At 65.1% G+C, this 57,209-nt stretch carries 52 protein-coding genes and 2 tRNA genes (2 of these 54 running past the window's edge); 38 read left to right on the top strand and 16 right to left on the bottom strand.

Going from position 1 to position 57,209, the window contains the following annotated elements:
- Positions 1-88, top strand: partial view of a glutathione S-transferase family protein gene (locus B5483_RS16695; RefSeq protein ID WP_054947139.1) — the end only. 596 nt of this gene lie to the left of the window's left edge; only the last 88 of its 684 coding nucleotides appear in the window; its start codon lies beyond the left edge, outside the window; its stop codon occupies positions 86-88.
- A gap of 9 nt (positions 89-97) precedes the next feature.
- Here the strand turns inward: B5483_RS16695 and B5483_RS16700 are convergent, their stop codons facing one another.
- Complete coding sequence (locus B5483_RS16700; RefSeq protein WP_079731227.1) at positions 98-961, bottom strand: sulfurtransferase; 864 nt, start codon at positions 959-961, stop codon at positions 98-100.
- A gap of 170 nt (positions 962-1,131) precedes the next feature.
- Between B5483_RS16700 and B5483_RS16705 the strand changes: the two genes are divergently transcribed.
- Entirely contained in the window at positions 1,132-1,428 is a 297-nt protein-coding gene (locus B5483_RS16705) for a recombinase family protein (protein ID WP_245829329.1), read from the top strand.
- 123 nt (positions 1,429-1,551) lie between these two features.
- Here B5483_RS16705 and metK read toward each other — a convergent pair whose 3' ends face one another.
- The 6 genes from metK to hisS form a co-directional block, all read right to left on the bottom strand.
- A complete protein-coding gene (metK, locus tag B5483_RS16710; RefSeq protein WP_054947163.1) occupies positions 1,552-2,769 on the bottom strand; it encodes a methionine adenosyltransferase in 1,218 nt (405 codons plus the stop codon).
- A gap of 43 nt (positions 2,770-2,812) precedes the next feature.
- Entirely contained in the window at positions 2,813-4,495 is a 1,683-nt protein-coding gene (gene lnt, locus B5483_RS16715) for an apolipoprotein N-acyltransferase (protein WP_079731228.1), read from the bottom strand.
- A 70-nt stretch (positions 4,496-4,565) separates the two neighbouring features.
- A complete protein-coding gene (locus tag B5483_RS16720) occupies positions 4,566-5,339 on the bottom strand; it encodes a DUF4167 domain-containing protein (RefSeq protein ID WP_079731229.1) in 774 nt (257 codons plus the stop codon).
- Positions 5,340-5,580: 241 nt separating this feature from the next.
- On the bottom strand, positions 5,581-6,414 hold the full coding sequence (prmC, locus tag B5483_RS16725) for a peptide chain release factor N(5)-glutamine methyltransferase (protein ID WP_079731230.1): 834 nt from the start codon (positions 6,412-6,414) through the stop codon (positions 5,581-5,583).
- Positions 6,407-7,477 carry a peptide chain release factor 1 gene (gene prfA / locus B5483_RS16730; protein ID WP_079731231.1) on the bottom strand — a complete coding sequence of 357 codons (1,071 nt, stop codon included), beginning with the start codon at positions 7,475-7,477 and terminating at the stop codon, positions 6,407-6,409. The genes prmC and prfA overlap by 8 nt, the downstream gene beginning before the upstream one ends.
- Entirely contained in the window at positions 7,474-8,718 is a 1,245-nt protein-coding gene (gene hisS, locus B5483_RS16735; protein ID WP_054947133.1) for a histidine--tRNA ligase, read from the bottom strand. Before hisS ends, prfA begins: the two co-directional genes overlap by 4 nt.
- 168 nt (positions 8,719-8,886) lie before the next feature.
- On the opposite strand from hisS, the gene B5483_RS16740 reads away from it, so the two are divergent.
- The 4 genes from B5483_RS16740 to B5483_RS16755 all read left to right on the top strand — a co-directional run bounded on the left by B5483_RS16740 (position 8,887) and on the right by B5483_RS16755 (position 13,366).
- The gene (locus B5483_RS16740) at positions 8,887-10,821 is read left to right on the top strand and encodes a M61 family metallopeptidase (RefSeq protein WP_079731232.1); all 1,935 of its coding nucleotides are present in this window, start codon (positions 8,887-8,889) and stop codon (positions 10,819-10,821) included.
- A gap of 109 nt (positions 10,822-10,930) precedes the next feature.
- Complete coding sequence (gene ppa, locus B5483_RS16745) at positions 10,931-11,467, top strand: inorganic diphosphatase (protein WP_007012444.1); 537 nt, start codon at positions 10,931-10,933, stop codon at positions 11,465-11,467.
- Between the two features lie 409 nt (positions 11,468-11,876).
- The gene (locus tag B5483_RS16750) at positions 11,877-12,509 is read left to right on the top strand and encodes a DUF1326 domain-containing protein (RefSeq protein ID WP_054947131.1); all 633 of its coding nucleotides are present in this window, start codon (positions 11,877-11,879) and stop codon (positions 12,507-12,509) included.
- Complete coding sequence (locus tag B5483_RS16755; protein ID WP_079731233.1) at positions 12,509-13,366, top strand: DUF2182 domain-containing protein; 858 nt, start codon at positions 12,509-12,511, stop codon at positions 13,364-13,366. The genes B5483_RS16750 and B5483_RS16755 overlap by 1 nt, the downstream gene beginning before the upstream one ends.
- A 25-nt stretch (positions 13,367-13,391) precedes the next feature.
- Here the strand turns inward: B5483_RS16755 and B5483_RS16760 are convergent, their stop codons facing one another.
- The gene (locus B5483_RS16760; protein WP_054947129.1) at positions 13,392-14,846 is read right to left on the bottom strand and encodes an NAD-dependent succinate-semialdehyde dehydrogenase; all 1,455 of its coding nucleotides are present in this window, start codon (positions 14,844-14,846) and stop codon (positions 13,392-13,394) included.
- 227 nt (positions 14,847-15,073) lie between these two features.
- Between B5483_RS16760 and B5483_RS16765 the strand changes: the two genes are divergently transcribed.
- The 10 genes from B5483_RS16765 to B5483_RS16810 all read left to right on the top strand — a co-directional run bounded on the left by B5483_RS16765 (position 15,074) and on the right by B5483_RS16810 (position 24,936).
- Positions 15,074-16,099: a DUF2889 domain-containing protein gene (locus B5483_RS16765; protein WP_079731234.1), complete on the top strand. Its 1,026-nt coding sequence runs from the start codon at positions 15,074-15,076 to the stop codon at positions 16,097-16,099.
- A gap of 330 nt (positions 16,100-16,429) precedes the next feature.
- On the top strand, positions 16,430-18,031 hold the full coding sequence (locus tag B5483_RS16770; protein WP_079731235.1) for a carboxyl transferase domain-containing protein: 1,602 nt from the start codon (positions 16,430-16,432) through the stop codon (positions 18,029-18,031).
- 5 nt (positions 18,032-18,036) lie between these two features.
- A complete protein-coding gene (locus B5483_RS16775; RefSeq protein WP_079731358.1) occupies positions 18,037-19,890 on the top strand; it encodes an acetyl/propionyl/methylcrotonyl-CoA carboxylase subunit alpha in 1,854 nt (617 codons plus the stop codon).
- Positions 19,890-20,342: a MaoC family dehydratase gene (locus tag B5483_RS16780; RefSeq protein WP_054947126.1), complete on the top strand. Its 453-nt coding sequence runs from the start codon at positions 19,890-19,892 to the stop codon at positions 20,340-20,342. The genes B5483_RS16775 and B5483_RS16780 overlap by 1 nt, the downstream gene beginning before the upstream one ends.
- Positions 20,343-20,414: 72 nt before the next feature.
- On the top strand, positions 20,415-21,002 hold the full coding sequence (locus B5483_RS16785; protein ID WP_079731236.1) for a TetR/AcrR family transcriptional regulator: 588 nt from the start codon (positions 20,415-20,417) through the stop codon (positions 21,000-21,002).
- Positions 21,003-21,134: 132 nt separating this feature from the next.
- A complete protein-coding gene (locus B5483_RS16790) occupies positions 21,135-21,770 on the top strand; it encodes a Dabb family protein (RefSeq protein ID WP_079731359.1) in 636 nt (211 codons plus the stop codon).
- A gap of 41 nt (positions 21,771-21,811) precedes the next feature.
- On the top strand, positions 21,812-23,008 hold the full coding sequence (locus B5483_RS16795; protein WP_079731360.1) for an aromatic ring-hydroxylating oxygenase subunit alpha: 1,197 nt from the start codon (positions 21,812-21,814) through the stop codon (positions 23,006-23,008).
- 36 nt (positions 23,009-23,044) lie between these two features.
- Complete coding sequence (locus tag B5483_RS16800; protein ID WP_079731237.1) at positions 23,045-23,347, top strand: putative quinol monooxygenase; 303 nt, start codon at positions 23,045-23,047, stop codon at positions 23,345-23,347.
- Positions 23,348-23,390: 43 nt separating this feature from the next.
- Positions 23,391-24,446, top strand: a complete 1,056-nt coding sequence (locus B5483_RS16805; protein ID WP_054947122.1) for an NADP-dependent oxidoreductase — start codon at positions 23,391-23,393, stop codon at positions 24,444-24,446.
- Entirely contained in the window at positions 24,439-24,936 is a 498-nt protein-coding gene (locus B5483_RS16810) for a nuclear transport factor 2 family protein (RefSeq protein WP_054947121.1), read from the top strand. Before B5483_RS16805 ends, B5483_RS16810 begins: the two co-directional genes overlap by 8 nt.
- Positions 24,937-24,963: 27 nt before the next feature.
- Here the strand turns inward: B5483_RS16810 and B5483_RS16815 are convergent.
- Both B5483_RS16815 and fumC read right to left on the bottom strand, forming a co-directional pair.
- A tRNA-Gly gene (locus B5483_RS16815) sits at positions 24,964-25,037 on the bottom strand.
- Between the two features lie 117 nt (positions 25,038-25,154).
- A complete protein-coding gene (gene fumC, locus B5483_RS16820) occupies positions 25,155-26,546 on the bottom strand; it encodes a class II fumarate hydratase (RefSeq protein WP_079731361.1) in 1,392 nt (463 codons plus the stop codon).
- 182 nt (positions 26,547-26,728) lie between these two features.
- Between fumC and B5483_RS16825 the strand changes: the two genes are divergently transcribed.
- The 4 genes from B5483_RS16825 to B5483_RS16840 all read left to right on the top strand — a co-directional run bounded on the left by B5483_RS16825 (position 26,729) and on the right by B5483_RS16840 (position 30,107).
- Positions 26,729-27,442 carry a pirin family protein gene (locus B5483_RS16825; protein WP_054947120.1) on the top strand — a complete coding sequence of 238 codons (714 nt, stop codon included), beginning with the start codon at positions 26,729-26,731 and terminating at the stop codon, positions 27,440-27,442.
- A gap of 67 nt (positions 27,443-27,509) precedes the next feature.
- Positions 27,510-28,406 carry a pirin family protein gene (locus B5483_RS16830; protein WP_079731238.1) on the top strand — a complete coding sequence of 299 codons (897 nt, stop codon included), beginning with the start codon at positions 27,510-27,512 and terminating at the stop codon, positions 28,404-28,406.
- Between the two features lie 29 nt (positions 28,407-28,435).
- A complete protein-coding gene (locus B5483_RS16835) occupies positions 28,436-28,822 on the top strand; it encodes an OsmC family protein (protein WP_079731239.1) in 387 nt (128 codons plus the stop codon).
- A gap of 25 nt (positions 28,823-28,847) precedes the next feature.
- Entirely contained in the window at positions 28,848-30,107 is a 1,260-nt protein-coding gene (locus B5483_RS16840) for a bifunctional alpha/beta hydrolase/OsmC family protein (RefSeq protein WP_079731240.1), read from the top strand.
- A 30-nt stretch (positions 30,108-30,137) separates the two neighbouring features.
- Here the strand turns inward: B5483_RS16840 and B5483_RS16845 are convergent, their stop codons facing one another.
- Entirely contained in the window at positions 30,138-31,190 is a 1,053-nt protein-coding gene (locus tag B5483_RS16845) for a tyrosine-protein phosphatase (RefSeq protein WP_079731241.1), read from the bottom strand.
- A 17-nt stretch (positions 31,191-31,207) separates the two neighbouring features.
- Positions 31,208-33,817: a TonB-dependent receptor gene (locus B5483_RS16850; RefSeq protein WP_054947115.1), complete on the bottom strand. Its 2,610-nt coding sequence runs from the start codon at positions 33,815-33,817 to the stop codon at positions 31,208-31,210.
- 319 nt (positions 33,818-34,136) lie between these two features.
- Between B5483_RS16850 and B5483_RS16855 the strand changes: the two genes are divergently transcribed.
- The 5 genes from B5483_RS16855 to B5483_RS16875 all read left to right on the top strand — a co-directional run bounded on the left by B5483_RS16855 (position 34,137) and on the right by B5483_RS16875 (position 39,359).
- A complete protein-coding gene (locus B5483_RS16855; protein WP_079731362.1) occupies positions 34,137-34,553 on the top strand; it encodes a secondary thiamine-phosphate synthase enzyme YjbQ in 417 nt (138 codons plus the stop codon).
- 19 nt (positions 34,554-34,572) lie between these two features.
- The gene (locus B5483_RS16860) at positions 34,573-35,427 is read left to right on the top strand and encodes a cytochrome b/b6 domain-containing protein (protein ID WP_079731242.1); all 855 of its coding nucleotides are present in this window, start codon (positions 34,573-34,575) and stop codon (positions 35,425-35,427) included.
- Entirely contained in the window at positions 35,424-36,191 is a 768-nt protein-coding gene (locus B5483_RS16865) for a molybdopterin-dependent oxidoreductase (protein ID WP_054947113.1), read from the top strand. Before B5483_RS16860 ends, B5483_RS16865 begins: the two co-directional genes overlap by 4 nt.
- Before the next feature lie 121 nt (positions 36,192-36,312).
- A complete protein-coding gene (locus B5483_RS16870) occupies positions 36,313-37,692 on the top strand; it encodes an L-serine ammonia-lyase (RefSeq protein ID WP_079731243.1) in 1,380 nt (459 codons plus the stop codon).
- 158 nt (positions 37,693-37,850) lie between these two features.
- On the top strand, positions 37,851-39,359 hold the full coding sequence (locus tag B5483_RS16875) for an amino acid carrier protein (protein WP_054947158.1): 1,509 nt from the start codon (positions 37,851-37,853) through the stop codon (positions 39,357-39,359).
- 32 nt (positions 39,360-39,391) lie between these two features.
- On the opposite strand, the gene wecC is transcribed toward B5483_RS16875, so the two are convergent.
- Together wecC and wecB are read right to left on the bottom strand one after the other, a co-directional pair.
- A complete protein-coding gene (gene wecC / locus B5483_RS16880) occupies positions 39,392-40,693 on the bottom strand; it encodes a UDP-N-acetyl-D-mannosamine dehydrogenase (protein WP_054947111.1) in 1,302 nt (433 codons plus the stop codon).
- Positions 40,671-41,810, bottom strand: a complete 1,140-nt coding sequence (gene wecB / locus B5483_RS16885; protein ID WP_079731363.1) for a non-hydrolyzing UDP-N-acetylglucosamine 2-epimerase — start codon at positions 41,808-41,810, stop codon at positions 40,671-40,673. Before wecB ends, wecC begins: the two co-directional genes overlap by 23 nt.
- Positions 41,811-42,483: 673 nt before the next feature.
- Here wecB and dcd point away from each other — a divergent pair.
- The 6 genes from dcd (at position 42,484) to B5483_RS16915 (ending at position 48,180) form a co-directional block, all read left to right on the top strand.
- Complete coding sequence (gene dcd, locus B5483_RS16890) at positions 42,484-43,038, top strand: dCTP deaminase (RefSeq protein WP_054947110.1); 555 nt, start codon at positions 42,484-42,486, stop codon at positions 43,036-43,038.
- A gap of 451 nt (positions 43,039-43,489) precedes the next feature.
- A complete protein-coding gene (gene ectA, locus B5483_RS16895) occupies positions 43,490-43,978 on the top strand; it encodes a diaminobutyrate acetyltransferase (protein WP_054947156.1) in 489 nt (162 codons plus the stop codon).
- 17 nt (positions 43,979-43,995) lie between these two features.
- Complete coding sequence (ectB, locus tag B5483_RS16900) at positions 43,996-45,327, top strand: diaminobutyrate--2-oxoglutarate transaminase (RefSeq protein WP_079731244.1); 1,332 nt, start codon at positions 43,996-43,998, stop codon at positions 45,325-45,327.
- A 67-nt stretch (positions 45,328-45,394) separates the two neighbouring features.
- Entirely contained in the window at positions 45,395-45,808 is a 414-nt protein-coding gene (locus B5483_RS16905) for an ectoine synthase (protein WP_054947155.1), read from the top strand.
- Between the two features lie 18 nt (positions 45,809-45,826).
- Positions 45,827-46,741: an ectoine hydroxylase gene (gene thpD, locus B5483_RS16910; protein WP_079731245.1), complete on the top strand. Its 915-nt coding sequence runs from the start codon at positions 45,827-45,829 to the stop codon at positions 46,739-46,741.
- Positions 46,738-48,180: an aspartate kinase gene (locus B5483_RS16915; protein ID WP_054947107.1), complete on the top strand. Its 1,443-nt coding sequence runs from the start codon at positions 46,738-46,740 to the stop codon at positions 48,178-48,180. The genes thpD and B5483_RS16915 overlap by 4 nt, the downstream gene beginning before the upstream one ends.
- A gap of 33 nt (positions 48,181-48,213) precedes the next feature.
- Here B5483_RS16915 and B5483_RS16920 read toward each other — a convergent pair whose 3' ends face one another.
- Complete coding sequence (locus B5483_RS16920) at positions 48,214-49,512, bottom strand: sensor histidine kinase (protein WP_079731246.1); 1,299 nt, start codon at positions 49,510-49,512, stop codon at positions 48,214-48,216.
- Positions 49,513-49,719: 207 nt separating this feature from the next.
- Between B5483_RS16920 and B5483_RS16925 the strand changes: the two genes are divergently transcribed.
- The 3 genes from B5483_RS16925 (at position 49,720) to B5483_RS16935 (ending at position 53,035) form a co-directional block, all read left to right on the top strand.
- Positions 49,720-49,795 (top strand) — tRNA-Val (locus B5483_RS16925).
- A gap of 225 nt (positions 49,796-50,020) precedes the next feature.
- Positions 50,021-50,950, top strand: coding sequence for a LysR family transcriptional regulator (locus tag B5483_RS16930; RefSeq protein WP_176168088.1), 930 nt, complete (start codon positions 50,021-50,023; stop codon positions 50,948-50,950).
- 126 nt (positions 50,951-51,076) lie between these two features.
- On the top strand, positions 51,077-53,035 hold the full coding sequence (locus B5483_RS16935) for a TonB-dependent receptor domain-containing protein (RefSeq protein ID WP_245829331.1): 1,959 nt from the start codon (positions 51,077-51,079) through the stop codon (positions 53,033-53,035).
- 137 nt (positions 53,036-53,172) lie between these two features.
- On the opposite strand, the gene B5483_RS16940 is transcribed toward B5483_RS16935, so the two are convergent.
- The gene (locus tag B5483_RS16940; RefSeq protein WP_054947104.1) at positions 53,173-53,757 is read right to left on the bottom strand and encodes a TlpA family protein disulfide reductase; all 585 of its coding nucleotides are present in this window, start codon (positions 53,755-53,757) and stop codon (positions 53,173-53,175) included.
- 19 nt (positions 53,758-53,776) lie between these two features.
- Here B5483_RS16940 and argH point away from each other — a divergent pair, with 19 nt between their 5' ends.
- The 4 genes in view from argH to B5483_RS16960 are tightly spaced (at most 18 nt apart) and all read left to right on the top strand, a layout consistent with a single transcriptional unit that may run on beyond the window.
- Positions 53,777-55,150, top strand: a complete 1,374-nt coding sequence (gene argH, locus B5483_RS16945) for an argininosuccinate lyase (RefSeq protein WP_079731364.1) — start codon at positions 53,777-53,779, stop codon at positions 55,148-55,150.
- A 7-nt stretch (positions 55,151-55,157) separates the two neighbouring features.
- Positions 55,158-55,397, top strand: coding sequence for a hypothetical protein (locus tag B5483_RS16950; protein ID WP_007013028.1), 240 nt, complete (start codon positions 55,158-55,160; stop codon positions 55,395-55,397).
- Positions 55,398-55,415: 18 nt separating this feature from the next.
- Positions 55,416-56,696 carry a diaminopimelate decarboxylase gene (gene lysA, locus B5483_RS16955; RefSeq protein WP_079731249.1) on the top strand — a complete coding sequence of 427 codons (1,281 nt, stop codon included), beginning with the start codon at positions 55,416-55,418 and terminating at the stop codon, positions 56,694-56,696.
- Between the two features lie 7 nt (positions 56,697-56,703).
- A protein-coding gene (locus B5483_RS16960; protein WP_079731250.1) for a precorrin-2 dehydrogenase/sirohydrochlorin ferrochelatase family protein crosses the window boundary here: on the top strand, positions 56,704-57,209 show its 5' portion. 292 nt of this gene lie beyond the right edge of the window; the window shows 506 of its 798 coding nt (coding positions 1-506); the start codon lies at positions 56,704-56,706; its stop codon lies off the right edge, out of view.

A 57,209-nucleotide genomic window follows, 5' to 3' on the forward strand; every position in this document is an offset into this window, starting at 1 on the left:
GGCCCTGACCGAGGCCTGGCGCGAGGAAGGCCACGAGGCGGAACTTGCCGAATGCGGCGAGATCGTCGCAGATTACCGCAAGAGCTGAACCGGAAGCTCAGGCCTCTCCGGTTTCCACCGGGCGGGCGGGATCGCTGATCCATTCGCTCCACGATCCGGGGTAGAGCCGTGCGCCGGGCAGGCCCGCGATTTCCATGGCCAGTGCATTATGGCAGGCAGTCACGCCCGATCCGCAGCTCAGGACGGCCGGCTTGCCGTCGAGCAGCGCGGAGAAGGTCGCGGACAGCTCCTCGGCCGAACGGAATCGGCCTGCGCCATCGAGGTTGTCGCGAAAGAAGCGGTTCCGCGCGCCCGGAATGTGGCCCGCTACGGGGTCTAACGGGTTGGCATCGCCGCGAAAGCGCGAAGGATCGCGGGCATCGAGGACTTGCGCCGCGCCGGCCCTGATGTTGCCGAGTACGTCCTGCGCGCTGACGATTCCGCCGACGAGCGGATCGCCCGGAGCGAAATCGCCTTCGTTGACCGCCTCGGGTACTTCGCTGGTGAGGTCATGTCCGTCGGCAACCCAGGCGGGCTTGCCACCGTCGAGGACCGCGACAGCGCGATGGCCCATCCAGCGCAGCAGCCACCAGGCCCGCGCCGCCCATGCTCCGCCGTTCGAATCGTAGGCGATGACCTGCTGGCCCTTGCGCAGGCCGAGACTGCGCAGCCACGCGGCCAAGGCATCCCGATCGGGCAGGGGATGGCGGCCGTTGGCGCCATTGGGCGCGCTGGCAAGGTCATTGTCGAGGTGGGCATAGCGGGCGCCCGGCAGGTGCCCTTCGGCATGGACCGTGCGGCCCTTTTCGGGTGCGGCCAGATCGAATTCGCAGTCGAGCAGCAGTACCGGCGTGCCGCTTTCCAGCAGGGCCTGCAGGTCCGTGACCGAGATCAGCGTTTCGAAGGGCATCTTGTGGTTCATGAGGTCTCGCGCTTTCAGTTCCCTGTCTGCATCGAAGTAGGGATCGGCAGGCGCGATGTCGACGCCTGCGGGTCGGTGCGACCGATCCGCCCATGCGCAGGACTTTCAGGTAATGCTCGCGCTCGGCCACGACGCCCTTGAGGGTGGCATCGGCAATCCATGTCCCCGCCGTGATCAAGCCCGCCTACATGGAGATGTGCGCGTACGCGCAGCCCGGCGACGAAATCATCGTCTGGCGCCTCGATCGCCTGTCGCGCTCGCTCATCACCCTGGTCTCGGATCTGCAAGCGCTCGGCGAACGAGAAGTCGATTTCCAGTCACTGTGCGAAGGCATCGATACCACGGCGACAAATGGCCGCGCGTTCTTCCAAACCGTGTCAGCTTTCATGACGTTCGGTCGCGACGTTCAGCGCGAACGTGCCGAAGAAGCGATGACCTCAGGCCACAGTCGACGGCCACTTTGCTGAGCGTGCCAAGAGAGCGGAATGACCGAGGTTTTAACCCGGTCATTCCAAAGCTCGTCAGCCCGGTTCAATTCGCCAATCGGCTGCCGATATTTGACATTGCCAATTGCGCGCCCCCGGACCGGATCAGGCCAGCGCGGCCTTGAGGTCGTCCACCAGGTCGGTGCGTTCCCAGGGGAACAGGTCGCCGCTGGGCTGGCGGCCGAAGTGACCATAGGCCGCCGTGCAGGCGTAGATCGGCTTGTTGAGGCCGAGCCCGACGCGGATGCCGCGCGGGGTGAGGCCGCCCAGACGCGCCTTGGCGACCTTGGTGATCGCGGCTTCCAGCGCTTCCTCGCTCACCGTGCCGGTGTCGTGCAGGTTGACGTAGAGGGACAGCGGCTCGGACACGCCGATCGCGTAGGACACCTGGATCGTGCAGCGCTTGGCAAGGCCCGCCGCAACGACGTTCTTGGCAAGGTAGCGGGTGACGTAGGCCGCCGAGCGGTCGACCTTGGTCGGGTCCTTGCCCGAGAATGCACCGCCGCCGTGCGGGGCTGCGCCGCCGTAGGTATCGACGATGATCTTGCGGCCGGTGAGCCCGGCATCGCCGTCGGGTCCGCCGATCTCGAACTTGCCGGTCGGGTTGATGTGGAACACCGTCTCGCCGGTCACGAAGCCTTCGGGCAGGATCTCGGTGACGACGCGCTTCACGTAGTCCTTGAGCTGCGCTTCCTTCTCGCCCTCGTGGTAGCCCGGCTTGTGCTGGGTCGAGACGACGACGGCAGTCGCGGCAACCGGCACGCCGTTACGGAAGCGCAGGGTGACCTGGCTCTTGGCGTCGGGCTCGAGGAACGGTGCTTCGCCCGACTTGCGGTCGTCGGCAAGGCGCTGGAGGATCTTGTGGCTGTAGTCGAGCGTCGCCGGCATCAGGTCGGGCGTCTCGTCGCAGGCGAAGCCGAACATGATCCCCTGGTCGCCCGCGCCTTCGTCCTTGTTGCCGGCCGAATCGACGCCCTGCGCGATGTCGGCGCTCTGCGGGTGCAGGTGGTTCTCGAAGGTCAGGTCCTTCCAGTGGAAGCCGTCCTGCTCGTAGCCGATGCGGTGCACGGTTTCGCGCACGACGCGCTGGATTTCCTCCTGCGCGCCTTCTTCCCAGTGGCCGTTGCGGTCGATCATGCCCTTGCCGCGCACTTCGCCCGCCAGCACGACGCGCTGGGTGGTGGTGAGCGTCTCGCATGCGACGCGCGCTTCGGGGTCACGCGAGAGGAAAAGATCGACGATGGCATCGGAAATCTGGTCCGAAACCTTGTCGGGATGGCCTTCCGAGACGCTCTCGGAGGTAAAGACGTAGTCACTGCGCATGTTGGGCACCGGGATATAAAGATTGCTTTATGTCTATTGCCATTTACCTCCCGCGGCGGCCGAGTGCAACCACGGAAAGCGCCAGAAGGGCAAGGAATGCGCTGAAAGCGAGCGGGAGGACATTGCCGTAGCGGGCGAAAAGCGTCGGTTCGTGCGGAGGTGGGATGCGTCCGTCGAGGCGTCCGGCGCGGTGCCAGGGAACGAACTGGCGCACGATCCCGTCGGCATCGACGACGGCGCTGATGCCGGTGGTGGTCGAACGCAGGATCGGCAGGCCTTCCTCGATCGCGCGCAGTCGGGCCTGAGCCAGATGCTGCGGCGGCCCCCAGGTGCCGAACCAGCCGTCGTTCGAGGGATTGAAGATGTAGTCCGGGCGATTGCGCGGATCGACCACCTGCCCACTGAAGATGATCTCGTAGCAGATCTGGATGCCGGCCTCGCCGTAGCTGCCCAAATCGTGGGTGCGCGGCCCCGGCCCGGGCCAGAAGTCCAGCGATCCGGCCACGAGGCGGCGCGCCCCCAGCGGTTCGAGCAGCCAGCGCAGGGCGAGATATTCGCCGTAGGGCACGAGGTGTGCCTTGGAATAGCTGGCCAGGATGTGCCCTTCGCCGTCGAAGGCGGTGACGGTATTGCGCGCGCCAACGTTCTTGTCGTCCTTCATCACCAGGTCGACCGCGCCGGTCAGCAAGACGCTGTACGGACCGATCATGCGGCCGATGCGCTGGCGGGCCAGCAGCGGATCTCCGGCATAGGTGTACATGCGGTAGAGGTAATCGGGGTAACCGTCGCGCAGGTAGTCGCCAAGGCCCGATTCCGGCCAGAACACCACGCGCTTCTCGCCCGGTCGACGCTGCAGCGAGAGCATGGCGAGCTTGATGAAGTTCGCTTCGTACTGGCGCGGATCGTCGATGACCTCCTGCCGCAGGTCGGGCTGGACGAGGGTATAGCGGATCTCACCTTCCTCGCGCTTGGCCCAGCGGTCAGGCCCGGTCATCACCAGCACGAGCGGAGCCGCAATCGCCACCGGGGCAAGTACCCAGATCCAGCGGCCCAAGCCGCAGCGCGGAGCGCCCAGACGGGCAAAGTAGCCCGGTATGCAGGCCAGCAGAACGAGCACGCCGGACAGGCCGTAGGTCCCGATCCACGGGGCCAGCAGCGCCAGTCCGCGCGTGTCGAACTGGCCGAGCAGGGCGACGCCCAGCGGATTCCACGAAAACCCGGTGAAGACCCACGCGCGCAGCCACTCGGTCACGATCCAGGCGGCCGGCAGGGCGAAAAGGACGATCAGGAATGCTGTGGGAGCCGCCGGTGCCGCGGCCTTGCCCCTGCGGCCGGCCTTGAGTGCCAGCCATGCGCACAGCGCGGCAAGGCCGGGATAGATCGCGAGGAAAAGCGAGAGCAGGAACACCGCGATTCCGCCCAGCCATGCGGGCATTTCCGCCTGGTAGGTGAAGGCAGTCGCGATCCAGTTGTTGCCGAGGGTGAAGTGGCCAAGGCCGAAGCTCCAGCCGACCAGAAAGGCACTGCGCCCGCTGGCGCATCGCATGACCAGTTCGGCGAGAATGGCAATCCCTGCGAGGGTCAGCGGCCAGAGCGAGAGCGGCTGGAATCCGCAGGCGGCGACAGCGCCCGCGACGATCGCAAGCAGGCCCGCGCCAAGGCGCGGGAAGCGGTCGAGGATCGACAGGGGATTGCGGGAGGCCGGAGCGTGCCGAGGAGAATTCATCGGCGCCGGTATGTAAGCCAGCCCGGCCGCGACGCAAGCGAAGTTGCGCGCGGCCGGATTGGTTGTCGTATCAGTCTACAGTTTCCAGCGCACTTCCGCCGTTGCCGTCTTCGCTCGACGCGCTGGGCTTGCGGGTCCGGCGACGCTTGGGCTTTTCCTCGCCCTCTTCGCCGGCTTCCGGCTTGGCCTTGGCGCGGGTGCGGCGCTTGGGCTTGTCTTCCGCCTTGGCCGAGATCGGGGGCGGCAGGGTTGCCGGATCGAACCCTTCGGAGGCGGTCTGCGCGGCTTCGGACTCTTCGCCGGCTTCGTCATTGCCGTCTCCTGCGTCATCGCCGCGACGCGGCTTGCGCTGTTTCAGGCCGCCACGGGCGCCACGATTGTCGCGCACGAAGGGGTTTTGCGGCGGTTCGTAAATCGAACCGTCGTTGACGTCGGCCTCTTCCCTGGCTTCCACCTGTTCGACAGGGGCTTCGTTGCTGCGCTGGTAGCGCTGGCCGCGATCCTGCTGGTGATAGCGCGGGGCCTCGCCGTCGTTCTCGTCCTCGGAACCGGCGTCGTCGCCGTAATCCTGCGAACGATCGTCGCGGCGCGGCTGGCGCGATTCTTCCTGTCGCTGCTTCTGGTCGGCAATGACACGGAAGTAGTGGTCAGCAAACTGGAGGTAGTATTCCTCCTGAACGCGATCCCCATTGAGGTGCGCGTCATGGGCCAGCTTCCGATATTTCTCCAGCAGCTGCGGTGCATTGCCCCGCGCCCTGCTGTCGATCCGGTTCATCTGCTGCCCGCCCTGCTGACGGTTATTGCCGCGGCCACGCCTGCGGTTATTACCACGATTGTTATTCAAGGATAACGTTCCTCAAAACCCCTGGCTGCCGTCCAGAATGTCTGGCGGTTCAGCCGCACGTCGCAAGTTCACGGTTCGCTGTGATTGCCGTGATTTCCAAATCTGCTCAGTCGAGGCGCCGTAAGCTGCACCGATTGCAAATTGTGGAGGTGAACCGTGCATGGGAAGTTTCATCCATGTCCGGGTTCGTTATTAGGCTTAGGCACTCCAGCGCCCGATTCCAAGCGAAATCTTGCGTTATTCACCAAAATCCTAGGACTCGTGGTCGATTTGCCAGATCACGATAAAGCTGCGTCGAGAGCCCGGCGGCGTGGCCGATGGCGCTGACGGCATCGGCCTGGGCATGGCCGATTTCGACCAGCGCCAGTCCCGAGGGGGCAAGCAGGCCGCGCAATTGGGGGATGAGGATGCGGTAGTCGTCAAGCCCCTCCGGCCCCGAAAACAGGGCGCCCGCCGGTTCGAACGCCCGTACCGACCGGTCGAGCGGAGCATCGTCCTCGACATAGGGCGGATTGGCGAGGATCAGGTCGAACGGGCCGCCCAAGGCATCGGCCCAGCACGGTACGTGCCAGTCGGCCTCGACAAGTGCGGTGCGCTCGGCAAGGCCAAGGGACTGGGCATTGGCCCGGGCGACGGCAAGGGCCCCGGGCGAGCGGTCGATGCCGATGCCGTGCGCTTCGGGAAGCTGCGAGAGCACGGCCAGCAGCAGCGCGCCCGATCCGGTCCCGCAATCGAGAATCCTGCGCGCCCGGGGCCGGGCTGCAAGCGCGGTCTCGACAAGGACTTCGCTGTCGCCGCGCGGGATCAGGACGTCGCTTGAGACTGCGAAGGGCAGGCCGAAGAACTCCTGCTCTCCGACGATGTAGGCGACCGGCTCGTGCGCGATGCGCCGCATCACCAGCGCTTCGTAGCCTGCAGGCACGGGCCCGCCCATGTGGCGCAACAGCAGCTCGGAACGGGTCGCGCCAAGGGCGTGGGCCATCAGCACTTCGGCGTCGAGCCGGGCCGTGTCGCTGCTTGCGGCCAGCCGCTGCGCAGCCTCGCGGATCGCCGCGGCGACGGTGTCTTCAGGCATCCATGGCGGCAAGGCGCTTGGCCTCGTCCTCGGCGATCAGCGCATCGACGAGTTCGCCGAGGCCCGGACCTTCGAGGATCTCGGGCAGCCGGTGCAGGGTCAGGTTGATACGGTGGTCGGTCACACGCCCTTGCGGGAAGTTGTAGGTGCGGATGCGTTCGGAACGGTCGCCCGATCCGACCATCGCCTTGCGCGCTTCGGCCTCGGCGCCCTGCGCCTCGTCGCGCATCTTTTCATAGAGGCGCGCGCGCAGGACCTGCATCGCCTTGGCCTTGTTCTTGTGCTGGCTGCGCTCGTCCTGGCAGGTCACCACTATGTCGGTTGGCAGGTGGGTGATGCGCACCGCTGAATCGGTGGTGTTGACGTGCTGTCCGCCGGCGCCGCTGGCGCGGTAGATGTCGATCTTGAGGTCCTTGTCCTCGATCTGGACGTCGACTTCGCTGGGCTCGGGCAGGACCGCGACGGTTGCCGCCGACGTGTGGATGCGCCCGCCGCTTTCGGTCACCGGCACGCGCTGGACGCGGTGCACGCCGCTTTCGAACTTGAGCTTCGCGAAGACCCCGGTGCCCGAGACGTTGGCTACCACTTCCTTGAAGCCGCCGATATCGCTGGCATTGGCCGAGATCATCTCGACCTTCCAGCCCTGTTCGGCCGCGAAGCGTTCGTACATGCGATAGAGGTCGGCGGCGAACAGCGCGGCCTCGTCCCCGCCGGTGCCGGCGCGAATTTCAAGCATCGCCGGGCGGCTGTCCGCGGCATCGCGGGGCAGCATGGCAATGGCGAGCTTGCGCTCGGCCTCGGGCAGTTCGAACTTGATCCGTGCCACTTCCTCGTCCGCCAGGGCCCGCATTTCGGGATCGGGGTCGTCGAGCTTCTGCAGGCTCGCCAGTTCCTCGCGCATCGAAACGATTTCGGCGGCGACGCGCGCTACCGGTTCCAGTTCGGCATAGTCGCGGCTGGCGGTAACGAAAGCCTCGCCCTCCAGCGTGCCGGAAGCAAGGCGCGCCTCCAGTTCGGCAAACCGCACGCCGAGTTGGGCAAGACGGGTGTCCGAAACGCTCACGGCCGGATCGACTGGATGACCTGCTCGACCGCGAGGTATTCCGCCGTCGGATCGGCCGCGCGCAAGTTGGCGACGGGCACGCCGTCGCGCATCACGAACGAGACGAGCACTTTCGCGCCGAGCTTGACCGCCTTGTCGAAGCGCTTGCGCGGTGAGCCGGTGGCGATCATCTCGGCATCGATGCCCTGGTGGCGCAGCGCGGTAATCGCCTTCTGCGCATAGGGCAGGGCCGTGTCGTCCTCGACCGCGAGGATTACCGTGAGCGGCGCTTCCTCGAGGGCGCCGGCATCGGCGACCAGCATCGAGAGGCGTTCGATGCCAGCTGCCCAGCCGACTGCCGGGGTCGCCGGGCCGCCCAGCGCTTCGAGCAGGCCGTCGTAGCGGCCGCCGCCGAGCACGGTGCCCTGCGCGCCGAGCCGGTCTGTCACAAATTCGAACGCAGTGTGGCGGTAGTAGTCGAGCCCGCGCACAAGGGCCGGCGCGCGCACATAGTCCACCGAGGCCGCGTCGAGCCCTTGTGTCACCTGTCCGAAGAAGTCCTGCGCCTCGGCCGAGAGGAAGTCGTCGATCTTCGGCGCATCGGCGGTGAAGGGCTTGTCGCGCGGGTCCTTGGAATCGAGGATACGCAGCGGGTTGCGTTCGAGGCGATCCTGCGAATCCTCGCTGAGCGAGGCCTTGTGATCGCGGAAGTACTCGATCAGCGCGGCGCGCCAGGCTTCGCGGCTGGCGGCATCGCCCAGGGTATTGAGCTGCAGCGTGACGCCTTCGGCAATGCCCAGTTCCTTGAGCAGTTGGTCGGCCATGACGAGAAGCTCGACGTCGACCATCGGTTCGGCCGCGCCGATCACTTCGGCGTCGATCTGGTGGAACTGGCGGTAGCGGCCCTTCTGCGGGCGCTCATACCGGAAAAGCGGGCCGTGGGTCGCAACCTTGAGCGGTGCGAACTGCTTCCAGCCATTGGTGAGGTAGGCGCGGGCGATTCCTGCGGTGAATTCGGGACGCAGGGTCAGCGATTCGCCGCCGCGATCCTCGAAGGAGTACATTTCCTTGGAAACGACATCGGTCGTCTCTCCCAGCGAACGCGAGAATACGGCGGTCTTCTCGAAGACCGGCATTTCGACGCGGCGGAAGCGGTAGAGCTTGCGCACGCGTTCGAAGGTTTCGACGACATGCGCGAAAGCCTCGGCGTCACTGCCGAAAATGTCCTGGGTTCCGCGGATAGCCTGTGGTGTGCTGCTCATGACGCGCGCGCTTAGCGGGAATGGGGCTGCGGGGGAAGACCGCTGCTGGGCAAGGCGCAGCCCATCGGTCCCGATGTGGTAACGGATCCGGTCCAAATCGGGAAGGTTGCACGGTCCAGTCACGCTTGCGGTTGCGCTCGCGCGGTGGGGTTGCCAAAACCCGGGCCCATGAAAAATATTCCTGCGGTTGCAACGCTTCTTTCCGCCCTTTGCCTTTCCACTTCGGTTCCGGCGATCTCCGCTGAGCCGAGCCGCATCGAGATGGCCAGCCCGACGGTGCCCGATGCGGTCGACACCCCCTGGCCGGGCGGGACGATCCAGCTCGACATCGATGCGAGCGACGTGACTCGCGCGACGTACAAGGTGACCGAGACGATTCCCGTCGCGCCCGGGACCGAACGGCTGACGCTGCTGTTCCCGCAGTGGCTGCCCGGCAACCATGGACCGCGCGGGTCGCTCGCGGAGCTGGTCGACTTGCGCTTCACCGTCGACGGCAAGCCGGTGAGCTGGGAGCGCGACCCGATCGAGGTCTATGCCTTCCACGTCGACCTGCCCGCCAATGCCCGCAAGGTCGTGGCCCGTTTCATCCATACCTCGCCCCTGCAGGCATCCGAGGGCCGCGTGACGGTGACTCCCGAGATGCTCAACCTGCAGTGGGAGAAGATGAGCCTCTATCCGGCCGGGCACTATGTCAGCCAAATCAGGGTGCGCCCCAGCGTGACCTTCCCCAAGGGCTGGACCGCGGCCACCGCGCTGGACGGCGAAACCCGGGCGGGCGACCGCTACGCCTGGGCCGAGACGAATTACGAGGAACTCGTCGATTCTCCGATATTCGCGGGCGCCAACTATCGCCGCTTCGATCTGGGCAATAAGGTCTCGCTCGATGCCGTGGCGGATTCGCCCGAACTGCTGGACCTTGCGCCGGAAAACCTCGCGAAGCTTCGTGCGCTCTCCGACCAGGCACTCTATCTGTTCGGCAAGCCGGCCTTCGACCACTACGAATTCCTCGTCGCGCTTTCGAGCAAGATCGGCGGCATCGGCCTGGAGCACCTGCGTTCGAGCGAGAACCAGCTCGAGCCGCGCGCCTTCGTCGACTGGAAGGGCATGGACTGGGACCGCAACGTCCTGCCGCACGAATTCACCCATAGCTGGAACGGCAAGTACCGCCGCCCTGCCAAGCTGTGGACGCCGGACTACCGTACGCCGATGCAGGACAACCTGCTGTGGGTCTATGAAGGCCAGACCCAGTTCTGGGGCCAGGTTCTTGCGGTGCGGTCGGGCGTGCAGGAAAAGGACACCGTGCTCGGCGCGATCGCACGTGCGGCCGCTGGACTCGCCGGCAATCCGGGACGCGGCTGGCGTTCGGTGGAAGACACGACGTTCGATCCGGTCTTCGCCGCCCGCAAGCCCAAGCCCTATGCCTCGATGGCCCGCACCGAGGACTATTACTGGGAAGGCGCGCTGGTCTGGCTCGAGGCCGACCAACTGATTCGCGAAGGCACCAACGGCCGCAAGGGCCTCGACGATTTCGCCAAGGCGTTCTTCTCCTACCGCGAAGGCACTGCACCGACCCTGCGCTACGGCTTCGACGAAGTCGTGGCGACGCTCAACGGAATCTACCCGCATGACTGGGCAAGTTTCCTCAAGGACCGGATCGACCTGCCGGGGCGCGGCGCGCCTTACGCGGGGATCGAGAAGGCAGGTTACCAGGTCGTGTTCAAGGACGTGCCCAATCCTTACGACAAGGCGCTCGTCGACAAGTACGGCAGCCTCTACCTTTCGCATTCGCTGGGCATGACAGTCGACAAGGACGGCGATGTCAGCGGGGTCGTCTGGGACAGCCCGGCCTTCAACGCCGGCATCGTGACGGGCGCGAAGATCATTGCGGTCGACGGCACGGTCTATTCCGCCGATGCGATGACCAAGGCGATCACCGCGGCCAAGTCGCGCAAGGAGCCGCTGCAGATCGTTGTGCGGCGCGGCGACAGGGTCATGACCGTCCCGGTCGACTATCATGACGGCATGCGTTGGCCCTGGCTGGTATCGACGACGCCCGGCAGGGAAAACGGCCTCGACCGCCTGCTTGCGGCCCGTCGCAACTAAATCAGTCTACGACCATTAGCCTGTTGCGACGCAACAGGGGCGAGGCTAAGCCGCGCACCGCAATAGTACCGCGGTCAGCGGACTCACGTCTGCACAAGTAAGGAATAATATGCGCATCGACATGATTCCCGTCGGCGACAATCCGCCGGAAAGCCTCAACGTCATCATCGAAGTGCCGACTGGCGGCGAGCCCGTTAAGTACGAATTCGACAAGGCCTCCGGCGCCCTGTTCGTCGACCGCATCCTGCATACGCCGATGCGCTACCCGGCCAACTACGGTTTCGTGCCGCACACGCTGTCGCCCGACGGTGACCCGCTCGATGCGCTGGTCGTTGCGCGTTCGCCCTTCATCCCGGGCTGCGTCGTGCGCGCCCGTCCGATCGCCGTCCTCAACCTCGAGGACGAGCATGGCGGCGACGAGAAGCTGGTCTGCGTGCCGGTGGACTCGACGTTCCCCTACTACTCGGACGTCAAGGAAAAGACCGACCTTCCCGAGATCGTGTTCAGCCAGATTGAGCACTTCTTCACCCACTATAAGGACCTCGAGAAGGAAAAGTGGGTACGTGTCGGGACGTGGGGCGATGCCAACGAAGCGCGGAAAATCGTCGTCGAGGCGATTGAGCGCTATAAGGAATCCACGCGCTAAGGGACTCTACTGAGTCGCGCGGACACCACGAGTTCCACTCCCCCATGTGGAACGGGGGCCGACGGTGCAAATCGTCGGCCCTTTGTCATTCTGGAATCGTGGTTTTTTCCCTTTGGCCTGTGGCAGGGGCGTTCGCCGGGCGGCTTCGCTGAGGTTTTCCCTGCCCGCCAGCCCCGACCGGGTGCCGCGTCGGCGCCTCTATGCGAGTCGCCGCAAGTGCCCTCTCCCCGGGCGTGCAGGCGGGCGTTTTCGGGCCGATTCCCGGTGAAGAAGAGGGCGTAGGCCCGGGTTCTGTCGGATTACCTCCCTCGGGACCGCAAATAGAGCCCTTCGCCATACGAAACGTGCTAAAAGACGGATACCGAGCGCGCCGGACAGCGCGCCTGCATTGCTCACGGGAGATGAAGCAATGGCATACTGGAAACTCAAGGGACGTGAACTCGCCAACTGCAATTGCGAGTACGGCTGCAACTGCCAGTTCGGCGGCCTGCCGGACAAGGGCAATTGCCAGGCCGTCTTCGGCATGGCGATAGACGAAGGCGTCCACGGCGATACCGACCTTTCCGGACTCAACATCGCCGCCGTCTTTTCCTGGCCCGGCCCCATCCACGAAGGCCATGGCGAATGCGCCGCCTTCGTCGATGAACGGGCCACCGAAGAACAGCGCAATGCCCTTCTGACGATCATGACCGGCGGCGATACCGATCCCTTCGCCACGGTGTTCGCCGTCTTCGCCTCGACGATCGAGACGATGCACCCGCCCGGATTCGTGCCGATCGAGTTCGATGTCGACGTCGACGGGCGGACCGGGCGGCTGCGTATCGAAGGGCATGTCGAGATGGACGGCGAGCCGATCCGCAGCCCGGTGAACGGCGCCGAAGTGCGCGCCCGCATTAACCTGCCCGAAGGCTTCGAATACGAGATCGCCGAGATCGGGTCCGGTTCCAGCAGGTCCTTCGCGCCGATGAAGCTCGAGCATTCCCACAGCTATGGCCAGTTCGCGAACCTGCATCTCGACAGCCACGGGGTCGTGCGCGCCTGATGGCCACCGCCCTTGAGGGCATGCTGACACGGCATCGCGCCGTTACCGTCGCCATGCTCTTCGCCCTGACGGTATTGGCGTGGATCTGGCTGGCGAGCGGAGCGGGCACGGGCATGGCTCCGGGCTTCCGGTTCCCTGACCCGATGCCGGGCGCGCCGGCAACGATGCACGGCTCGGACAATGCGATGAGCGGCCACATGGGCGCATCGATGGGGGCGATGCCGGGGATGGCGGAGGCCGCTGCACCCTGGGCCCTGTCGCGTTTCCTGCTCACGTTCGCGATGTGGTGGGTGATGATGGTGGCGATGATGCTGCCGTCCGCGGCCTCCACCATCCTGCTCCACGCCCGTGCCGGAAGCGCCGGGGCCGCCGGATCCCGCCCCGCGACGGGCAGTTTCCTGTCCGGCTACCTGCTTGTCTGGGGACTGTTCTCGTTCGTCGCGACGGTCCTGCAGATGGCGCTTGAACGGGCCGGGATCATGGCCGGTATGGACATGGTCTCGGTCAGCCGGCCGTTCTCCGCCGTCGTTCTCCTTCTTGCCGGGCTCTACCAGCTATCGCCCTTCAAGGAGACCTGCCTGCGCCATTGCCGCAATCCCGCGCAGTTCCTCACGCGGCACTATCGCCCCGGGCGGGCGGGCGCGTTGCGCATGGGGCTGCTGCATGGGGCATACTGCGCCGGATGTTGCTGGCTGCTGATGGCGCTGCTGTTCGTCGGAGGCGTGATGAACCTCGTCTGGATCGCGTTCCTGACGCTTGTCGTGGCCGCCGAGAAGCTGCTCCCCGGCGGTCGCTGGATCGCGATTGCCGGGGGGCTGGCTTGCATCGCCTGGGGCACGTGGATCGTCCTGGCGTGACCCGAGGCGTAACCTGAGGTCGGAGTCAGGCGCTGGGCTGGATGCCCATGCACAGGTACTTCACTTCCATGAAGTCATCGAGGCCGTAGTGCGAACCTTCGCGGCCCAGGCCCGACTGCTTGACCCCGCCGAAGGGGGCCACTTCGGTGGAGATCAGGCCGGTGTTGATCCCGACCATACCTGCCTCCAGCGCTTCGGCGACGCGCCACACGCGGCTGAGGTCGCGTGCATAGAAATAGCTGGCAAGGCCGAATTCGGTGTCGTTGGCCATGGCGATGGCGTCGGCCTCGTCCTTGAAGCGGATAACGCCGGCGAGCGGGCCGAAAGTCTCTTCCCGGGCGATCTTCATGTCGGGCTTCACCCCTGCGATCACGGTCGGGTTGAAGAAAGTGCCGCCCAGGGCGTTGCGCTGGCCGCCGGCCAGAACGGTGGCGCCGCCGGCCTTGGCGTCTTCGAGGTGTTCCTCGACTTTCTCGACTGCCTTTTCATCGATCATCGGGCCGATGTCGGTGCCGGAGTCCATGCCGTAGCCGACCTTCATCGTCGAAACCCGCTTGGCCAGCTTCTCGACGAACTCGTCATAGACGCCGTCCTGCACGTAGAAGCGGTTGGTGCACACGCAGGTCTGGCCGCCATTGCGGAACTTGGAGATCATTGCGCCGTCGATCGCGGCGTCGACATCGGCATCGTCGAAGACGAGGAACGGGGCATTGCCGCCGAGTTCCATCGAGCACTTCTTGATCGTTTCGGCGCTCTCGCGCAGCAGGTCGCGGCCGATCTCGGTCGAGCCGGTGAAAGTGATCTTGGCGACCTTGGGATTGCTGGTGAGCTCCGAGCCGATCTGGCCAGCACTGCCGGTCACGACATTGACGACGCCGGCCGGGATGCCCGCCATTTCGCACAGCGCCGCGATGGCCAGCGCGGAATAGGGCGTGGCCGACGCGGGCTTGATGACGATGGTGCAGCCTGCCGCCAGTGCCGGGCCGAGCTTGCGGGTGATCATCGCATTGGGGAAGTTCCAGGGAGTGATCGCGCCGACGACGCCGACGCCCTGCTTGATCACGACGATGCGGCGATCAGCGGCATGGCTGGGGATGACGTCGCCATAGGCGCGCTTGCCCTCTTCGCCGAACCATTCGATGAACCCGGCACCATAGGCGATTTCGCCCTTGCCCTCGGCGAAGGGCTTGCCCTGTTCGCGGCTGAGCAGCTCGCCCAGGTCGTCCTGGTGCTCCATCATCAGTTCGTACAACTTGCGCAGCAACTTGGCGCGCTCACCCGCCGTCTTGGCCCGCCAGCCGGGCAGGGCGGCTTCGGCGGCATCGATGGCCCGCGCGGTTTCGTCCTTGCCCATCTTCGGCACGGTTCCGAGAACTTTGCCGCTGCCGGGGTCGGTCACTTCGAAGGTGGCACCAGAATCGGCATCGCACCACTTGCCGTCGATGTAGCACTGCTGCTTGAGGAAGTCGGTGTACGCCATTCTAGTAGTTTCCCTGTTCTTCAAGTCGACCCCGACAGGCAGGGCCGTTTCTTTGGGTGATCGATAGGGTGGTGATTACCTCGTGGCAACTGTTCAATGCCGCCGGGTCGCAGCGCCCGAGCGCAGACCATAGGACTAGCATTGCTGCATATTCATTACCGGCAGGGCAACTTCAAATCCTGTGGGTCGGACTTGATCGAACCGGGAAAGCAGGACACGGGGACGTCATGACTGCAAGCCAACTGCCCCCGCCTCCGCGCAGCACCGCCAATCCTGCACCGATCAGGCCGGCGGATTCGGTGCGCCGCACGAGCAGCATCGACGTTTGCTGGCCCGATGGGCTGGACGGCGAACGCCTCTTCTTCGGACGCGCGCGCGACCTCGTCACGCCGGCAACGGGGGGCGCAGGGCAGGTCTGCGCCGAAGGTTCCTTCGAAGCGCGCATCGGTGACGACAAGACGATCCGCACGATCCTTGCCGAACCGGGCTATCCCAAGATCGGTCAACTGGTCGGGGAGCGCGGCGGAGGCCATCTGCGCATGGTGTTGGCAGAGCGCATGCCCGAGCTGATTGCCGCGTACGATCCGCTCTACCTGACGCTCGACGACATATCGGGCACCGCGCTCGTCTCTGCCTTCGCGCGGTGGCAGTGGGAGCCGGAACTGATGGCACGGCACCGCGAGCAGGTGGGCGAGGTCGCTTATCGCAAGCAGTTGGAGCAGCGCGTGAACATCTGCTGGGGGCTCAAGGAAGGGCACAGCGGTGTCTCACCCGAGGGGCCGCCCTATGCGGTTGCCGATGCCGACGCGGGGCACTTGCGCAACCCTGCCGATCCCGAAGGCTGGCACGCATTCCCGCAAGCTCCGGGCCCCGGATTCCGCCGGGCGCGCCGCATCGATGTCATGCGCGATCGCGCCGCCGGGGTCATCCGCATCGACTCCGCCTTTCAGGACAGCGCCAAGCTCAAGCAGGGCGGCCGCGTCGCCATTCACGAGTACAACCTGCGCGTCACGGTGGATACCGGGGCGCTGGAGATCCTCTCCATCGAACCCGAAGCGCGCATCCTGCCCTTCTCGGAATGCCCCGGCGCAATCGCCAATGCCCAGAGGCTGGTCGGCAAGCGCATCGGCGACATGCGCGACGAAGTCCTGTCCATGCTGCGCGGCCCTGCCGGCTGCACCCACCTCAACGACGCCCTGCGCGCCTTGGCAGACATTCCGGGCTTGGTGGCGCGCCTGCCGCAAGAGGCCTGAGCTTCGCGCCAGTTCGCCTAACCGTGCCGCGCCTGTCCGATTCCCATCGCATACCCCTGCCCCTTCGGCATCCCCGCGAAGGCGGGGTTCCCGCCATTCCGGCGCCATCCCGCAAGCCCGGGTTCGGGTTGGGAAGACATGAACCGGATTGCCGCTCTCCACACTGCAAATCCTTTATGAACTCGCCGATCGTTCATAGACACTGTCTATAAAGTACCCCGGAAACTTTCAATTTCCCCACAGGTTTCGCCCTTGGTACATAGATGCTGCAAATCAGAACGAACCGGTGAAGAGGGTTATGCTCACAGCAGCGACAAGGACGATCCGGGCATGAGTGCGCCTGTCCTCCAGACCAGCATCAATCTCGAGAGTCCCGAGGCCCGGGCCCGCACCTTGCACAACCGTGCATTGGCAGACGAACTGCGTGAGAGGGTCGCCAAGGCAGCGCTGGGCGGTAGCGAGAAGTCGCGCCAGCGCCACGTCAGCCGCGGCAAGCTGCTCCCGCGCGAGCGGGTGGAGCGCCTGCTCGATCCCGGTTCGCCGCTGCTCGAACTGGGGCAGCTTGCAGCCAACGGCCTTTATGGAGAAGACATCCCCGGCGCGGGCCTCATCACCGCGATCGGCCGCGTTTCGGGTCGCCAGTGCATGATCGTGTGCAACGATGCGACCGTCAAGGGCGGGACCTATTACCCGATGACGGTCAAGAAGCACCTGCGGGCGCAGGAGATCGCGCTCGAGAACAACCTGCCGTGCATCTACCTCGTCGATTCCGGCGGGGCCAACCTGCCCCATCAGGCCGAGGTCTTCCCCGACAGGGACCACTTCGGCCGGATCTTCTTCAATCAGGCCAACATGAGCGCCCGGCGCATCGCCCAGATCGCCTGCGTCATGGGATCGTGCACCGCGGGCGGCGCCTACGTTCCGGCGATGTCGGACGAGACGGTGATCGTGAAGGAGCAGGGCACCATCTTCCTCGCCGGTCCGCCGCTGGTAAAGGCGGCGACGGGTGAAGTCATCTCCGCCGAGGACCTGGGCGGCGGCGATCTCCATTCGCGCAAGTCGGGCGTGACCGACCACCTGGCCGACAACGACGAACACGCGCTGACGATCGTGCGCGACATCGTCAGCCATCTCGGCCCTGAGCACATGCACGACCTGCGCCTGCAGGAACCGCGCCCGCCCAAGTACGATCCGGAGGAACTCTACGCGGTGATCCCCGAAGACGTACGCGCGCCCTACGACGTGCACGAGGTGATCGCCCGCGTCGTCGACGGCAGCGAGTTCCATGAGTTCAAGGCGCTCTACGGCAGTACGCTGGTCTGCGGCTTTGCGCATATCCACGGCATGCCGGTGGCGATCCTTGCCAACAACGGCGTGCTGTTCTCCGAGAGCGCACAGAAGGGTGCGCACTTCATCGAACTGGCCTGCCAGCGCAAAATCCCGCTGCTGTTCCTCCAGAACATCTCGGGCTTCATGGTCGGCGGCAAGTACGAGGCGGAAGGTATCGCCAAGCACGGCGCCAAGCTGGTCACCGCCGTGGCGACGGCCAGCGTGCCCAAGATCACCGTGTTGATCGGCGGGTCCTTCGGGGCGGGCAATTACGGCATGTGCGGCAGGGCCTACGCCCCGCGTTTCCTGTTCACCTGGCCCAATGCCCGCATCTCGGTGATGGGCGGCGAGCAGGCGGCAAGCGTGCTGGCGACCGTCCACCGTGACGCCGACCAGTGGGACGAGCGCGAGGCCGAGGCCTTCAAGGCGCCGATCCGCCAGAAGTACGAGGATGAGGGCAATCCCTATTACGCCACCGCGCGGCTGTGGGACGACGGCGTGATCGACCCGGCGCAGACCCGTGACGTGCTGGGTCTTGCGCTGGCTGCAGCGCTCGAGGCGCCGATGCCCGAAGGTCCGCAATTCGGCGTGTTCAGGATGTAATGGCCATGATCCAGTCTCTCCTTATCGCCAATCGCGGCGAAATCGCCTGCCGGGTCATTCGCACCGCGCGCGCGCTCGGCATCCGCACGGTGGCGGTCTATTCCGACGCCGATGCCGACGCACTGCACGTTCGCGAGGCGGACGAAGCGGTCCACATCGGCCCTGCCCCCACGCGCGAATCCTATCTTGTGGGCGAGAAGATCATCGCAGCTGCCCTGCAGACCGGGGCCGAGGCGATCCATCCCGGTTACGGTTTCCTGTCCGAGAACGCGGCTTTCGCGCAGGCGGTGATCGATGCCGGGATCGTGTGGGTCGGGCCCAAGCCTTCCTCGATCACGGCGATGGGCCTGAAGGACGCTGCCAAGACGCTGATGGCCGAGGCCGGGGTTCCGGTGACGCCGGGCTACATGGGCGAGGACCAGTCGACTTCCTTCCTCGCCGAGGAAGCCCTCAAGGTCGGCTATCCTGTCCTGATCAAGGCTGTCGCGGGGGGCGGCGGCAAGGGCATGCGACTGGTCGAGAGCGAGGAGGATTTCGCCGACGCGCTGGTTTCCTGCAAGCGCGAAGCAGCGGCGAGCTTCGGCAACGACCATGTCCTGATCGAAAAGTACATCGCCAGCCCGCGCCATATCGAAGTGCAGGTCTTCGGCGACAGCCACGGCAACGTCGTCCACCTCTTCGAGCGCGACTGTTCGTTGCAGCGCCGCCATCAGAAGGTGATCGAGGAAGCCCCCGCACCGGGCATGGATGCGGCCACCCGCGAGGCGCTTTGTGCTGCAGCGGTGCGTGCAGCCAAGGCCGTCGACTACGTCGGCGCGGGGACCATCGAATTCATCGCCGACGGTTCGGGCAAGCTCTCGGCGGACCGGATCTGGTTCATGGAAATGAACACGCGCCTGCAGGTCGAACATCCGGTGACCGAGGCGATCACCGGCGTCGATCTGGTCGAGTGGCAGTTGCGCGTTGCCAGTGACGAGCCGATCCCGATGCGCCAGGACGACCTCACCATCGACGGCTGGGCGATGGAAGCGCGCCTCTATGCGGAAGACCCTGCGCGCGGCTTCCTGCCGAGCATCGGCACGCTCGAATTGCTGCAGTTCGGCGAGGCCGAAGGTGCCGAGGGCTGGGGCCGCATCGATACCGGCGTCTATGAAGGTGCGGAAGTTTCGCCGCACTACGACCCGATGATCGCCAAGGTCATCGCCTGGGGTGAGGATCGCGACGAGGCGCGCGAGCGGCTGGGCGAGATGCTCGCCGATACCGCGGTCTGGCCGGTCCGGACCAATGCCTCTTTCCTGGTCCGCGCGCTGCAGCATCCGCAGTTCGTGTCCGGCGATGTCGACACCGGCCTGATCGGGCGCGACGGCGAGGCGATGGCGCAGCCGCCGGTGCCTTCGGACGACGTGCTGCAGGCGGCGGCCAATGCCATGCTGCCAATTACCGACATGGCCGGCTTCCGCCTCAATGCTGCGCCGGCACGTGCAGCATGGTTCCTGCTCGATGGCGAGAAGGTGGAGATCGCGCTGACCGGAGAAGGCAGCGATGAGCCGGTGTCGAGCGTGCTGGTGACCGAGCAGGGGCAGGCCTGGCTGCTCTCGCCCTGGCGGCACGATGCTGCGCATGGCGCGGCCGATGGTTCCGGCGCGATCCACGCGCCGATGCCTGGCAAGGTCATCGCGGTCGACGTCGCGCAGGGCGATACCGTCACCCGCGGACAGAAACTGCTCACGCTGGAGGCGATGAAGATGGAGCACGCCCTGACCGCTCCGTTCGACGGTGTGGTCGCGAAGATCGACGTCGAGGAAGGCACGCTGGTGCAGGTCGATGCCCTGCTCGTGCAGATCGAGGAGACCGAGTAATGCCGGGCCGTTACTTCGATGAATGGCACGTCGGCGACAAGCTGACGCACCAGCCGAGCCGTACCGTCACCGAGACCGACAACCTGATGTTCTCGGCCATGACCCACAACATGCAGCCGCTGCATCTCGATGCGGAACTGGCGAGGAAGAGCGAATTCGGCCGCATCCTCGTCAATTCGACTTTCACCTTCAGCCTCGCCATCGGCCTGTCGGTTGCCGACACGACGGTGGGCACGCTCGTCGCCAATCTCGGCTTCGACAAGGTGGTGACGCCCAAGCCGACCTTCATCGGCGATACGCTCACCTGCACCAGCGAAGTGATCGAGTTGCGCGAAAGCAAGTCGCGGCCCGGGCAGGGCATCGTGGTCTTCCGCCATGAACTGACCAACCAGAAGGGTGAAGTCGTCCTGTCCTGCCAGCGCAGCACCCTGCTGAACAGCAAACCGAAGTAGCCCCCGGACTTGACACTGGCCGGCCTGTGACCAAGGCGGGTGGGATCAGGTGCGAGTGAGGGTGCGCGGGCAATGCCGATCGTGGTCGACAGGGAAGAACGGCGGGCGGAAGTGGTGTCGGTCGCCTTCGATCTCGTCGCCGAGAAGGGCATCGAAGCCCTGACCTTCCGCGAGATTGCTGCGGCAAACGGGTGCAGCACCTCGATCGTCTCGCACTATTTCCGCAACAAGAACGAACTGCTGTTCAAGGTCTATCAGGTGGCTAACGCGCGGGCGGGCGAGCGCCTGCAGGAGGCGCATGCTGCGGGACGCCCGCTGCTCGAATGCTTCGATGCGATCCTGCCCGTCGGTGAGGCTTCGCGGCGCAACTGGCGGGTGTGGCTGGCCTTCTGGTCGCGTGCGCATCTCGAACCGGCCTACCTCGAAGAACGCCGCCGCGCCGCGGAAGGCAGTCTTGCGCTTTACCGCGCGATGCTGGCCGAGCGGCTCGGCAGGCCGGAGCGCGATCCGCAGATGCAGGCTGCAGCCCGTCGCCTGATTGCCGCAGTCGCCGGGATCGGGCTGGAAGCCTGCTTCGCACCCGATGACTGGACGGTAGAGCGGATGCATGAAGTGCTGGCCGCCCAACTCAGGGATATCGGTCTCGCCGAAGGTGGCTGAAACCGGCGCGACCTGTTTAATCTGACAGTCATCATAAATAGCGATCCGGGTTAGTCTCCCCTCCAACAACAGGGCCCACCCCTGCCGCTGAAGGCAGGACCCGAAGGCGCGGCCGCAGCGATGGAGAGAGATGTGATCCGGCATGTCGTGATGATCAAGTTCAAGAAGGACGCCCCGCAGGAGAAGATCGACATCTTCCTGGAGGAGGTGAAGAAGCTCTCCCACCTGAACCGCGAAGTGCGCGACTACAGCCACGGCCTGTGCGTCAAGACGCGTTACCATTCGGGCGACTTCGACTTCGCCAACTGCTGCGACATCGACAGCTACGAGGCGATGGATCGCTACATGTCCCACTGGGCGCACTTGCGCATGACGCCGTTCCTGCCCGACATCCTGGAGAACATGATCTCCTTCGACTGGGAGATCGACTACCACGGCCCCGAATTCGACGAGAAGCTCGCCGCCGAGGAGGCCGAGCGTGAAAGGGCCCGCGTGCTCAGGCTGCATGACGATGCCGGCAAGGCCTGGGTCCCCGAAATCCGCGGCCAGACCCGCGAGCGGGCGAAGGAAATGCTGGATACGGTCGGCCTCTCGCTCTCGAGCGACGAGGAAGAGATCTTGGGATCGGTCTGGGCCCCCAACCGCATCATGTTCCAGACCCCCGACCCGCAAACCGAAGTGGCCCGCGGGACAGAGGTGAAAATCGGCATCACCGGCGACTGGCTCACCGGCCCGGCCACGCCCGAGGGCGATGGCCCCGCCTGGTAAAGAGTGCCGGGTTGGCCCGGCAAGGCATGGGAGATGGCGCGATGACCGAAATGCGCGAGGCTTACGGCGAAGTGGCGGAAAAGCTGCTCCATTTCGTCGAGGCGAAGACCACCGATCGGACCGGCTCGACCATGCAGGTGCCGGTCGAAAGCTACCTTGATCCGGAGCAGTGGCAGAGCGAGATCGACCTGATCTTCAAGCGCCTGCCGCTGATGCTGGCACTGACCATCGAGATGCCCGAAAAGGGCGACTACAAGGCGATGTCGCCGATGGGCATGCCGGTACTCCTGACCCGCGGCAGCGATGGCAAGGCGCGGGCCTTCCTCAACGTCTGTCGCCACCGGGCGATGAAGCTGGTCGATGAGGGTGAGAACGGGGGAAGGGGCAATTGCCGCGCCTTTTCCTGCCCCTACCATGGCTGGACATATGCCAGCGACGGGCGCCTGCTCGGCATTACCGAGGCCAGTACGTTCGGCGATATCGACAAGTCCACGCTCGGCCTGACCGAACTGCCCTGTCAGGAAGTGGCCGGGATGATCTTCGCGATCCTCACGCCCGGTCTGCCCATGGACGTCCCTGCGTTCCTTGGCGGCATGCTCGACGACTTCGCCGCGCTCAGGCTGGAGACATGGTACTTCCACAAGTCCCGGCCGATGCAGGGCGCCAACTGGAAAGTCGCCTACGACGGATACCTCGAAGGCTATCACTTCCAGGCCGCGCATCCCGAAACGGTCCTGCCGCGCACACCTTCGAACCGCGCCTATTACGAGGCATTCGGCCCGCACATCCGCCTCTCCTACCCGCAGCATCGCATCGTCGAGCTGAAGGACCTGCCGCGCGAGGAATGGGGCGAGCGGGAGAACCTGAACTACGACTTCATCCGCATGCTCTTTCCCAACTTCGCGATGTTTCTTGCGCCCGAGATGTGTCAGGTCGCGCAGCTCTTCCCCGGCGATGCGCCGGGGCGCAACGTCACCGTCATGAACTATATCTTCCCGACCGCCCCGGCGTCCGAAGCCGAGCGGGAGGAGCTCGACCGGATGAGCGACTTCTTCTTCGACGTCGTCGAGAAGGAGGACTATCTGATGGGCATGCGCGTGCAGCAGGGGCTGGAAGCGCAGCGCAGCGGGCACGTCACTTTCGGCCGCAACGAACTGGGCAACCAGTACTTCCACAAGTGGATCGCGCATTACCTGTCACAAGGGACAGTGCCCGAACCCTTGCTGCGCGCCGATTGATGGCGCCCGACAGAAAAAACGAGAGGCCCTGAAACCATGATCATCCTTGCCGGACACCTCAAGACGTCGCCTGATCGCGTCGATGAACTGGCCGAAACCCTGCGCGGTCTCGTTGCCGCGACGCTGCAGGAGGACGGTTGCCTCAACTACCACTTCGCCGTCGACAGCCGGGAAGAGGGCACCGTGCTCGTCTACGAGCGCTGGCGCGATGAAGAGACGCTGGCGGTTCACCTAGGGCAACCGGCGGTCCTCGGCGTCCTGGGCGCATGGGCCGACAGCATCGACACCTCGGGCGTGCGCAAGTTCGACGCCGACAGGGAACGCGGCTTCGCCGACTGACCGAGCGCGCCGCAACGCCAGAAATTACCGGGAGAAGACCGCCATGATGAACCGCCGTATCGTCCTCGAATCGCGCCCCAGCGGCGTTCCGGTCCCGGAGAACTTCCGTATCGAGGAAGTGGCGCTGCCCGAACTCGGGGAAGGGCAGGTCCTGCTGGAGAACCGCGTCTTCGCGATTGACCCGGCCGTGCGCGGGATGCTCGACGACGTGAAGAGCTACCTGCCACCGGTCCCGATCGGCGGCCTGATCCCGACCATGGTGCTGGGCCGCGTCGTCCAGTCGCGCAATCCGGATTTCAGGGAAGGCGATTATGGCCGTGCCTTCATCGGCTGGGAAACCCATTCGATTATCGCGCCCGGCAGCGTCGCCTTCGAGAACGTGCGCGTGGCCGAGGACCTGCCGCTTACCGCCTACATGGGCGCGGCCGGCTGGTCGGGCATCACGGCCTATGTCGGGCTCAAGCGCTATGGCGAGATGCGCGAAGGTGATGAAGTGCTGATCAGCGCGGCGGCGGGCGCCGTGGGATCGGTCGCGGGGCAGGTGGCCAGGCTCTCGGGCTGCCGCGTCGTCGGTACGGTCGGTTCGGACGAGAAGGCGCGGATCATTACCGAGGAACTCGGCATGGACGGCGCCATCAACTATCGCGACTGCAAGGACCTCGACGCCGAGATCGCGAAGCACTTCCCCGATGGGATAGACCTCTATTTCGACAATGTCGGCGGCGTGACGCTGGACACGGTACTACCCCGGATGAAGGCCTTCGGGCGCATTCCGGTCTGCGGCATGATCGCCAACTACAACCACCAGACCGATCCCTATCGCCTGCGCAATATCTGGCAGGTGCTGGTCAACCGCATCACCATGCGCGGCTTTCTCGCCTACGAGGCACTCGACATGCTGCACGAGGCCGAGGAGGCGCTGGCGCAGTGGATCCGCTCGGGCGACCTGATCGCCACCGAAAACGTCGCCACGGGTCTGGAAGCGACGCCCGAGGCGTTCATCCGCCTGATGTCTGGCAAGACCTCCGGCAAGACGCTCGTACGTATCGACGATAGCGTGTCGACGCTCGCCGACTGGAAGATTGCGGATCATGCCTGAAGCGGGGCTTGCCGCCCTCGTTGCCCGGGCCCGCCTGACCGATCTGGTGGCCGAATACGGCAATCTCATCGACTGGATCGAATGGGACCGGCTCGACGCGGTTTTCTGGCCCGAGGCGACGTTCGACTTCGGCATGTTCAAGGGCACCTTCGAGGAATACCGGGGCTTTGTCGCCCGGCTTGAGGAAGGCTATGCGCGCCGCCTGCACATGTTCGCCATTCCCGCGATTACCCTGGCAGGCGACCGCGCGAGGATCGACGCCGGCTCGGTCATCGTTTGCCGCACCGACGATCCGGCGCCCGGCATCGACGACACGTTCTGGGGCCGCTACCTCTTCGAAGCCGAACGCCGCGATGGCGAGTGGCGCCTGTCCGGCCTGACTTACGTGCTCAACCTGTTCGACCGCGCCGCGCGTGCAACCGATGACCGAACCGGACCGATGAACTTCGGCGACGGCCTCTCACCGACGCATCCGTTTGCGATAGGATAGGAACCGCCGCGAACCGGCAATGGCGCCTGGAGCGGGTGAAGGGAATCGAACCCTCGTCGTAAGCTTGGGAAGCTTCTGCTCTACCATTGAGCTACACCCGCGTTTCGACGAATTGGCTCGTCTGGCGCGCGCCGGGAAATCCTTTGGACTTCCACTGGGGCGGCGGGCCTAGTGCCATGGGTCTGGCCGGGTCGTCAACGGATCTCTTGCAGGTTGCTTCAACTTGGGCCGGTCATCGTTTCGGGACGCACGATGCGGTCGAAGTCTTCGGCGGAGACGGCCCCGCCTTCCACGGCGGCCTCGCGCAGGGTCTTGCCGCTTTCCTGCGCGCTCTTGGCGATCTTCGCAGCGGCTTCGTAGCCGATCTGCGGGGCCAGTGCGGTGACCAGCATGAGCGAGCGTTCGACGCCCGCGGCGATGTTGTCCTCGCGCGGTTCGAGCCCGTCGAGGAGGTGTTCGCGGAAGCTCTGCGCGGCATCGGCAAGCAGGGTGATCGACTGCAGGGCGTTGTAGGCCATGACCGGGCGATAGACGTTGAGTTCGAACTGCCCCTGGCTGTCTGCGAAAGTCAGGGTCGCGTGATTGCCGAAAACCTGGCTGCAGACCTGGGTCATCGCTTCGCACTGGGTCGGATTGACCTTCCCCGGCATGATCGAGGAACCCGGCTCGTTGGCGGGCAGGGCCAGCTCGCCCAGTCCCGCGCGCGGGCCGGATCCGAGGAAGCGGATGTCGTTGGCGATCTTGTAGAGCGAGGCTGCCAGCGTGTTGAGCGCGCCATGGGTGAAGATCAGTGCATCCTGCGCGGCGAGCGCCTCGAACTTGTTGGGCGCGGTGACGAGGGGCAGCCCGGTCGCCTCCGCGAGTTCGGCGGCGATGGCCTCGGCAAAACCCACCGGAGCGTTGATCCCGGTGCCGACTGCGGTCCCGCCCTGGGCGATGCGGCAGATGCCCGGAAGCGTCGTTTCGATCCGTTCGATCCCCGCGCGCACTTGCGCGGCATAGCCGGAGAACTCCTGCCCGAGCGTGAGGGGCGTCGCGTCCTGTGTATGGGTGCGCCCGATCTTCACGATCCGCGCCCATTGCGCGGCCTTGGCTTCCAGCACTTCGGCCATGGCGGTGAGCTGCGGCAGCAGCCTTGCGGTCAGCGCGTGTGCTGCGGCGATGTGGATGGCGGTGGGGAATGTGTCGTTCGACGACTGGCTGCGGTTGACGTGGTCGTTGGGATGGACCGGCTTCTGGTCGCCCGGCTCGCCGCCGAGCAACTGGTTGGCGCGGTTGGCGATCACCTCGTTGACGTTCATGTTGCTCTGCGTCCCCGAACCGGTCTGCCAGACGACCAGCGGGAAGTGATCGTCGAGCTTGCCCGCGATCACTTCGTCGGCGGCCGTGACGATCGCCTCGGTCAGATGCGGGTCGAGCTTGCCGAGGCGCCGATTCACGCGGGCGGCGGCGCGCTTGATCTGGGCGATGGCGTGCACGATCGCGAGAGGCATGCGCTCTCCCCCGATCCGGAAGTTCTCGAAGGAACGCTGGGTCTGCGCCCCCCACAGGCGGTCTGCGGGCACGGCGATCTCGCCCATGGTGTCGCGTTCGATGCGGGTATCTGTCATGTCGGCTCCGTTGAAGGCTGGCAGCGCTTCCCTCGGCACTCCACATGGGGATGGTGCCGGCAGTTTCATCATTTCCACTTATTCGAACATCTTGGACGATTTTATTCCGGTTATCCGTAGGGGCGGATGGGCATATATGAACGGTCGACCGGGCGGCCCCCGCTGCCCGCCGGAGACATACGATGATCGAACTGCGTCCTTTCGAAAGCCTTGGCGGTGCCAATCACGGTTGGCTCTATGCCAAGCATCACTTCTCCTTCGCCGGCTACCATGATCCGGCGCGGGTGCACTGGGGCAACCTGCGCGTCTGGAACGACGACACGATCGCGCCGGGCACCGGCTTCCCGCCGCACCCGCATGCCGACATGGAGATCATCACTTACGTTCGCGAAGGCGCGATCACCCACGAGGACAGCCTGGGCAACAAGGGCCGCACCGAGGCCGGCGACGTCCAGGTGATGAGCGCGGGCACCGGCATTCGCCATTCGGAATACAACCTGGAGGATGTGACCACGAAGATCTTCCAGATCTGGATCATCCCCACCCGCAGCGGCGATGCGCCGAGCTGGGGCGCGCGGCCCTTTCCCAAGGGCGAGCGTTCGGGCCGGTTCGTCACCCTGGCCTCGGGCTATGACGGCGATGGCGATGCCCTGCCGATCCGCACCGATGCGAGGGTCGTGGCGGCAACGCTCAAGGCCGGCGAGACGGCCGAGTACCCGCTTGGCCGCGACCGCAAGGCCTATCTTGTTCCCGCGACCGGCCAGGTCCGTGTAGAAGGAGGCGAGAGTGACGGAGTCGAAGCGCGCGAACGCGATGGCGTTGCCGTGAACGATGTCGAGGTCCTGCGCGTTACGGCGCTGGACGACAGCGAGATCGTCCTGGTCGACGCGGCCTGAAACCGATGAGAGAGGCGGGCGTGCATGGCGCGCCCGCCGATCCCCGCAGTTCCTGAGGAGAGTGCCCATGTCCATCCGTTCCACTGACGTCGAAGGCGTCGATTCCGTCATCCTTCCGCCGGTTCGCGACCTTGGCGACGGCTTCAAGGTCCGCCGCGCGCTGCCTTCCGCCCACCGCCGCATGGTCGGCCCGTTCATCTTCTTCGATCAGATGGGACCGGCCGCCTTCGACAGTGGCGAGGGCCTCGACGTGCGCCCTCACCCGCATATCGGCCTCGCGACCGTGACCTACCTGCTGGAAGGCGAGATCCTGCACCGCGATTCGCTGGGATCGCTGCAGCCGATCCGTCCCGGCGAGGTCAACTGGATGACCGCGGGCAGCGGCATCGTCCACTCCGAGCGCACCTCCGATGCGGTCCGCGCCAGCGGCGGCAAGCTGTTCGGCCTGCAGACCTGGGTCGCTCTCCCGCTCGACCGCGAGGAAGTCGATCCCGATTTCGCGCACTACAAGGCGGACCAGATCCCGGTGACCGAGGATGGAGGCACCCGGCTGACCCTCGTCGCCGGCACTTCGGACGGGCTGGTCTCTCCGGTGAAGACATTCTCGGACATGGTCTATGCGGACATCGTCATGGCCGAAGGCGCGCGCTACCAGGTCAAGGCCGAGCATATAGAACGGGCGGTCTACGTCGTGTCCGGCGAGGTCGAGGTGATCGGGCAGACGGGTTCCTTTACCACTGGCGAACTCGTGATCTTCCAGCCGGGCGCGGAAGTCGTGCTCAAGGCCAGGGGCGCGGCGCGGCTGATGCTGCTGGGCGGCGAGCCGTTCCCCGAAGGGCGAAATATCTTCTGGAACTTCGTGTCCTCCTCGCGCGACCGGATCGAGCAGGCCAAGGAAGACTGGAAGGCGCAGCGCTTTGCCCCCGTCCCGGGCGAAACCGAATTCATCCCTCTTCCGGCCTGACCGCCGCACACCGCAAGGGAGCATTGCACATGGCACATGGAACTGCCCGCATCGGCCGCGATCGCTATCATACCGAGATCGAAGTGAGCGGCCACGCTCTCGTGGCGGACGAAGGAGCCGGGCTTGGCGGCGCCAACTCCGGACCGGCGCCCTACGACTACATCCTGGCCGGGCTCGGTGCCTGCACCGCGATCACGCTGCGCATGTATGCGGACCGCAAGGAATGGCCGCTCGAATCCGCCGATGTCGACCTGCGGCTGGTGGGCGGCAAGGAGGGGGCGCATATCGAGCGTACCCTGACGCTGACCGGCGCGCTGGATCAGGAACAGCGTGCGCGGCTTGCAGACATCGCGGAGCGCACGCCCGTGACGCTCACGCTCAAGAACGGTATCGGCATCACGACCACGCTGGCCTGACCGGCGGCGCGCTGAGGAGCAGATCATGGCTGCAAGGGCATTCGATTTTACCGGAGCCAATGGACATCGCCTGTCGGGCCGCCTCGATGTGCCCGAAGGCCGGGCGCGGGCCTGGGCGATCTTCGCGCATTGCTTCACTTGCGGGAAGGACAACCTGGCCGCAGTGCGGGTCGGCCGAGCACTCGCGGCGCAGGGCATCGGCGTGCTGCGCTTCGACTTTGCCGGCCTCGGCGCCAGCGAAGGCGAATTCGCGGCTTCGAAGTTCAGCGCCGACGTGGCCGACCTGATCGCCGCCGCCGAAGTGATGACGGGCGAGGGCATGGCGCCTTCGCTGCTGATCGGTCACAGCATGGGCGGCGCGGCGGCGATTGCCGCTGCGGGCGAGATCGCCTCGGTGCGTGCCGTGGCGACGATCGGTGCGCCGTTTTCGCTGCAGGTGGCGATGCACCATTTCGGCGACGAGGCGCTCTCCGCGCTGGAGCGTGACGGGGAAACAGATGTCCACCTGGCCGGGCGTCCGTTCCGCGTGGGCAAGGCGATGGTCGAGGAACTGCGCGCAACCGACCTCGGCGCAGCGCTCAAGGCCCTGCGCAAGCCGCTGCTGATCATGCACGCTCCGCTGGACGATACGGTGCCGCTGGCGCAGGCGACCAGGATCTTCACTGCGGCGCTGCATCCCAAGAGCTTCGTGACGCTGGACGATGCCGACCACCTGCTGACGCGCAAGGGCGATGCGGATTATGTCGCCGGCGTCGTGATGGCCTGGGCGGCGCGCTATCTGGACCTGCTGCAAGCGGTTCCGGCACCGCGTCCCAGCGAGGACGTGCTGGCCGAGGAGACCGGCGCGGGCAAGTTCCAGCTTGCGATTTCGGCGGGCGGAGCGCGCTTCCTGGCCGACGAGCCGCGCAATGTCGGCGGACTCGGCTCGGGTCCTTCACCTTATGATCTGCTGTCTTCGGCGCTGGCGGCGTGCACGACGATGACGCTGCGCCTCTATGCCGACCACAAGGGGCTGCCGGTCACGCGCATCCGTACGGCTGTCGGCCATCGCCGTGAGACCGGGCAGGCGCAGCCCGATGTCTTCACCCGCCGCATCGCCATCGAGGGCGAGATCGACGCCGATCAGCGCCAGCGCCTGCTGGAAATGGCCGAGCGCTGCCCGGTACATCGCACGCTCGAGAAGGGCGCGCGCTTCGACACGGTGATCGGTGAGCCGCCCGCGGCGGCCGAACCGGAATCGGCCCATGCGGCCGACATGCAGGTGGCGGTGGACGCCCGGGACTGATGCCCGGGCGTTCCGTTCAATCGGCTTCGGTCAGTCGAGCAGTTCGCGGCGCAGCTTGGCGAAGTCCGCGTCGGTCAGCCCGACTTCCTGCTTCAGGTAGCCTTCGGTACCGCCGTACTGCCGGTCCAGATAGGTGAAGAACTGGGCGAGGTGCGAGGCCCCGCTCGGCGTGTAGAGCGGCTGTACGACGTGCCGCTGCTTCTCGTCACCGGACATGTACATCGCGACGATGGGGTTGTTCGGATAGTCCTTCGGATCGACCTTGGGCATCTCGAATTGCGGGCGGCGCAGCGCGGTCGAGAGGTGATAGTCCTTGAGGATCGTCTCGCGGTCGACGCCCAGCAGGTCGTAGATCAGCGCGGTGGCGATCCCCGTGCGGTCCTGCCCGGCCGAGCAGTGGTAGATCACCGCGCCCTCGTCTGCCAGCAGGCGGCGGAACAGCGCCCGGAACTGGGGCACGAGCATCTTCTCCATGCCCTTGTAGGTGTTCTCGCCATCGCCGGCACCATAGGCCGCCAGCAATGGCTTGAGCGAATAGTCGTTGGCAAGGAACAGGGCGCCGGTGCGATCGTCGACCAAGTCGGGTGCGACTTCGCGTTCCTCGAGGGAGCGCAGGTCGACGACGCTGTCGATGTGCAACTGGTCGATCAGGGCATAGTCGGCATCCGAAAGCAGGGGCATGGCGCCCGAGCGGAACGCCTTGCCCCAACGGACCTGATGGCCGTCCTTCGTGACGTAACCGCCGATATCGCGGAAATTGCTGCCTTGCTGCAGCGGCAGCACGCGCTCGGCAACGACGGTCGAATGTCCGCCTTCGCCAAGGAGGATGACGTAGCGATGCTCGTCGGCGGGGATCGCCAGCTTGACCTTGCGGTCCTTGCCGGTGGCGGTGACGCGCCGGTCGCCATCGTCGACGGTCGTGTCCGCGCTGATCCAGACCGAGACCGGGGCCACATCTCCCCGATCAAGCTCGACGGTCTGCGCATCGAGACGGGTGAGGGTCGCCATCTCCCGCGCCGACGCGGGAGAGGATGCCAGCACGGCAATCGTGGCAATAAGGGCGGTGCAGGTGGTGTAACGCATGAGGATGTGTTTCCCGATCAGAAGCCGAAGCGTACGCCGAAGAGGTAGCGCGAACCGATGCGCTCGACTTCGGTCGGCATTGCCTGGGTGCCGGCATAGGCGATGTACGTTTCGTTGGTGAGGTTGGCGAGGTCCGCGAAAACCGTGAAGTTCTCGTTCACCGCATAACGCAGCGAGACGTCGAGGTTCTCGTAGCCCTTGCGGTGTTCGCCGCTGCCCATGCCGCCCAGCGTGTCCAGCCAGTCCGAACGCCACTGGTAGCTGACGCGGCCCGAGAAGCCGTACTTTTCATAGAACAGAGAAGCGTTGGCGATCTTCTTGGACATGCCCTGGAAAGGGATTGCCTTCTGCGTCGGGGTGTCGAAGTCGCCGTCGAGCAGGGTCAGGTTGCCCTGGAAGCCGAAGCCGTCAAAGGGCGCAGGCAGGAAGTCGAACTGCTTTTGCGCGTTGAACTCGACACCGTAAAGCTTGCCATGCTTGCCGTTGAAGGTGCCCTTGAGCAGGTAGTTCGAACGGTCGGTCCCGCCGAAGCTGTAGAAGTCGGAGCCGACCGGCTGCTTGCTGGAGTACAGCACATTGTCGACCCAGCGGGAGAAACCTGCAACCGAGAGCAGGCCATTGCCCGGCAGGTAGTATTCGACGCTGGCGTCGAGGCCCCAGGTGTATTCGGGCTTGAGCAGCGGGTTGCCGCCGGAGATTTCGCCGGGCGAAGTCGTATCGTTGATCGAGGCGCCGACGCGGATCGCGCCGTAGGCCGGGCGCGATATGCCGCGCTGGCCGGCAAGGCGCAGGACCAGGTCGTTGGTGGCTTCGTACTTGAGGTTGAGGCTCGGGAAGAAGTCGGTGCGGTTCTTGTGGAAGGTGAGCGGCGTATAGGCGCCGTTCGAGAGGACCGAGCCTGAATTGTCGAGCACGTAGTTCTCTACCCGCAGGCCGGCAATCGCGGTCAGCGCACCGGTTTCCAGCTTGGCCGAGACATAGCCCGCTAGCGTCTTTTCACGCTGGGCGTAGCGGTCGCTGGCCGGAATGTCCTTGGCCGGATCGTAGAGACCGGCGGCCTCGAGCTTGCCGAGCAGGCTGTCGATGTCACGGCGCATGGCGACGTTGTCGACGTAGTTGAAGTTCAGGCCGAGCGGAAAGTCGGTGTCCCAGGCCTTGTCGGTGACGTAGCTGTTCACGTCGAAGGGCTGGCCGACTACCGAACCGAGCGCGCCGATCGCCGCGATGTTGGAGAACGAGAAGTTGTTGCCCGCGATGTCGCGGTCGGCAAAGAGCCCGCCCGCCGCAAGCGTGAGCGCGCCCATTTCCTTGGCGACGTCGACCTTGGCGGTATAGCTGTCCGAGACGGTCTTTTGCCGCGCGGCGATCATGTAGGCGCGTCCGGTCGAGAGGCTCGCCTGGTTGAATGCACCGCCGGTCAGCGAGACGATCGGGAAGTTCGGATTGCTGTTGTCGTACGTGAACGAGAGGTTGTTCGCGCCGGTTGTCGAGGACTGGACCAGCGGCAGGTAGCTGCTGTTGTCGGTGCGGGTGTAGTTGAGCTTCACTGCGGCGGTGAAGCCGTCGAAGTCGTCGTACTCGCCGCCGATCGTGCCGATGTAGTTGCGGTTGCGATATTCGCCGTAGTTGAAGCTGCCGCGCATCGGCACGCCGGTCAGGTCGCCCGAGGCCTGCGTGCGGGTGCCCGAGGCAGCCTTTTCGAGTTGCAGCTCGTACTGGTTACGCTGCTCGTCGTCGTTGAACTCGGAGAAGATTGCCTTGGCGTAGATGCGCTGGCCGGCTTCCGGGCTGTACTCGACGGCGCCGAACAGGCCGTTGTTCCAGCGTTCGAGCTCGTACTGGCGGATGTCGAACTCGGTCGGGCCCTTGGCATCATAGGCACCCACTTCGCGGTTGTCGGTAAGCTGCTTGCGGCGATAGTGCGAACCGCCCAGCACGAAGCCGAAAGTATCGTTGGACCAAGACAGGCGCAGCGAGCCCTGACGCTGTTCGCCCCCGCCCAGGCCCATGAACCCGTAGCCGAGATCGCCCGACACATGCAGGCCGCGCTGCTCCATCGGCGAGTAAGTCCGCAAGTCGATCGTCGAGACGATGGCATCGGCCTGCATGTCCGAGGTCAGCGACTTGTTGACCACCATTTCAGAGAGCATCACCGCCGGGATCGCGTCGAAGCGATAGGCGCGGGTGTCACCGCCTTCGTCGACGCCGACCATCGGGATGCCGTCGATCGAGACGGAGGTCCAGCGGTTGGGCGCGCCGCGCACCTGGATGTAGCGCTCCTGTCCCTGGTCGCGCTGCACCGCGACGGCGGGCAGGCGGGCCAGCGCGGCTGCGGCGTTCTGGTCGGGGAAGCGACCCACGGCGTCGGCCGCGGCGATGTCGGAGAGGTTGTCGGCCTTGCGCTTGGCTTCGACCGAGGCCTGCTGCGAGGCGAGGATGGTGCCGGTGACGATGATGGTGTTGCCGATTTCGCCGCCCGGGATCATGTCGTCCTGCGGCGCCACCCCTGCTTCGGCAGCGGCAAGGTCGGCCGCGCCGGATTCCGCCGCCTGGGCCACGCCGGCCAGGGACACGGCGATGGCAAGCGCGCTGGCAAGGCCCGCCGCGCGGTACGAAAGGTATTTCATCTGGTGGATTTCCCCTGAAGTGATCTGTCTTCGGGGCGGCGCCTAGGAGGGGTTTGTTACAGGGGGTGAAAAGTTCAGGGACAGTTCGGTTTCAGAATTATATTATAATTATGACAAACGCCGATCGCGTGGAGGCCTTTTTACCCATCATTATCGTGATTTATCAGTATTTTAATGTCACGAAACCGGCTCGGTGCCGAGGCGGAAGCGTGCGGCCTTCGCGTTAAATTGATGTCTACTGCAAAAATGTGATGCCCATCGCCGAATGGCGCGGAACAGGTTGAAAGCCTGCCGCGTCCGGCGCAGTATCGCGCCCTTCATGCAGCAGTCCACGACACTCCTAACCATCGATACGCCCGGCCGGGGTCTTACCGAAATCACGCATGCCGTGGCCGACTGGCTCGGCGGGCACGACGTGGGAGAGGGCCTGCTGACACTGCTGTGCCGCCACACTTCGGCCTCGCTGCTGATCCAGGAGAATGCCGCGCGCGAAGTGCGCCGCGACTTGCTCGACTGGCTGGAGCGGCTGGCGCCGGAAGGCGATCACTATGCCCATGACGATGAAGGGCCGGACGACATGCCCGCGCACTTGCGCGCGACGCTGACCGGCGTGAACCTGTCGATCCCGGTGATCGGGGGGAGGATGGCGCTGGGCACGTGGCAGGGCATCTACCTTGCCGAGCACCGCCGCATGCCGCATCGCCGGCAGGTGGCGATCCACCTTCTGGGACAATAGCCGAATGGAGCCGACACCCATGGCCAGCGATGCATCACCCGAAGCCGCACAGGGCGGAGATCTTGTGCGTCGGCATCGGCTCTCGACGCGCATCTGGCACTGGATCAATGCCGTCACCCTGCTCGTGATGCTGATGAGCGGGCTGATGATCTTCAACGCCCACCCGCGCCTCTACTGGGGCGAATACGGGGCGAACTTCGATCGGCCCTGGCTCAAGATCGGCACCCTGCAGAACACGAGGACCGGAGAATACAGCGGTTTCCTGCAAGTCGGCGACGAACGGATCGACACCACCGGCGTGCTTGGCCTGTGGCAGGACAGCAATGGCCGCCAGCAACGCTATGCCTTTCCGTCCTGGGCGACGATCCCTTCGCGCTACAGCCTCGCCGGTGCGCGCATCTGGCACCTTGCCTTCGCCTGGGTGCTGGCGCTGGGACTGCTGGCCTATCTGGTCCGGTCGCTGGTCAACGGGCACTTGCGGCGCGACATCCACATCACCCGCCGGGAATGGAGCCCACGCCACTTGTGGCATGATGTGAATCAGCACGCGCGGCTGCGGTTCCCGAAGGGCGCGGCGGCGCTGCGCTACAATGCCCTGCAAAAGCTCGCCTATGCCGGGGTCCTGTTCGTGCTGTTGCCGCTGATGATCGTCACCGGCCTTGCCATGTCGCCGGGCACCGACGCCTGGGCACCGATCGTCACCGAACTGTTCGGGGGGCGGCAATCGGCGCGTTCGGTCCATTTCATCTGCGCCTTCCTGCTTGTGGTTTTCTTCGTCGTCCACATGGTCATGGTCGTGCTGGCCGGGCCCATCAACGAAGTCCGTTCGATGATTACCGGCAAGTACCGGCTGCCGAAGGAGAAGGGCCAATGAGCCGCAAGCTGATCCTCTCGCGCCGCACGCTGATCCGCACCGGCGTGGTCGGCACCGGCGGCCTGCTCCTGTCGGGCTGCGACAAGCTGTTCGAGAATCCGACCTTCCGCTCCGTACTGGAAAGCGGCGAGGACCTGCACAAGGCCAGCCAGCGGGCGTTGGGTCGCAATGCCCTGGCGCGCGAGTTTTCCGTTGGCGACATGTCGCCGGTCTTCCGTGCCAACGGCAGCCGCGAAGGCGCGGGCGGGGAATACCGGCAGCATCTGGCGCAGGGCTTTGCGAACTGGTCGCTCAAGGTCGACGGGCTTGTCGAGCGGCCGCTGGCGATCCCGCTGACCGCACTCAGGCAATTGCCGCAGCGCAAGCAGATCACGCGGCACGACTGCGTCGAGGGGTGGAGCGCGATCGGCCAGTGGCAGGGGCCGCGCCTTGCCCATGTCCTCGATCTCGCGCGGCTGAAGCCGCAGGCGCAGTATATCGTCTTCCACTGCGCGGACCTCTATCGCGGGCGGCCCTATTACGAATCCATCGACCTTGTCGATGCGTTCCATCCCCAGACGATCCTGGCCTGGCAGATGAACGGCAAGCCGCTGGAGCAGCAGCACGGTGCCCCGCTGCGCCTGCGCGTCGAAAGGCAGCTCGGCTACAAGCACGCCAAGTTCGTCACCCGCATAGAGGCGCGTGCGTCGCTGGAAGGACTCTACGGCGGCAAGGGCGGCTATTGGGAGGACCAGGGCGCCTATGCCTGGTATGCCGGAATTTGACGCCTTGGCCCGTGACGAATTGAGGCATGGGCCTATCCGTGCGTCTTCCCAAGCAGAGACCCCTTGAGGCCGCAGGCCCCCCGGGGATGACTTCACCCGTTCACAGGAATGGCCCCCAGCAGTGATTTCCGCTCTCGACCTGTTTCGCATCGGCCTTGGCCCATCGAGTTCCCACACCGTCGGGCCGATGCGCATTGCGACCGCGTTCCTCCTAGACCTGCGCGAGCGCGGCCGATTGAGCGAGGTGGCGCGGGTGCGCATCGGCTTGCAGGGATCGCTGGCGCTGACCGGGCAAGGGCACGGCACACCCGATGCGTGCATCATCGGCCTGTGCGGCTTTCGCCCGGAGACCGTCGATCCCGAGGCAGCCTATGCAGCCGTCGCCGCCGTGCGCGAAACGGGCCGGGTATCCCTGCTGGGCGAGCACGAGATCGGCTTCGCCCCGCAGACGGACCTCGTGCTCGACTTCGCCTGCATGCCCGACCTGCATCCCAACGGGATGGTGCTCTGCGCCTACGATGCGGCCGGTGCGAAGATCGCCGAAGAGGATTTCTACTCGACCGGCGGCGGGTTCTTTTCCAGCCGCGCGCAGCTTGAGCAGACGGCGCGCAACGACGAGCTGATTTTCGGCCCGCCGGTGCGCCTGCCTTTCGGCTCCGGAGCGCAGCTGCTGGAAATCTGCGCACGTGAGAACATGGCGATCTGCGAGGTCGTGCTGGCGAACGAGGCGGCCTGGCGTCCGGAAGATGAGACGATGGCGGGCCTCGATGCAATCGCCCAGGCGATGAACGCCTGCATCGATCGCGGCCTGTCGCGCGAGGGGCAGTTGCCCGGCGAACTCAAGGTCCGCCGCCGCGCCCGCTCGATCCACCAGAACCTGATTGCGCGCCCGCAGGACAACCAGGCCGAAACGCTGATGGACTGGCTCAACCTCTATGCCATGGCGGTGAACGAGGAGAACGCCTCGGGCGGCCGGGTCGTCACCGCGCCCACCAATGGTGCGGCAGGCATCATCCCCGCGCTGCTGCGCCAGTACTGCAGCGAGGGCAGCAGCGCGGTGGCCGTCAAGGCGCGCCGCTACCTGCTGACGGCTGCCGGGATCGGCATGCTCTACAAGCAGCGCGCCTCGATTTCGGGCGCGGAGATGGGCTGTCAGGGCGAGGTCGGCGTTGCCTGCTCGATGGCGGCCGCAGGGCTTGCGGCGGTCTGGGGCGGCACGCCCGAACAGGTCACCGCTGCGGCAGAGATCGGCATGGAACACAACCTTGGCCTCACCTGCGATCCGGTCGGCGGGCTCGTCCAGATCCCGTGCATCGAGCGCAATGCCATTGCCGCGGTCAAGGCGGTCAATGCCGCCAAGCTCGCGCTGCACGCAGGCGAAACGCCGCGCGTCTCGCTCGACCAGGTGATCGAAACGATGCGCCAGACCGGCGTCGACATGTCGAGCAAATACAAGGAGACGAGCCAGGGCGGGCTCGCCATCAACGTCGTGGCCTGTTGATCGCGCCGGACTGGACCCCTTGTCCGTTTCGGATAGGACCTTTCCCATCGCGCAACTTTAGTTCACGATCCCGCAATTGAGCCCGTCGATCTGCAGAACGGGGCAAAGACGTCGCAAGGCGGCAAACAGGGGAAAGCCAGCGAATGACGATCTTGAATATGGGGGCGGCTGCGGTTCAGCAGGATACCGGCCTGATCGACCGCATTACCAACATCTCGGACTTCATCTGGGGCGGCACCTGGGACGGCGCTGTCGTCCTGCCTTTCCCGCCGATGGTCATCGTTCTGCTGGGCGTCGGCCTCTACATGATGATCGGCCTGCGCTTCTATCCGTTGCGCAAGCTGGGCAATGCCTTCGCGGGGCTTTTCCGCGGGCGCAAGGGCGCCGGATCGGGTGAAATCAGCCCGTTCGCCGCGCTTTCGACCGCGCTGTCCGGACAGGTCGGCACCGGCAACATGGCCGGCGTCGCCACTGCCCTTGCCCTGGGCGGCCCGGGCGCGATCTTCTGGATGTGGGTTACCGCACTGATCGGCATGGCGCTGGCCTTTGCCGAAGGTTCGCTGGCGATCCGGTTTCGCGAGAAGTCGCTGGAGGGCTACTGGCGCGGCGGCCCGATGACCTACATCGTGCGCGGGCTTGGCCCGAAGTGGACCTGGCTTGCGGTCATCTTCTGTATCGGCACGCTGATCTCGACGATCATCACCGGCAACGCGATCCAGGCCAATGCAGTGGCCGATGGCATGAACGAACTGTTCGGCATCGACGAATGGCTCGGCGGCCTGATCGCCGCGATCGCCGTCTTCGTCGTCATCATCGGCGGCATCAAGTCGATCGGCGCCGTGGCAGAGAAGATCGTGCCGTTCATGGCCGGCACCTACATTCTCATGGCCCTCATCGCGATCCTGCTGGACATCAAGGACATCCCTGAAACGTTCGGGCGCATTTTCGGCGGTGCCTTTTCGGGTCAGTCGGCGGTCGGCGGTTTCGTCGGTGCCGGGATCATGCTCGCCCTGCGCGCCGGCGTCGCGCGCGGCCTGTTCTCCAACGAGGCCGGGCAGGGCACCACCCCGATGGCCCACGCCGTCGCCCAGACCGACGACCCGGAAGTGCAGGGCCGCATGGCGATGATGGGCACTTTCATCGACACCATCGTCATCTGCACCATGACCGCGCTGGTGATCCTCACCGTCGAAGGCAACTTCACCGGCGGCGGACATGCGGTGAAGCACGCCTGGCAATCGGACCTGACCGGCTTCGCGATGACTTCAGGGGCCTTTGCCGCCGCTTTCCCGGTACAGGTCGGGGGGCTTGCGATCGGCAGCATCATTGCCTCGCTGGCGCTGATCCTCTTCGTCTTCTCGACCCTGCTGACTTTCAGCTACTACGGCGAGCGCGCGATCACCTTCCTTTACGACAAGGTGCCGGGCGCCAGTGCGCGGGGCGAGAAAATCCTGCACTACATCTGGCGCGTGCTGTGGTGTCTCGCCGTGTTCATCGGCGCGAGCCAGCCGCTTCAGCTCGTCTGGCGCCTGGGCGACATCGCCAATGCGACGATGGCCGTGCCCAACCTGATCGCGCTGGCGGCGCTGTCGGGCGTGGTGTTCAAGCTCGCCCGGGGCGACAGGAACGCCGGCCGCGATCACCACGTCGCAATGCGCGAAGAATAACGGGGAGGCCGCCCTGCGCGCGTTCGGCGCGATCAGCCGACCAGACGCAGGGCGGTTTCCGTCTCGCGCACCGCGCGGGGCTGGTCGGGCCAGATGCCGCGGGTATCGTAGACCAGCTTGTTCGCCCGTTCGGCCAACGGCACGACGCGGAAGACGTCGTGGTCGACCAGAACGATCAGGATGTCGCAGGCTTCCAGCGCATCGTCGATGTCGATCTGGCGCACCCCGGTGTCGGTAAACTCGATCGGCAATTCGGCGGCATAGGGCTCGACGATGTGGATGCGTTCCCCGAACCTGCGGGCAAGGCGGCTGGCGACGAAACGCGCCGGACTTTCGCGGAAGTCGTCGATGTTGGCCTTGAAGGCAAGGCCGAGGCAGGCGACTTTCGCACCCGGATGCGCTTCCACCAGTGCTTCGGCCTTGGCGATCACGTGGTGCATCTTGCCGTCGTTGACGCCGCGCGCGGTGCGGATCAGCGGAGTCTCCTCCGGAGCACCGTGGACGATGAACCAGGGGTCGACGGCGATGCAGTGGCCGCCCACGCCGGGACCGGGTGACAGGATGTTGACGCGCGGATGCCGGTTGGCGAGGCGGATCACTTCCCACACGTCGAGGCCCATGCGGTCGGCGACGATGGACAGTTCGTTGGCGAAGGCGATGTTGACGTCGCGATAGGCGTTCTCGACCAGTTTGGTCATCTCCGCCGAGCGCGCATCGGTGGTGACGCATTCGCCGCGCACGAAGCGCTTGTAGAAGGCCAGCGCCTTGCGCGCGCAGCGCGGGGTGATGCCGCCGATCGAGCGGTCGTTGTTGGTCAGCTCTTCCAGAATGCGGCCGGGCAGTACGCGCTCCGGGCAGTAGGAAATCGAGATGTCGGGGATCTCGCCGGTCAGGCCGGGAATCTTCAGGTCAGGGCGCATCTCGGCGATCAGGTCGCGCAGTCGCTCGGTGGTGCCGACCGGCGAAGTCGATTCCAGGATGATGACGTCACCCTGCTTGAGCACCGGGGCGATCGTGCGGCCGGCGGACAGGACATAGGAAATGTCGGGCGCGTGATCCTTGTCGAAAGGCGTGGGCACGGCGATGACGAAGACGTCCGCGGGCGCCACTTCGGTCGAGGCGGAAAGCAGCCCGCGCGAGACGACACCGTGGACGAGACCGTCGAGATCGACTTCCTCGATGTGGATTTCGCCGCGGTTGATCGTGTCGACGACCTTCTGCGAAACGTCGAGGCCCAGGACGCGGCATCCGGCGCGGGCGATCACGGCGGCGGTGGGAAGTCCGATATAGCCCAGTCCGACGACGCAGACGTCAGGCTTCTTGTCCGATTTCATTCGCTAGCAGCTCCACGATTCGGCGCGCGGATTGCCCGTCCCCAAAAGGATTGTGGGCGCGCGCCATGGCCTCGTAAGCCACGGTATCGTCGAGCAAGGTTGATATTTCGGTAACGATCGTCTCGGCCGAAGTTCCGACGAGTTTCGCGGTTCCAGCCTCCACGCCCTCGGGGCGTTCGGTAGTCTCGCGCATGACCAGGACGGGCTTGCCCAGCGCCGGGGCTTCCTCCTGCACGCCGCCGCTGTCGGTCAGCATGATCTCGGCGATATTGAGCAGGCGCGCGAAGTGCGGGTAGTCGAGCGGCTCGATCAGGGCGACGTTGTCCAGCCCGGAGAGACGCTCGTTCATCACCCGCCGTACGTTGGGATTGAGGTGGACAGGGAAGATCACCGCCGTATCCGGACGCTCGGCGATGCGGCGGATGGCCGTCGCGATCTGCTCCATGCCTTCGCCGAAATTCTCGCGCCGGTGGCTGGTGACGCCGATGATGCGCTTGCCGGCGAACCTCGCTTCGAGGTCTGCCAGCCCGGCGGCAAGGTGCGGCTGGGCCTCGATCCGCGCGCTCACCCAGTGCAGGGCATCGATCACCGTGTTGCCCGTGACATGGACGCGCGCGGGATCGACGTTTTCCTTTGCCAGCGCCGTGGCCGAGGTTTCGGTCGGCGCGAAGTGCAGTCTGGCCATGGCCCCGATGATCTTGCGGTTCACCTCCTCGGGCCAGGGGTGATAGATGTTGTTGGAGCGCAGTCCCGCCTCGACATGATCGACCGGCACCTTGCGGTAATAGGCGGCGAGCGCGCCCGACATCGCCGTCGCGGTGTCTCCCTGCACGATCACGCGGTCCGGCTTCACCTGGTCCATGACCTTGCCGATGCCGGTCAGCAGGCTTGCGGTCAGCGCGTCGAGCGTCTGGTCGGGCTGCATCACGTCGAGATCGTGGTCGGGCACGATCCGCGCGATGTCCAGCACCTGGTCCAGCATCTGCCGGTGCTGCGCCGAGACGCAGACGACGCATTCGAAGCGCGGATCGGCCTTCAGCGCATGGATGACGGGGAAGAGCTTGATCGCTTCGGGACGCGTGCCGAAGATAACGAGAATGCGGGTAGGCTGGGTCATCGCGCTCCGGACTATCACCGTGTGGTTAATCATCGTCTAAAGCCGCAAGCGGCGGCGCTGCCGCGAGGCGGCCATGCCGGCCATTGTGCGACTTGACGGCCGCCGCCGCCATGGGGGCTTTCAGGGGTGACCGGATTTTAATGTCTTTTCGAGCACTTGGCGCGAAATGATACGTGCAAACGTGAGATTGAGGGTATATGATCCCAATCAGACGCTGAAGATAAAGTATTGATCGGACTTGCTGTGGGCGGGTCCTGTAAACGATACTTCTCGTTGTCTTTGGCGCGGGAGAGGTGCCTACAGTTTTTGGATAACGATAAAGAAACGGCAGCCCGATTAAGCTGCCGTTCAAGGTGTTAAGAGCCTAATGTATACACAGGCCCTTCGGGTCGCAATTGAAGTAGATCATAGGGCGCCGATTCGATCCAGTCGTAATGAAGGCGCCGTAAACTATCGCCGTTTTCCATGGGGTTATAGCCGAAGTCGGCGCAGCGCCTGCCTCAAGAGGCTGTCTGGCGCGCGATGGGTAATGCCCATGCTGCATATCGCTCCGCGGGGGCGTGCGGGCTGCTTCGGGTCGCTTCGGTTGTCTGCGCTTCTTCGTGGCTTCGCCTCGGTGGACAAATTTGCGTCGCCACTTGCCCCGAGGGCGGCCTTGGGGAATCAACCGGTCATGGCAATTCTGAGCGACAAGTGGATCCGCCAGCAGGCGCAGGAAAACGGCATGATCGAGCCTTTCGTCGAGGCGCAGCGCCGCGACGGATGCATTTCCTATGGCCTGTCCTCCTATGGCTACGATGCGCGCGTCGCGCCGGAGTTCAAGATCTTCACCAATGTCGATTCGGCCGTGGTCGACCCCAAGGACTTCGCCGCGAATTCCTTCGTCGATCGCGAAACCGACGTCTGCGTGATCCCGCCCAATTCCTTCGCGCTGGCGCGCACGGTGGAGTATTTCCGCGTGCCCAAGGACGTCCTCGTCATTTGCCTGGGCAAGTCCACGTATGCGCGTTGCGGCATCATCGTGAACGTCACGCCGCTGGAGCCGGGCTGGGAAGGGCACGTCACCCTTGAATTCTCGAACACGACGCCGCTGCCCGCCAAGATCTATGCGAACGAAGGCGCCTGCCAGTTCCTGTTCCTGAAGGGCAACGAGCCCTGCGAAACGAGCTATGCCGACCGTGCCGGCAAGTACATGGGCCAGCGCGGCGTGACCCTTCCGCGCCTGTAAGGCGCGCGCCCCGAATTCCAGTCCGAATGCAGGCCGTTTCAGATCGGGCCGGCGCGCAATAGTGTCTGGCTCTTTCGCGATTCGCCTTTCGCAACGCGTCTGACGCCCTTCCGACAATAAATTTTTTCGCAGTGCAGCGCAGGTTCCTGCCGGGGCTTCGCCTGGTCCCGCAGACGCCAGTGTTTGCGGGGCCTTGCGGTACATCTGCCGATGCTTTTTTATCCTAACTATCTAATTCGAATTATGAAGGATATGGCCGAGGGATGCAGGTCTGGCTGTTGCAAAAATTCCACGAAAAACTATGTGAAGGCGTCCAAAGCGTGAGAGCGAGGATAACCAAGCACTAGAATGTGCTTTGGAGGGTGAAGTAATTTTCGAAGAAAGTTTGAGCAAACCCGGCCACCGGGACGATCCGGAGGGCCCCAAACGAACGACCGGCGATGACCGCCTGGTGCTGAGATGTCCGCAGGCCGAAGACGGGCCCGCGATCTCGGCGCTGATTGCCGCATCGCCGCCGCTCGATACCAATTCCGCTTACTGCAACCTCCTGCAGTGCAGCGACTTCGCCGATACCTGCGTCGTCGCTGAAAGGGATGGCCAGATCGTCGGATGGATTTCCGGCTACCGGCCCCCTTCTCATCCCGAGCGAATCTTCGTCTGGCAGGTTGCCGTCGACGCTTCGGCGCGCGGCCTGGGTCTGGGCGGGCGCATGCTCGATGAACTGATTGCGCGCCCCGCCGTGAAGGGGGCGACCACGCTCACGACGACCGTGACCGAAACCAACGACGCTTCATGGGGCCTCTTCAGGGCCTTCGCGCGCCGCCATGGCGCCGAGCTGACCAAACAACCGCGCTTCGAGCGCGAGGCGCACTTCGCAGGTGCGCATGACACGGAATGGCAGGCGAGCATTTCGCCGCTGCCGTCCGCCCAATTCAACTGAACAGGGAAACACCTGAGATGATGACGACTCCCAAGCCGAGCGCCAAATCGCCCGACACCGCCATTTACGACCGCCGTGAATCCGGAGTGCGCAGCTACTCCCGTTCCATGCCGCGGCAGTTCAACCGCGCGCAGGGCGTATGGATGCATGACAGCGAGGGCGGACGCTATCTCGACTTCCTGTCGGGCTGCTCCTCGCTCAACTACGGACACAACCACCCGGTGCTCAAGCAGGCGCTCATGGACTACATCGCCAGCGACGGGGTGACCCATGCGCTGGACCTGCACACCGATGCCAAGTCCGACTTTCTCAAGACCTTCGAGGACGTGATCCTGCGTCCACGCGGCCTGGACTATCGCGCCATGTTTACCGGTCCGACCGGCACGAACGCCGTCGAGGCAGCGATCAAGCTGGCCCGCAAGGTGACGGGTCGTGAAATGGTGATCGCCTTCACCAACGGCTTTCATGGCATGACCCTGGGCGCACTGGCCTGCACCGGCAATGCCGGCAAGCGCGGCGGCGCCGGCGTTCCGCTCAACCACGTCAGCCATGAGCCGTTCGACGGCTACTTCGGCGGCGACGTCGATACTGCGGACCTGCTCGAGCAGCGCCTTGCCGACCCGTCGAGCGGCCTCGATGCCCCGGCGGCATTCCTGGTCGAAACCGTCCAGGGCGAAGGCGGCCTCAACGCCGCGCGTCCGGAATGGCTGCGCAAGATCGCAGCGCTCGCCAAGAAGCACGGCGCGCTGATGATCGTCGACGACATCCAGGCGGGCTGCGGCCGCACCGGCGGATTCTTCAGCTTCGAGGACATGGGCTTCACCCCCGACGTGGTCACCCTGGCGAAGTCGCTCTCGGGCATGGGCCTGCCCTTTGCGCTGACCCTGTTCCGCCCCGAACTCGACGTGTGGAACCCGGGCGAGCACAACGGCACCTTCCGCGGCAACAACCATGCTTTCGTCACCGCGACGGCGGCATTGCGCGAATTCTGGGCCGATCCGTCCTTTGCCGACGACATTGCCCGCCGCGGTGGCATTCTCGAGCAGCGGTTGGAACGCATTGCGCGTCGCCACGGCCTTTCGACCCGCGGTCGCGGCATGATGCGCGGCATCAACGTCGGCAGCGGCGGGGTAGCCGACAAGATTACCGGGGCCTGCTTCGATGAGGGCCTGATCATCGAGACCAGCGGCGCCTACGACGAGATCGTCAAGGTGCTTGCCCCGCTCGTCATCGACGACGCGACGCTGAATGCCGGCCTCGACATTCTCGAGGAGGCAATCGCCGAGGCGATCGCCCCTGTCGACGACGCGGACACGCGTACCGAACGCAAGCTCAACGTCGCGGCCTGAGGGGCGGCGGCCCCTCGTGGCCGACCTTCACGACGCGGCTTCACACGTAAATACCAAGGAAAACCACATGATCGTTCGCAAGCTCAAGGACATTCGCAAGAGCGACAAGCACGTCAAGTCGGAAGGCTGGACCAGCGACCGCCTGCTGCTGAAGGATGACGGCATGGGCTTCTCGTTCCACGTCACGACCCTGTTCGCCGGTGCGGAACTCCACATGCATTACCAGAACCACCTGGAAGCCGTGCTGATCCTCAAGGGTAACGGCACGATAGAGGATCTGGGTACCGGCGAGACCCACGAGCTGAAGCCCGGCGTGATGTATGCGCTCAACAACAACGACAAGCACATCGTGCGTCCCGAGACCGAGATCCTGTGCGCCTGCGTGTTCAACCCGCCCGTCACCGGCCGCGAGGTCCATGACGAAAACGGTGCCTATCCCGCCGATGTCGACGCAGAGCGCGAACCCGCGCTTTCGGACTGAACGCAGACGGGGGTAGCAATGCAGGATCAATATCCGTCGCGATGCGCCGGGCAGCCCGAACTGCTTGCGCGTCACGAACCTGTCGCGCGGCGTGCCTGGGAAACGGGTGCGCCGCTGACCGCCGAGCAGATCGAGCGGTTTGACCGGGACGGTTATCTCGTACTGGAAAACGTCTTTTCCGAAGCTGAAATAGCCGCGCTCCAGGCCGAGACGGGCCGCCTTCTCTCCAATCCCGCGGGACTGGAGGACGAAACCGTCATTGCCGAGCCGGACAGCCGCGAAGTCCGTTCGATCTTCCGGATCCATGGACAGAGCCGGATGATGGAGCGTCTGGCCGCCGACGAACGGCTGGCGGGTGTCGCCAGCTACCTGCTCGACGACGAGGTGTACATCCACCAGTCGCGCCTGAACTACAAGCCGGGCTTCAGGGGCAAGGAGTTCTTCTGGCACTCGGACTTCGAGACCTGGCATACCGAAGACGGCATGCCCGCGATGCGTTGCCTCTCGATGTCGGTGCTTCTGGCCGAGAACAATCCCCATAACGGGCCGCTGATGCTCATTCCCGGTTCGCAGCGCGTCTTCGTCACCTGCGTCGGTGAAACGCCGGAGGATCACTACAGGCATTCGCTGCGCAGGCAGGAGTTCGGTGTTCCCGACGAGTACAGCCTGGCCGAGCTTGCCCACAAGCACGGCATCGAGGCGCCCACCGGCAAGCCCGGTACGGTGATCCTGTTCGACTGCAACACCATGCATGGTTCGAACGGCAACATCACGCCGTTCCCCCGTTCCAATGCATTCTTCGTTTTCAACGCGGTGAGCAATCGCCTCGTTGCCCCTTTCGGTGCGGCCAAGCCGCGTCCCGATTTCATTGCCGCCCGCAAGGTCGAGCCGATCCGGCCGGTCTCGGGCGAACTCATGGGAGTTGCCGCATGACCGCAGCCCATAGCGTCGAAAAGATCGGCGGTACCTCGATGGCCGCCACGTCGACCGTCTTCGACAATGTCCTGATTGCAGGACGCGAAGGCGCCGACCTGTACAACCGCATCTTCGTCGTTTCGGCCTATGCCGGGATGACCGACCTGCTGCTCGAGCACAAGAAGTCGGGCGAGGCGGGGGTCTATGCCCACTTCGCCAGCAACGATGTCGAAGGCGGCTGGCAGGATGCGCTCGCCCGCGTGCGCGATGCCATGCATGAACGCAACAGGCAGATGTTCGCCAGACCCGAGAGCCTGCGCGAGGCGAACCGCTTCGTCGATGACCGCGTGGCGGCGCTCGATGCCTGCCTCGACGATCTTGACCGCCTGCGTTCGCACGGCCGCTTCTGCCTCAAGGAGCAGATGGTCACCGTCCGCGAGATGCTTGCGGGACTGGGCGAAGCGCATTCCGCGCACTCGACCGCGCTGCTGCTGCGCGACCGGGGGGTGAATGCGGTCTTCGTCGACCTGACCACCTGGAACCACGACGAGCTTGCCAGCCTCGACGACCAGATCCTCAAGGCGCTCGAGCCGGTCGACCTGTCCACGCAGATGCCGATCGTCACCGGCTACGCCGGCTGCGAAGGCGGCATGGTGCGCCGTTATGCCCGTGGCTATTCCGAGATGACCTTCTCGCGCATCGCGGTGCTGACCGAAGCGCGCGAGGCGATCATCCACAAGGAGTTCCACCTTTCCAGCGCCGATCCCAGGCTCGTCGGCACCGGCAAGGCGTGCAAGATCGGCCGTACCAACTATGACGTGGCCGACCAGCTTGCGAACCTCGGCATGGAAGCGATCCACCCGCGGGCCGGGCGCGGCCTGCGCCAGTCGGAAATCCCGCTGCGCGTGCGCAACACCTTCGACCGCGAGGACGAAGGCACGCTCATTCGCGGCAACTATGTCTCGGACAAGCCGCGCGTGGAGATCGTCACCGGCTTGCAGACCGTTCAGGCCCTGCAGTTCTTCGAGCAGGATATGGTCGGTGAAAAGGGCTACGATGCCGCGATCCTCGAAACCCTTACCAAACACGGGGCGTGGATCGTCAGCAAGAGCTCGAACGCCAACACCATCACCCATTACCTCAGCGGCATCGGCGCGGCGAAGATGGAGCGTATCGTGACCGACCTGGAGCGGGCCTACCCGGGCGCCGTGATTACATCCCAGCCGGTGGCGATGGTTTCGGCGATCGGCAGCGACCTGTCGGAGCCGGGCCTTGTGCCCCACGCGCTTTCGGCGCTGATGGATGCCGAGGTCGATGTGCTCGCAATGCAGCACCAGATCCGCAACGTCGACGTGCAGTTCATCATCAACTCGCACGATTTCGACAACGCTGTCCGTGCCCTGCACGAGGCGCTTGTCGAGGACGCCGGACGACTGGGGCAGCGCGCCGCCGCCTGATCCCGCCCAATTCAGAGCTCCGCAGGCTGGCGATCAGTCCTGCGGGGTCGGTACTTTCAGGCGGGCGATCAATCCGCCGCTCGGCGAAGCGGCGAAAGAGAGCCCGCCATGGAAGCGCATCATCAAGCGGTGTGCCATGGGAATGCCCAGGCCGAAGCCCTTCGTGTCGCGCTGACGCGCTTCGTCGAGACGGAAGAAGGGGTCGAGGATCGCCTCGAAATAGTCGGGCGGGATCCCCGGGCCTTCGTCTTCGATAAACACAGTGTGGTGTCTGTCCTCCTCCACTATCGAGACTTTCGCCCGCTCGCCGAAATGCACGGCATTTTCGACCAGGGCGCAGACAGCCAACGCCAGCGGTTCGCGGTAGGTTCGCGCGGTGGACCGGCCCTGTACCTCAATCTTCGCGCGGTCGCCGAACCCGGCGAGCACTTCGGTGAGATAAGGCGCAAGGTCGACCGTCTCGGGCTCTGCCGACAGGTGCTGCGCGCGCAGGAACCGTTGCAGCGAGGCCAGCAGGTCCTCCATTTCATCCACGCTTTCGCGCACCAGCCCGCCGATCTCCGGATCGTCGATCAGTTCGCTGGCGACTTTCTGGCGCGACAGTGGCGTGCGCAGGTCGTGGCTGATCGCTTCGAAGGAAAGCGCCTGGTCGCGCAGCAGGCGTTCGATGCGCGCCTGCATGACGTTCATCGCGTGGCCCAGGTTGCGCAAGTCCTTGGGCCCGCCTTCGCGGATCGTCACCTGCCGTCCCTTGCCGATCGCCTCGGCTGCATCGGTCAGCCGCCGCAGGGGCCGCGTCAGCAGGTGCAGCGCGCCCAGGCCCAGCGCGAGGCAGGCGAGCGTCGTCGCCAGCGTCAGTGCGGTGGCGCGCAGGGCCACCGGCCACATCGAATTGATGTCGCGTGAGCGGAAGTTCAGCCAGTCATCCTCGCCCAGCCGGATAGAACCGATAAGGTCCCGTCCGCCACCGGCCGTTCGCGTGGTCGCAAGGTTCAGCGAACGATCGGCCAGCGAGGGCTCCCATTCCACGATCCGCGCGGCAATCGCCATCAGCGCGGCATCGCCGGTCGGCGCCGCGACCAGCGGCACCGAGGCGACACGGGCGGAGAGATGCCGCGTCGTCATGCTTTCGGCGAGGCGCGCAGGATCGAGCGCGTGGACACGGTCGCTCACCACCAGCAGTTCGGCCACGCGGCGGGCATGATCGTCGCGCAGAGTCTGGCGATCGATCGCGTTGTAGAACAGCAGGCTCGCGGCCAACTGCACCAGCACAAGCACAAGGAACACGACCGCGACATAGGCTGCAAGCCGGGGAGGGACTGGGCGCGTCACTGATCTCGATCCTCTCTCGCTCTGGCCGTTCCTGCAAGCGTCCAGCGGCGCTTGTTACGTGCTCGCTTCCACCCGGCGCGGCCCAGGTCAATTACCAAGCACGGCCAGCAACGATTTGAAACCCTGTGGCCGCCAGACGCATTGCAAACGAAACCGGCGGTTGACGAGCCGCCATTTTCGCGTAAAGGCCCGGGGCTCCGGCATGTCGGGCGGTTAGCTCAGTTGGTAGAGCATCTCGTTTACACCGAGAGGGTCGGGGGTTCGAGCCCCTCACCGCCCACCACGGATCACGATCCATCACATCCCAGTAATCGTTGTGGCCCGCAGAAATCCGGGGCGCCGTCGATGGGAATGCGTCGCGCCTGACGGTCTTGGGTTCCGCGTGCCTGCGCTGCAGGCCTTGTTTTCGGTGCGTATCCGGCCAGTCGATGCGCTCTGTCCTGTGACATAGTATTTCGCGGTGTTTCGCGCTTGATTGCGAATGAGAATGATGTGCAATAAAGACCTCATGATTCATCAGCACCTGTCCCCCAACCTGATCCTTGTCCTCGCCTACCTGCTCAAGACGAAAAGCGTGGGGACGACGGCGATGATGCTCGGCATGAGCCAGCCCAGTGTGAGCCGACATCTCGCGCGGCTGCGAGAGGTCGTTCAGGACCCGTTGCTGGTGCGCACTGGCAACCGGATGGCCCGCACGGGGCGCGGGGAGGAACTGGTCGACAGGCTTTCCGACTGGGTGACAGCGACCGCTAGCCTGCTCGACGCATCGACATTCGATCCCACCCACCTTCATCGCCGCTTCCGCATAGCAACGACCGATTTTGGCGCCTGGGCAGTATGCCAGCCGGCGCTTCCGGCGATGAGGCAGCATGCGCCTTCGATGGGGCTGGACATTCTTCCGCTCGGGCATGCGCCGCATCGAAAACTGGCCGCAGGTGAGATCGATCTCGCCCTGACCGGCTTCGATCCCTCACCCGAGCAAATTCACCATGATCTGCTCTTCGAGGATTCCTTCATCTGCGTCACGCGCAAGGGCCATCCGCTGACGGAGGCGGACGATGGCGCGGTGGATGTCGACGCATTCGTTGCCTATCCCCATCTCGGCCTGTCGGTCAGCGATGCGGAACTGGATCGGGTGGCAATGGAGCTGGGAGCCGCCGCCCGTCATCGCAAGGTAGCGATGACGATCCCCTATTTTACATTGGCGCCCCAGATGCTCTTGGCGGGAGATCTCGTCATGGTCGTTCCGTCACGCGCCGCGCGGAGCTGGTGCGACAGGCCGGATCTTGCGACCCGGCCCGCTCCTGCCGTTCTGGGAACGCTCAAGTACTGGATCTTATGGCATGAACGCAGCCGACACGATCCGGCGGTGACCTGGCTTCGTACGCAGCTGATCCGGTCAGCCAGCGCCCCCCCGGGTCCGGGGTCCGGTGAATGACGGTTATTCATTCTTGAGTGTTGCGGCCTCGGGGCTTTCTCACCAGAGGCGCTAGTGCGAAGCATTCGCAATAGCAATTATTGGTGGGCAATCTTGAGAACTCTGAAATGCATGTTGCGCTCTGGCGTGGCCGCGACAGGTATCGGCATCTGCGCTTTCTCGACCGGGGCATCAGCAGCGGGAATCGATCCGGGGGCGACAAACACTTCCCAGATCGTCGTGACGGCCACGACGCGCGAACAGGAAGTCAAGGATGCGCCCGCTTCGATCAGCGTGATCACGCGCGAAGACATCGAACGGCTGCCATATCGCGAGATCACCGACGCGCTGATGGAAATCCCGGGCGTGACGGTGACCGCGGGCGAAGGCAACAGCCGCGACATTTCCATCCGGGGCATGTCTTCGCAATATACCCTGATCCTTGTCGACGGTCGGCGGCTGAGCGCGCGTGAATCGCGAACCAACGGCGGCAGCATTTCCGAGGGCGGCCTTTTGCCTCCGCTGGAATCCATCGAGCGGATCGAAGTGGTGCGCGGACCGATGTCTTCGCTTTACGGTTCGGACGCGATGGGCGGCGTGGTCAACGTCATCACCCGTGCGATCGCGACCGACTGGTCGGGCAGCCTGCGCGCCAACGGCACGATGCAGTTGGGCCGTAAATTCGGAAATCTCGGCGATGCCAACTTCTATCTCTCCGGGCCGGTCAGCAAGGGCGTCGGGCTCCAGTTGAATGGATCGGTCAACCGCCGCCAGGAGGACAATGTCGCGGGCGGGACACCCGAACGCAAGGACGAGACGATCGCCGGAAAGCTCGGCTTCGAAATCAGTCCCGAGCATCGCCTTCTCGTCGAGGGCGGCTACTATCGCCAGAAAACGACTGCCACCATCGGCAAGTCCGGCATCAGCAATCCGAGACGTCCGGAGCCTGACGGGACGCAAAGCTCGATGACCCAGAACCGCTACGTCGGATCTGTGACGCATATCGGCGACTGGGGCTTTGCCTCGTCGAACAGTTACCTACAGTACGAAAATGCGGAACATGTCGAGGGACGCAAGCGCATCGCGAATACCGTGGGGCAGTCGATCTGGTCCGTACCGCTGCCGTCGAACAACCTGACGCTTGGTGGCTACTACCGGTTTGAAGACCTGACCGATCTGACCGGTAACGGTCTCGCCGGTTCGACGCGGGTCGGAACGACACGCAGCAGCTGGGCGGTCTTCGCCGAGAACGAGCTGTCGATCCTTGACACGTTGCGCCTTACCGGCGGCATTCGCCTGGACAATGACGAGCAGTACGGAGCGCACTGGACACCGCGTGCCTACCTGGTCTGGAATGTGAGCGACGGGGTGACCCTGAAGGGTGGATACTCGCAGGGTTTCCGCGCGCCCGGACTGCGCCAGACACTCGCCGATTGGGGGCAGACGAGCCGTGGCGGCACGATCTACGGCAATCCCGATCTCGAGGCCGAGACTTCGCGCACCTTCGAGGCTGCGGCCCTCTATGACGGCGGGGGCTTTTCGGCGAGCCTCACCGCCTATGACACGCGCTTCAAGGACAAGATCACGCGTGTGACCTGTCAGGCAGCCGGAGCCTGGTGTGTCGACGAACCGCTGAGCTCGATCGGCCGCCTGCCGACAACATACGTTAACGTCGATGAAGCGCGCATTCGCGGCGTGGAACTGACTTTCGATGTGCGGCTGACGTCGACCTTGCGGCTGAATGCATCCGGGACGCTCACGGATTCCGAACAGCTCACTGGCGCCAATGCGGGGGCGGCGCTCAATGACACGCCCAAGCAGCAAGCCTCGGGCTCGCTCAACTGGCAGCCGAACGATCGCCTGAGCGCCTATGCGCGGGCCATTTTCCGCGGCAGGGAGGCCGTGACCGAGGCCCAGATCAGCGGTGAGAACACGGTTGCGCCTTCCTACACCACGGTCGATGTCGGCGCATCCTACCGTATCTCACCGGCTGTGACGGTACATGGCGGGGTCCAGAACCTCCTCGACAAGCGGGTCGACTACGATACCTATGCCTATGTGATCGATCCGGCCCGCCTGTGGATGGGCGTTACCGCCCGTTTCTGAGCACCGATTGCCCCAACCGCCCCCGTCCGGGCGCACGGGGGACGCGCTGTCCGTTCTCCATGGCCCGCCTGCGGCATGGAGAACCGGCTGGCGTGAAGGGTGGCTTTCAGGCGGACGGTGTCCCGCTTCCTGAAAGCCTACTTCGCCTCGGCGATCAGCTTGAGCGCGTCCGGGCTCGTCCAGTCGTTGCCGCCGATGTAGCGCCAGACTTCCTTGCCCTTGCTGTCGAACAGCACCGTCACCGGCAGGTTGCCGCCATACTGGAAGCCGAGGTCGCCGTTGTCGTCGACCCAGGGCTGGATGTGGTCCAGCTTGCGGCGGCGCAGGATTTCCACGGCCTTGTCCGGCTGGCCCATGTCCTGTGAGATCGGCAGGACGGCGACCCCGGTCTCGTCCTCGCGGGCGATCAGCGCGTCGAGTGTGGGCATTTCCTCGATGCAGGGCGCACACCAGGTGGCCCACAGGTTGATCAGCAGCGGCTTGCCCCTGAACGAGGCGAGGTCGAGTGTTTCGCCGGTATTGTCGACCAGCGTGATGACCGGCATCGGATCGCCCTTGTGCGAGCGATCCAGCTTTTTCGAGGCGACCTCGGCCGTTGCGGCGGTTTCCGCAGGCGCCTGCGAAGCCTGCGGTTGCGACTCCCCTTCGCTTTGCCTATCGCAGCCCGCGGCCAGCAGGGCGCCAGTAAGGACGAGACACTTGAGCGAGCGGGAAGACAGCAAGATGGGCGGCTCCAACCAGATGTGGGGCGGACGGTTCGCGGAAGGACCGTCGGCAATCATGCGCGAGATAAATGCCTCGATCCCCTTCGACAAGGCATTGTGGCGTCAGGATATCGCCGCCAGCAAGGCGCACGTCGCGATGCTGGGTGCCTGCGGTATCGTCGCGGGCGAGGACGCAGTGCTGATTTCCGAGGGCCTCGACAAGGTTGCCGCCGAGTACGAAGCGAACGGCGTGCCCGAGGACTGGGACCTCGAGGACATCCACATGACTACCGAATCGCGCCTGACCGAATTGATCGGGCCTGCGGCGGGACGCCTGCACACGGCGCGTTCGCGCAACGACCAGGTGGCGACCGACTTCCGCCTCTGGGTGCGCGATTCGATCGACCAGATCGATGCCGGCCTGGAAGCGCTGCAGGTCGCGCTCGTCACCCGCGCCGGTGAGCATGCCGATTCGATCATGCCTGGCTTCACGCACCTGCAGACCGCGCAACCGGTGACCCTGGGCCATCACCTCATGGCCTATTACGAGATGATCTCGCGCGATCGGTCGCGCTTCGCCGATGCCCGCAAGCGGATGAACCGCAGCCCGCTCGGTTCGGCAGCGCTGGCCGGGACCGGCTTCCCGATCGACCGCAAGATGACCGCGCAGGCGCTGGGCTTCGATGCGCCGACCGACAACAGCCTCGATTCCGTTTCGGACCGCGACTTCGCGCTCGACTACCTGATGGCGGCTTCGCAGTGCTCGCTGCACCTTTCGCGCCTGGCCGAGGAATTCATCATCTGGGCTAGCCAGCCCTTCGGCTTCGTGTCGCTGCCCGATGCGCTGTCGACGGGCAGCTCGATCATGCCGCAGAAGAAGAACCCGGACGCCGCCGAACTGGTGCGCGGCCATGCCGGGCGCATCACCGGCTGCCTCACCGCGCTGATGATGACGATGAAGGGCCTGCCGCTCGCCTATTCGAAGGACATGCAGGACGACAAGCCGCCGGTCTTCGAGGCCGCGAGCCTGCTGGCGCTGTCGGTCGCGGCGATGACCGGCATGGTTGCCGATACGAAATTCCGCACCGATCGCATGCGCGGCGCGGCCGAGCTGGGCTTTGCTACGGCCACCGACCTTGCCGACTGGCTGGTGCGCGAAGGCAACATCCCCTTCCGCGAAGCGCATCACATCACCGGCGCCGTCGTGAAGCTTGCCGAAACCCGCGGGCTGGCGCTCGACCGGTTGCCGCTGGCAGACCTGAAAGAGATCGACAGCCGCATCGACGAGCGCGTATTCAAGGCGCTCTCGGTCGAGGCTTCGGTTGCCGCGCGCAGTTCGCACGGTGGCACCGCGCCCGATCAGGTTCGCCTGCGCGTGGCCGAGGCCCGGTCCGCGCTCGGTCTGGAGTAAGTCTACCTTGCGCAAGCTCATCCCGCTCGTTCTCGTTCTCGCGCTGGTTGCCTGCGGCCAGCGCAAGGGGCTGTCGCTGCGGGAAGGGCAGCAATTGCCGCCCGCGCCCTATGGCCGCGCGGAAAAGCCGACTTCGGACGAACTGCTCAATCCGCCGACCCTGGCGATCCCCGAGCGCAGCGTCGAACTGCGCACCCGATCCGAGGAACGCGAGGACGATCCCTACGATCTCCCGCCGCCCGAATAAGCCCCTGACAGGACAACAATGGACCATTTCGAACTGAAGAACGGCGCGCTTCACGCCGAGGACGTGCCGCTCGAAACGATCGCGCGCGAAGTCGGCACGCCGGTCTACGTCTATTCGCGCGCCACGCTGACGCGCCACGCCCGCGTTTTCCGCGAGGCGCTTTCGGCCCTGCCCAGCGTGCACATCGCCTTTGCCGTGAAGTCGAACCCCAACCTTGCCGTGCTCCACCTGCTGGCAAGCGAAGGGTATGGCGCCGACGTGGTTTCGGAAGGCGAGATGCGCCGCGCCCTGGCCGCGGGTATCCCGGCGCAGGACATCGTCTTTTCCGGCGTCGGCAAGTCGAAGCGAGAGCTGAAGGCGGCAGTCGAGGCGGGCATCGGCCAGTTCAACCTCGAAAGCGAGGAAGAAGGCGTCGAGCTGGCGGAAATCGCTGCGGCACTGGGCAGGCGGGCCTCCTGCGCGCTGCGCGTGAACCCCAATGTCGATGCCAGGACCCACGCCAAGATCTCGACCGGCAAGGCCGAGAACAAGTTCGGCGTCGCCTACGACGTTGCCGCTGGCATTTATGCCCGTCTTGCGGAACTGCCCGGCCTGCTGATGCGCGGCCTTGCCGTGCATATCGGCAGCCAGATCAGCGATCTCGAACCTTCGCGGCAGGCCTTCATCAAGATGGGCGCGCTGATGGAGACGATCCGCGCCGAAGGCCACGAAGTCACGCACATGGACCTCGGCGGCGGGCTTGGCGTACCCTACAAGGTGGGCGAAAGCCTGCCCACGCCGGACGACTACGGCCGCATGGTCCACGATGTGGCAAAGGACTGGGGCGTCACCCTGATGTTCGAACCGGGCCGCGTCATAACCGGCAATTCCGGCGTGCTCGTGACCGAGGTGATCCGGGTGAAGCAGGGCGCTTCGAACCCCTTCGTGGTGGTCGATGCGGCGATGAACGACCTCGCCCGTCCGGCGATGTACGATGCCTGGCACGATTTTGCGGCGGTCAACCCGACCGGGGAGACGATGGTCGCGAACATCGTCGGGCCGATCTGCGAAAGCTCCGACACGTTCGCCATGGGACGCGAGATCGACGCGGTAAGGGCGGGTGACTTCGGGGTGTTCCGCACGGCCGGCGCCTACGGCGCTACCATGGCCAATACCTACAACAGCCGCGCGCTGGTGCCTGAGGTGATGGTCGATGGCGAAAAGTGGGCGCTTGTCGCCAACCGCATTGAACCGGAAACCATCCTGTCCGCCGAACGCGTGCCGGAGTGGCTGAAGCAAGAGCAAGACGCAGCGGAGTGATCCGAAGATGATCGAGACCCTTCCCCTGTTCCATCGCATCGCCGGCCAGCCGGTGGTTGTGCTGGGCGCGGGGGAAGCGGCCGAGGCGAAGCGGCGGCTGGTCCAGCGGGCGGGCGGCATCGTCGTCGACGACCTGCAGGAAGGCATCGACAAGGGCGCGCGGCTCGCCTTCATCGCCCATGAGGACGAGGCGGCGGCCGAAGGCGATACGGTTCGTGCGCGCTGCGCGGGGTTGCTGGTGAATGCCACCGACCGTCCGGCGCTGTGCGACTTTACCGTGCCCTCGATCCTCGATCGTTCGCCGGTTCTCGTCGCCATCGGTACCGGCGGCGCTTCGGCGGGCCTCGCCAAGCAGTTGCGCCTGCGCCTCGAAGTGCTGTTGCCGCAGTCGCTCGGCGCGCTTGCGAAGGCGCTGGGCGCAGCGCGGGCCGCCGTGCGTGGGCGCTTTCCCGATGCCGGTGACCGCCGCCGTGCGCTCGATGCCGCGCTCGGCTCGGGCGGGCCGCTCGATCC

It is taken from the genome of Novosphingobium mathurense (genome assembly GCF_900168325.1).
GTDB lineage: Bacteria > Pseudomonadota > Alphaproteobacteria > Sphingomonadales > Sphingomonadaceae > Novosphingobium > Novosphingobium mathurense.

Bases quoted from the DNA above. Each gene is read 5' to 3' on its own strand.
- B5483_RS16800 (WP_079731237.1), top strand. From the start codon at position 23,045: ATGATCATCCTTGCCGGACACCTCAAGACGTCGCCTGATCGCGTCGAT.
- fumC (WP_079731361.1), bottom strand. From the start codon at position 26,546: ATGACAGATACCCGCATCGAACGCGACACCATGGGCGAGATCGCCGTG.
- prmC (WP_079731230.1), bottom strand. From the start codon at position 6,414: ATGCCTGAAGACACCGTCGCCGCGGCGATCCGCGAGGCTGCGCAGCGG.
- thpD (WP_079731245.1), top strand. From the start codon at position 45,827: ATGCAGGATCAATATCCGTCGCGATGCGCCGGGCAGCCCGAACTGCTT.
- lnt (WP_079731228.1), bottom strand. From the start codon at position 4,495: ATGAATTCTCCTCGGCACGCTCCGGCCTCCCGCAATCCCCTGTCGATC.
- B5483_RS16855 (WP_079731362.1), top strand. From the start codon at position 34,137: ATGCAGCAGTCCACGACACTCCTAACCATCGATACGCCCGGCCGGGGT.
- B5483_RS16835 (WP_079731239.1), top strand. From the start codon at position 28,436: ATGGCACATGGAACTGCCCGCATCGGCCGCGATCGCTATCATACCGAG.
- B5483_RS16785 (WP_079731236.1), top strand. From the start codon at position 20,415: ATGCCGATCGTGGTCGACAGGGAAGAACGGCGGGCGGAAGTGGTGTCG.
- B5483_RS16740 (WP_079731232.1), top strand. From the start codon at position 8,887: ATGAAAAATATTCCTGCGGTTGCAACGCTTCTTTCCGCCCTTTGCCTT.
- B5483_RS16850 (WP_054947115.1), bottom strand. From the start codon at position 33,817: ATGAAATACCTTTCGTACCGCGCGGCGGGCCTTGCCAGCGCGCTTGCC.
- B5483_RS16875 (WP_054947158.1), top strand. From the start codon at position 37,851: ATGGGGGCGGCTGCGGTTCAGCAGGATACCGGCCTGATCGACCGCATT.
- B5483_RS16780 (WP_054947126.1), top strand. From the start codon at position 19,890: ATGCCGGGCCGTTACTTCGATGAATGGCACGTCGGCGACAAGCTGACG.
- hisS (WP_054947133.1), bottom strand. From the start codon at position 8,718: ATGAGCAGCACACCACAGGCTATCCGCGGAACCCAGGACATTTTCGGC.
- argH (WP_079731364.1), top strand. From the start codon at position 53,777: ATGTGGGGCGGACGGTTCGCGGAAGGACCGTCGGCAATCATGCGCGAG.
- metK (WP_054947163.1), bottom strand. From the start codon at position 2,769: ATGCGCAGTGACTACGTCTTTACCTCCGAGAGCGTCTCGGAAGGCCAT.
- lysA (WP_079731249.1), top strand. From the start codon at position 55,416: ATGGACCATTTCGAACTGAAGAACGGCGCGCTTCACGCCGAGGACGTG.
- B5483_RS16840 (WP_079731240.1), top strand. From the start codon at position 28,848: ATGGCTGCAAGGGCATTCGATTTTACCGGAGCCAATGGACATCGCCTG.
- B5483_RS16915 (WP_054947107.1), top strand. From the start codon at position 46,738: ATGACCGCAGCCCATAGCGTCGAAAAGATCGGCGGTACCTCGATGGCC.
- B5483_RS16825 (WP_054947120.1), top strand. From the start codon at position 26,729: ATGATCGAACTGCGTCCTTTCGAAAGCCTTGGCGGTGCCAATCACGGT.
- B5483_RS16770 (WP_079731235.1), top strand. From the start codon at position 16,430: ATGAGTGCGCCTGTCCTCCAGACCAGCATCAATCTCGAGAGTCCCGAG.
- ppa (WP_007012444.1), top strand. From the start codon at position 10,931: ATGCGCATCGACATGATTCCCGTCGGCGACAATCCGCCGGAAAGCCTC.
- B5483_RS16775 (WP_079731358.1), top strand. From the start codon at position 18,037: ATGATCCAGTCTCTCCTTATCGCCAATCGCGGCGAAATCGCCTGCCGG.
- B5483_RS16865 (WP_054947113.1), top strand. From the start codon at position 35,424: ATGAGCCGCAAGCTGATCCTCTCGCGCCGCACGCTGATCCGCACCGGC.
- B5483_RS16750 (WP_054947131.1), top strand. From the start codon at position 11,877: ATGGCATACTGGAAACTCAAGGGACGTGAACTCGCCAACTGCAATTGC.
- B5483_RS16755 (WP_079731233.1), top strand. From the start codon at position 12,509: ATGGCCACCGCCCTTGAGGGCATGCTGACACGGCATCGCGCCGTTACC.
- wecB (WP_079731363.1), bottom strand. From the start codon at position 41,810: ATGACCCAGCCTACCCGCATTCTCGTTATCTTCGGCACGCGTCCCGAA.
- B5483_RS16860 (WP_079731242.1), top strand. From the start codon at position 34,573: ATGGCCAGCGATGCATCACCCGAAGCCGCACAGGGCGGAGATCTTGTG.
- B5483_RS16805 (WP_054947122.1), top strand. From the start codon at position 23,391: ATGATGAACCGCCGTATCGTCCTCGAATCGCGCCCCAGCGGCGTTCCG.
- B5483_RS16905 (WP_054947155.1), top strand. From the start codon at position 45,395: ATGATCGTTCGCAAGCTCAAGGACATTCGCAAGAGCGACAAGCACGTC.
- B5483_RS16810 (WP_054947121.1), top strand. From the start codon at position 24,439: ATGCCTGAAGCGGGGCTTGCCGCCCTCGTTGCCCGGGCCCGCCTGACC.
- B5483_RS16700 (WP_079731227.1), bottom strand. From the start codon at position 961: ATGAACCACAAGATGCCCTTCGAAACGCTGATCTCGGTCACGGACCTG.
- B5483_RS16765 (WP_079731234.1), top strand. From the start codon at position 15,074: ATGACTGCAAGCCAACTGCCCCCGCCTCCGCGCAGCACCGCCAATCCT.
- B5483_RS16830 (WP_079731238.1), top strand. From the start codon at position 27,510: ATGTCCATCCGTTCCACTGACGTCGAAGGCGTCGATTCCGTCATCCTT.
- ectB (WP_079731244.1), top strand. From the start codon at position 43,996: ATGATGACGACTCCCAAGCCGAGCGCCAAATCGCCCGACACCGCCATT.
- dcd (WP_054947110.1), top strand. From the start codon at position 42,484: ATGGCAATTCTGAGCGACAAGTGGATCCGCCAGCAGGCGCAGGAAAAC.
- wecC (WP_054947111.1), bottom strand. From the start codon at position 40,693: ATGAAATCGGACAAGAAGCCTGACGTCTGCGTCGTCGGACTGGGCTAT.
- B5483_RS16760 (WP_054947129.1), bottom strand. From the start codon at position 14,846: ATGGCGTACACCGACTTCCTCAAGCAGCAGTGCTACATCGACGGCAAG.
- B5483_RS16930 (WP_176168088.1), top strand. From the start codon at position 50,021: ATGATTCATCAGCACCTGTCCCCCAACCTGATCCTTGTCCTCGCCTAC.
- B5483_RS16795 (WP_079731360.1), top strand. From the start codon at position 21,812: ATGACCGAAATGCGCGAGGCTTACGGCGAAGTGGCGGAAAAGCTGCTC.
- B5483_RS16845 (WP_079731241.1), bottom strand. From the start codon at position 31,190: ATGCGTTACACCACCTGCACCGCCCTTATTGCCACGATTGCCGTGCTG.